The following is a 47,197-nucleotide window of genomic DNA, read 5'->3' as shown; positions in this document are numbered from 1 at the left end:
CCACCGCCCATCATTGAAGCGCAACCACCAAGCTCATGAAGGAGCACCCCATGGCAAAGATTCTCAACAGCATTGTTGAAGCAACCGGCCAGACCCCCCTGGTTAAGCTGAACCGACTGGACGAGGGCCTTCCCGGTAACGTAGCGGTCAAGCTTGAGTTCTACAATCCCGCAGGTTCGGTCAAGGACCGTATCGGTCGCGCCATCATTGACGCTGCTGAGAAGTCGGGTGCGCTGAAGCCCGGCGGCACCATTGTTGAGGGTACTTCCGGCAACACCGGTATTGCGCTGGCTATGGTGGGTGCTGCTCGCGGTTACCGCGTCATCCTGACCATGCCGGAGACCATGTCTGCTGAGCGTCGCGTGCTGCTGCGCGCTTACGGTGCTCAGATTGTGCTGACCCCCGGTACCGAGGGTATGCGCGGCGCTGTGGAGAAGGCTAAGGAAATCGTTGCGACCACCGAGAACGCTATCCTGGCGTCCCAGTTCTCCAACGAGGCGAACCCCACCATTCACTACAACACCACCGGCCCCGAGATTTGGGAAGCAACCGACGGTAAGGTCGACATTTTCGTGGCGGGTATTGGCACCGGCGGCACCATCTCCGGTACCGGTAAGTACCTGAAGGAGCAGAACCCGAACGTGAAGGTTGTTGCGGTTGAGCCGAAGGACTCCCCGCTGCTCTCCGAGGGTCGCGTTGGCCCCCACAAGATTCAGGGCCTGGGCGCTAACTTTGTTCCCGACACCCTGAACCGCGGCATCTACGATTCGGTGACTCCGGTCAGCGCTGAGGACGCTATGCGCACCTCCCGCCTGCTGGCTACCCAGGAAGGTATTCTGGGCGGTATTTCTTCCGGTGCGGCTGTGTGGGCTGCTCTGGAGGAGGCTAAGAAGTCTGAGAACAAGGACAAGCTGATTGTGGCTATCGTTCCCGACTTCGGTGAGCGTTACATCTCTACCGCTCTGTACGAGGATATCCGCGGCTAATTGAGCTTCTGAGCCCCCGTTATCGGGAGGCGTCAGGTTTATAGCGCTACGCCCCGTCTGCCGGTTGCATACACGGCAGGCGGGGCGTTTCTATGCCCCCTGCGAAATTAGAGACTCTGCGAACTGTACGGCGAGGAGCTGAACTGTTCCACCGCTCCCCTGTGGGTCCGTCCCGGGCTGTTCTTTTCTGCCGTCCCACGTGCATCCGCCGCGGTTGAGCAGTGATACGGGCGGGTGCGTCCATCATGTTGCTGATTGCGGTGGGAATAGCCGAAAGGGCCCCGTTGTTGGTACCTTTGGAAAGGTCGCATACACACAGCACGACCGATGAGGGAAAGGGAACCCATGAGTTTTATTGCGCGTCTGCGTGAAGATATTGAGAACGTCCGCCAGCACGATCCTGCTGCGCGCGGCGCTGTCGAGATTGCGCTGAACTATTCGGGTATGCACGCCATTTGGGTTCACCGTCTGACCCATAAGCTTTGGCAGAAGGATGAGACGAAGGCTCTGGCTCGTACTCTTTCGCAGTTTGCTCGTTTTCTGACCGGTGTGGAGATTCACCCCGGCGCGACCATTGGCCGCCGTTTCTTCATTGATCATGGCATGGGCATTGTCATTGGTGAGACCGCTGAGGTTGGTGACGACGTGATGCTGTACCACGGCGTGACCCTGGGCGGTCGCTCCCTGGAGAAGGTGAAGCGTCACCCCACCATTGGTGACCGTGTGACCATTGGCGCAGGTGCTAAGGTGCTGGGTCCGGTGGTTATTGGTGCCGATAGCGCTATTGGCGCGAACGCTGTGGTCGTCAACGATCATCCGGCGGATTCGATTATTACCGGCATTCCGGCGAAGCACCGCCCGCGTACCCCGGAGAAGAAGAAGCCGCTGGTGGACGCTGTGGAGTATATTGACCCCGCCATGTGGATTTAGGCTTGGCAATCGTTTTGAGGCGGTAGAGGTGCATCTGACGGCTCCTCACTAGGCTTCTAGGCTCTGCTGGCCTTCTCCCCCTGCTATGCCCCCTCAAGATACCCCTGAGATACCTCTGAGGCATCTCGGGGCACCCCATCAAGACATAACGAAAGCCCGCCTTCGACCGGATTCTCATCCAGCCGAAGGCGGGCTTTGACGTATTCAGCTACGTGAGCTTAGTGAACGTGAATATCCGCTGCGTTCACCTCGGAACGGTCGCCGCTCCACATGGTGTGGAAGGCGCCCTCTTCGTCAATACGACCGTAAGTGTGTGCACCGAAGAAGTCACGCTGACCCTGAATCAGGGATGCGGGCAGGCGGTCGCGGCGCAGGCCGTCGTAGTAGGACAGTGCGGATGCGAACACCGGCACGGGGATGCCCAGTGCGGTTGCCTTAGCCACCACGCGACGCCAGGAAGGAACGAGCTCCTCCATGAGGTTCTTGAAGGCGGGTGCCAGCAACATGTTCGCGGGTGCTTCGCCTGCGTAGGCAGCCATGATGTCGCCCAGCAGCTCGGCGCGGATGATGCAGCCTGCACGCCACAGCGATGCGATGGTGTCCAGCTTCAGGTCCCAACCGTATTCCTTGCCTGCGCGGGTGAGCAGGTCCATGCCCTGTGCGTACGCAACGAGCTTGGATGCGAAGAGTGCGCGGCGCACATCCTCAACGAACTCGGGGTCGCCTGCACCGATGCCGGTGGTTGCGATCAGACCTGCGGGCAGTTCGCGCTGTGCCTGCTCGCGCTGCTCACGCTCGGAGGAGGAGAGGGCGCGTGCGAACACGGACTCTGCGATAGCGGAGACGGGGGAACCAAGGTCCAGGCCAGCCTTAGCGGTCCACAGGCCGGTACCCTTCTGACCCGCTGCGTCAACGATAACGTCGACCAGGGGCTTGCCGGTCTTTGCGTCTACCTGTGCGAGCACCTCTGCGGTGATTTCGATCAGGTAGGAGCTCAGGTCGGTCTTGTTCCAGGTCTTGAAGATCTCTGCCTGCTCGGCGGGCTCAATGCCTGCCACGGAGCGGAGAATGTCGTATGCCTCGCCGATAACCTGCATATCGGCGTACTCGATACCGTTGTGGACCATCTTCACGAAGTGGCCCGCACCGTCGGTGGAAATCCATGCGCAGCAGGGTGCACCGTCCTGGGGTGCCTTCGCTGCAATCTTCTCGAGCATGGGGCCCAGGTGCTTGTAGGACTCTGCGGAGCCGCCGGGCATCATGGAGGGGCCCCAGAGAGCGCCCTCTTCGCCGCCGGAGACGCCAACGCCCACGAAGTGCAGGCCCTTTTCAGCCAGGGCGTGCTCGCGACGGATGGTGTCGGGGAAGTGGGAGTTACCGCCGTCAATAATGATGTCGCCCTTATCGAGCATGGGGGTGAGCTGCTCGATAACAGCGTCGACGGGTGCGCCCGCCTTGACCATAATCAGGATGCGGCGGGGAGACTCGAGGGAGTCAACGAGTTCCTGCAGGGACTCGGTACGGATGAAGTCGCCGTCTGCGCCGTGCTCAGCCAGCAGTGCGTCGGTCTTCTCTACGGAACGGTTGTGCAGTGCCACGGTGTAGCCGTTACGTGCCAGGTTGCGGGCGAGGTTTGCGCCCATGACAGCAAGGCCGGTGACACCAATCTGTGCCTTCTTGTTTTCAGTCATGTATATAAGGATACGCGCTTAGGGCAGGCTATATATAGGTGGACTGCAGTTTTATGCTTGGAGGAATCACAGTTCCGGCTGGATTATCTTCGTGAGCTTCCCGCCGGGCTCCCTCGCGGCGGGTAGTGGGTAAAGAAAACCGGGTAAACAAAAACTGGGTAAACAAAACCCCGGCACCTTGCGGTACCGGGGTAATCGGTGGGTCCTACCGGGATCGAACCGATGACATCCACGGTGTAAACGTGGCGCTCTACCAGCTGAGCTAAAGACCCGTAGTTCTCACTGTTTCGTTTTCGTTCCAGTGGCGAACACAAGAAAAAACTATACGGACTTCTGGTGCGACATGCAAATCCATAACATGTGTTCTATGTCTCAATATTTTTTTCATTTTCCCACCGCACCCCACACTAAGCCACAACAAGTCATGTTGGACCATTACCTTTTAGGCAGGTCATACCCCTTCATTCCGCGCCATTCCGCCAACCCCGTCATTCCGCGCCATTTAGGTGCAAAAAAACTCTAACTAGTACTTTTGATGCACATATTTCCCACTCAGATAGTCACAATGCGAAACCCACATCACAAAAACCCTCATTTGAGACCAAGAGAGGCACCTTTAGGTCTAAGATAGTAGAGATAAGAAGCGATGTGGGCCTTACAGACCTATAGCGCTTAAACACAAAGATTGTTCGACAACGCAACATCGCGGGGCGGGCGATCTCACAACCGCACAGAAGAGAGGTTGGATTAGTTTGGCTAACGTACCGAACGAGCACTCCCTGAGCACCCTTCTTGATGGCCTGAAGGACATCGACGTAGAAGAGACCCAGGAATGGGCTGAGTCCCTCGAGGACCTTATCAAGACTCACGGCACCGAGCGTGCAGAGTACATCCTTCGCGCGCTGCTCAAGGAGGCTGGCGAGAAGGGCGTAAAGGTCCCCACTCTGGTCAAGACCGACTACATCAACACCATCCCCGCAGACCAGCAGCCCGAGTACCCCGGCGATGAGGAACTCGAGCGCCAGTACCGCGCATGGATCCGTTGGAACGCAGCAATTATGGTTCAGCGTGCCCAGAAGAAGGGCATCGGCGTTGGCGGTCACATCTCCACCTTCGCAGGTGTGGCTGACATCTACGAAATGGGCCAGAACCACTTCTTCCGCGGCCGTAACCACCCCGGTGGCGGTGACCAGGTCTTCTTCCAGGGTCACTCCTCCCCCGGTGTCTACTCCCGCGCATTCGTTGAGGGCGTCCTGAGCGAAGACCAGATGGACGGCTTCCGTCAGGAGAAGACCAAGGGCGTAGACGGTATTCCTTCGTACCCGCACCCCCGCTGCATGCCCGAGTTCTGGCAGTTCCCGACCGTTTCCATGGGTCTGGGCCCCCTGAACGCAATCCACCAGGCATCCTTCAACAAGTACCTGCACAACCACAAGATCAAGGACACCTCCGAGCAGCACGTCTGGGCATTCCTGGGCGACGGCGAAATGGACGAGCCCGAGTCGCGTGGTGCACTGCAGCTGGCTGCAAACGAGCACCTGGACAACCTGACCTTCGTCGTCAACTGCAACCTGCAGCGTCTGGACGGTCCCGTTCGCGGTAACGGCAAGATTGTTCAGGAGCTCGAGGCATTCTTCCGCGGCGCAGGCTGGCACGTCATCAAGGTCCTGTGGGGCTCCGACTACGACGAGCTGCTCAAGAAGGACAAGAGCGGCAAGCTCATCCAGCTGATGAACGAAACCCTCGACGGTGACTACCAGACCTTCCGCGGTGAAGACGGCGGCTACATCCGCGAGCACTTCTTCGGCAAGTACCCTGAGACCAAGGAACTGGTTGCAGACCTGACCGACGAGCAGATCTTCAACCTGCGCCTGGGTGGCCACGACGACAAGAAGCTCTATGCAGCCTTCAAGGAAGCTATGGAGACCAAGGGCAAGCCCACCGTCATCCTGGCACAGTCCATTAAGGGTGCGGAGCTCGGCCCGTTCTTCGAGGCACGTAACTCCACCCACCAGATCAAGAAGTTCACCATGGAAGCACTGAAGGGCTTCCGTGACCACCTGAACATTCCCATCTCCGACGAGGAGCTGGAGAAGGATCTGTACAACCCGCCGTACTACCTGCCCGAGGCAAACCACCCGGCACTGCAGTACATGCACGCACGCCGTAAGGAACTCGGCGGTTACATCCCCGGCCGCGCAAACACCCAGCCTGAGATTATCCTGCCCGAGTCCAAGGTCTACGCACAGACCAAGAAGGGCTCCGGCAAGCAGACCGCTGCTACCACCATGGCGTTCGTCCGCCTGATGAAGGACCTCATGCGCGTGAAGGGCTTCGGTCACCGTATCGCTCCCATCACCCCCGATGAGGCACGTACCTTCGGTATGGACTCCTTCTTCCCCTCGGCTAAGCTGTACAACCCCAACGGCCAGAACTACGTGCCCGTTGACCACCAGCTCATGCTCACCTACACCGAGTCCCCCGAGGGCCAGATTGTTCACGTGGGTATTAACGAGGCAGGCGCAACCGCTGCATTCATCGCTCTGGGTTCGTCCTACGACACCCACGGCGAGCCGATGATTCCGATTTACATCTTCTACTCGATGTTCGGCTTCCAGCGCACCGGCGACTCCTTCTGGGCTGCTGCCGACCAGCTGTGCCGCGGCTTCGTCATCGGTGCAACCGCAGGTCGTACCACCCTGTCCGGTGAGGGTCTGCAGCACGCTGACGGTCACTCCCCGATTCTGGCGTCCACGAACCCGGCGTTCAAGATCTACGATCCGGCATACGGCTACGAGATTGCTCACATCGTGGAGCGCGGTATCGAGCAGATGTACGGCACCAAGGACGAAGACCACAACGTCATGTACTACCTGACCGTGTACAACGAGCCGATTCACCAGCCTGCTGAGCCGGCAAACGTTGACGTTGAGGGCATCATCAAGGGTATCCACAAGATCAGCGAGTCCCCGCTGACCTCCGGCCCCAAGGCACAGCTGCTGGCATCCGGCGTTGCTGTTCCGTGGGCTGAGAAGGCTCAGCAGCTGCTGGCTGAGGACTGGGGCGTCTCCGCAGACGTCTGGTCTGTCACCTCGTGGACCGAGCTGCGCCGCGACGGCATTGCCGCTGAGGAAGAGGCTCTGCTGAACCCGAACCAGCCCGCTCGCGTTCCTTACGTGACCCAGAAGCTGGCTGGCGCTGCTGGCCCGATCGTCGCGACCACCGACTTCGCTTCGGAGGTTCCCGACCAGATCCGCCAGTTCGTTCCGAACGACTTCGCAACCCTGGGTGCTGACGGCTTCGGCTTCGCAGACACCCGCCCGGGTGCACGTCGCTTCTTCCACATCGATGCAGAGTCGGTTGTTGTCCGTACCCTGCAGATGCTGGCAAAGCGCGGCGAGGTTGCAGCAGACGTTCCCGCGAAGGCATTCGCTAAGTACGACCTGCTGAACGTGAACGCTAACTCCGAGCTGGAGCAGCACTAAGCATTTAGCGGTAGAACCTCGGCTCTGCGTTAGACGCTAAACGATGCCCCCGGTTGATGATTTATCAACCGGGGGCATTCGTGTTTTAACTCAACTGCATGTTTTAACCGATGTAGCCCGCAGGTAACGACTATTACCTCCGGGCTACATCAGTTATAGGGGGAGCTATCGGAGGTGACCGGCCACTTCGCCAATTAGCCCGCTCTATCTGTAGAGTAATTAATAAATATAAATGTCCCCGATTGATGATTCATCAATCGGGGACATTCTATTTATTGGTTTTTGAGAACCCACTCTTTATACCGAAGATTAATTTCTGATCTTTGCTGACGCTGTTCTTCTAGTTTTGTTTCGTTATCTCGAATGAGCGGTTTCTGATATGAGGCTACGAGGTTAGCAAGACCTTGAGCCATTCCTGTATCTTTACTACATTGTGCTTCAATGACGCTGAGCCGAATTTCTTCTTCCGATGCTGGGGAATTACTAGCACCGTCACTGCGGGTTACATTTGATAGTTCTTTTGTACCCCATTCTTGGTCGCCCTTTCGTGGCGTTAAACCTTTATCCGATAGGCATTTCCACCATGCTTCACGGTATTTTTTCCATTCAGGATGATTCATGGCAGCTGCATAGGATTGGCCGTGGATTCGACGATAGGCTTCTGTGAGGCCACTCTGATCTTCGATGCTGATGCCCGCAATCTCTTTCATTGAGGCTGAGATTTCAGGCATGCACTGTTCCATAATTTTTGTGTCATAGCCCCCCGATGATGGTGCATTCCCGAATCGCTTGTAGCTTCCATATTTGGCGGAGTATTCGGGGTTCCAGCGACCAAACTCGCGACCGGACGAAAAGAATTTCCTATCTTCTACATCCGGGATATATATTTCGTAGGATTGGCCATGTTTTGCAAAACAGCGCTGCCTGAGAATTTCCAAGGCTCGACCGTAATACTGGGAATTTTCCTCTAAAAGGTAATTGTATTCTTCGAGTGGAGTAATGATTCGGTTGTTTTTATAGTCTAGAGTTGCTTGGGCCGTTTCATCACGTTCTAGTTGCGGGCCTGTAGAACAGGATGTGCACGCTAGCGTGAATGCAAACGTTAAAGCCATTGCGGGCTGAAAGATTTTCTTGAGGTTCATGATTTTTCCTTTCAAGAACAACAAGGGGATTATTTTTTGCGGTTGGGCGGCATAATACTTATGTCATATTATGCCGCCCAACCATTTATGCAGGGAAATTAGTCCGCTCGGCGAAGGGAAGTAATCTTATCGTTCCAGTCTCCGTTCCACCAATTTCGACCTTCATAGAAACCTTCGAGGCTGTTGAAGTCGCGATAATTGATATCGAATGAGAATCCCTGATAGTCCTCATCCTGAAAAGCGACGTAATGTTCGCCATGGCTTCGGATGGAAGATACGCGATCATTCATATCACGCAGGTGAGGCACGTACCGTTCACCGTGGGTATCGTAAATACCGCCTGCCTCGTTATAGTTACGCCAGTCGTAAAAGACTGCGGCGTTACCGGCGGGCATCGCTGCCATGGTTGCTGCCGTTGCAACCATCGCGGTTGCAAGAGCCTTGTAGAGCTTCATCGTAAACTCCTAGTGTTTAGATGCGAATCCTTTCTATGTAATCGGAATCATATTTAAGAGGTGGCTACAATGTAGCACTCATTAAGGAGCCTTTTCAAGCAATGGATGAGGCATATATCACAAAATTTAAGGGTGTATGTATAATAAGGGCTGTAAAATTTGGTATTTGGATCCATTTGCACACTGATAATTTTTTACACAAATATTTTATGTGACTAAAATCACTCAAAAGATACTCTTTATAATACTAAAGCAATGCCCCCGGCTGGTGATTCATCAACCGGGGGCATTCGTGTTTTAACTCAACCGCATGTTTTAACCGATGTAGCCCGGAGGTAACGACTATTACCTCCGGGCTAAATCAGTTATTGGGGCACCGGTGAGGCTAGCCGGCGAAGTGGCCGGTCACCTCCGCCAGACGCGTCGGATTCACCAGGTCAGGGTGCGTACCCTCCAGCAGCACCGAACGGAACGACGACGCATGCGCCGACCAACCCTCCGCATCCAAATACGGCTGATCCTCATGCGGCACACCCACCAGCAACACATCACCATCAAAGAACGCCTGCTCAGCACCACGCATCAACGCCGCCGAAGCACGCATACTACCCAAGCACACGCCCAACTTCTCCTCCGGTAGGTAACCCATCGCCGAACCCGCCCGCTGCAAACGCTCCAACGTACCCGGCAAATCAAGCCGCTCATCAGCGGCAGGCTCCGGCAAACCGCCCATACGTAACAGCGCACGGAAGCTCTCCTGCTCATCCGGCGCAGGCACGCCCTGCCACTGCTCCGAAGGATACGCATCCAACAGGATGACGCGCTCAACCCGCGCACCCGCAGCCTGCGCCAGGGCCGCCACCTGCACCGCGGCAGTACCGCCCACAGACCAGCCCATCAACGCAAAACGACGCGGCAGCGAACGCTCCGCCAGGGTCTTCTCAATCAGCTTCAGGTAGCCCTCAGCCAGCTCCTGCAGGCTCGACGCAAACCCGGCATTCGGGTCAGAGAACGCCTCAGCCTGCACAGCATACACACCCTGCTGAGCCGGAAGATGCGAGAGGTACCCCGCATAGCACCAGCCCAAACCACCCGCAGGCGGCAGGATAAACAGCGGCGCGGGGGCCTCGGTAGTATCGGGGACAACGGGCTGCTCACGCTGAGTCACAACGTGTTCGCGCTGAGTCAAAATGTGCTCACGCAGCGGCAGAACCGGCGCGAACTCCGCACCCTCGCCACGCTCACCCGCAATGGACGCCGCCAAAGCCTGCACGGTCGGATGCGCAAACAGCGCACCAATGCTCACGCTCAGGCCCAGCTGCTCCTCAACCGCGGCAATCACCTCAAGAGCCGCCAACGAATGACCGCCCGAGGCAAAGAAATCCTCATCCACGCCGAAACGTTCACGACCCAGCACACCGGCAATAATCGAGCACAGCTGCTGCTCCAGCAGACCGTGCGGGCCCTCAGCATCAGAAGTCTGAGGGGTCAGGTCCAGGGACGCCAACAGCTTGCGATCCGCCTTACCGGAGGGGCTCACCGGCAGAGCAGGCAGGGTATGCCACAGGGTAGGAACCATGTAGTCCGGCAGAACCTGCGCACAATGCTCGCGTGCCGCCTCCACCAGCTGCTCGGCACGCTCAGCGGGCACGTCGCCGACCTCCAGCACAGCCGCCAGGGCAGGCTCACGCAGGCCGCGGTACAGCAGAGCCACCGAAGCACTCACGCCCTCAACCGCGGCAAGAGCCATCTCAATATCGCCCAGCTCCAGGCGCTGACCACGCACCTTAATCTGATAATCCGTGCGGCCGCGGTAACCAATGACGGCGCGACCATCGGGAAGAATTTCCCAGCACGCCAAATCGCCCGTACGGTACAGGCGCTGACTCTCACCGTTCAGCAGCGCGAGCGCACCGGCAGGAGCCTGCTCCACGAAAGCCGCCGCGGTTCCCTGCGGGTTGTTCTTGTAGCCGCGCGCCAGCTGCACACCCGACAGGTGCAGTTCACCCGTCACGCCCACCGGCACGGGGTGGCCGGTCGGGTCAAGAATCAGGGTGCCGGTGTTCCAGACCGGCTCGCCAATGGGCACGCTCTCGCGCTGCGGGTCGGTGGAGGTCTCCCAGAAGGTCACGTCCACCGCCGCCTCGGTCGGGCCGTACAGGTTCAGCGGGTACACGCCCAGAACCTCGCCCGCAGCCTGCACCTGGTCCTTCTGCAACGCCTCACCCGAGCAGACCACATAGCGCAGGGGCTGCTCTCGATCCTGGCCGAAGCCAGCATCAGCCAGGATGCGGCGTGCCGCCGGCGAAGAGGTCAGCGCCGACAGCATGGTCGGCACAAAGTGCACCGCCGTGACGGACTGCTCGGCAATCACGCGCGCCAGGTAGGCGGGGTCACGGTGCCCCTCCGGGGCGGCAATGACCACGGCGGCACGCTCAGCGAGAGGCCAGTACAGCTCCCACACGTGCACGTCAAAGGAGATGGGGGTCTTGTGCAGAACGCGGTCGCCCTCCCCCACCGGAATCTGGTGCTGCTGCCAGCGCAGGCGGTTATCAATCGCGCGGTGGCTGATGGCAACGCCCTTAGGCCTGCCCGTGGAGCCGGAGGTGAAGAGCACGTAAGCGTCCTCGTCCAGGCCGGTTTTGACGCCCGGAAGCTCCTCGGCGGCGGGTGCCTGTACAGGTTCCTCGATGCTCAGCTGCGGTAGGGTGTGCTGGGGCAGGTTCGCGTGACGTGCAGGCTCCTGCGGGTTCAGCTCTTCCGCGCTCAGCGGCTGCAGACCGGGGCCGTGTAGCAGCAGGGAACATTCGGCGTCCTCCATCATCACGCCCACACGCTCGGCGGGCAGATCCGGAAGCACCGGAACGTAGGTGGCGCCAGCGTACAGCAGGGCGTATAGCGCCACGTACTGCTCGGCGCCGCGGTGCACACGCAGACCCACCGCGTCGGAAGAGCGAACGCCCCAGTCCAGCAGCTGCGCGGCAAGCGCACGGGCGCGCTCGTCCAGTTCGGCGTAGGTGAGGGCGCGGTCAAAAGCGTAGGCGTGCTCCGACTCGGGGGTGAGCACCTCACCGGGCGCGGGGGCAGAATCCAGCACGGCGAACGCCTGCGGATGCGCCGCCACCGCGTCACGGAAGCGGCCCAGCAGGGTCTTGTACTCCATCGGGTGCTCGGTCAGTGCCGGGGCGGTCAGCTCGCGCAGGGTCGCCAGTTCCGCCTCGGTCGCCAAGCCGAGGTTATTCAGGGAAGCACCCTCGCGCTGCGCCTCCGCCGCATAGGCGGGTAGCCACTCGCTCAGGCGGGCGGGGTGACGTTCCAGCTCCTCAGCGCTGTAGAGCGCCGGGTTCATGTCAATCTCGCAGGAGATGCTGTTGCCGCGGCCGGGCATGCCGCGCAGGGTGAAGGTCGCGTCAGCAACGGGACCGGCAGAGATATTGTGGATGCGCGCAGTCGGCACCGGTTGTACGGTTCCGGACTCGTCCTTAGAGGGCGCCGCCAGCGGCAGCACCGCGTCAAAGGGCACCACGTTAATCTGCGCGCCAAACAGCCTGGACTGGGCGTTACGCGCGGTACGCTCGAGGTCTTCTTGACGAGCCAGCGGATGCTCTGCGTTGCGGGCGTACTGTTCCTTCACCGAGTGCAGGGACTCCGCGATGGGGCCGGTCGCCGCAACCTGCACCGGCAGAACGTTCACCGCGGTACAGCCGGTCTGCGCGCTCGCCGTACCCAGGGCGCGGGTCGCCTCCGGCAGGGTGCGGGCGAACATGCGGTTCATCTGCGGCACACCGAACGAAGCCTGCGGGTAGCCGCCCACACGCGCCAGGTACGAGCCGACAGCGGCGGTCGCCAGCACGGGCCAGGAGACGGCGTGCTGCTTTGCCGCATCCAGCAGGGCCTGCTGGGTGGGCACATCAATGCTGAACGCCAGGCGCACAGACTGCGCCGACGGGGAGGCGGTACGACCCGCCTGGGAGGTGTCTTCCTGTTCCAGGGCGCCGCTCGCTTCCCAGAAGGCGACGTCTTCGTCACGGGCGGTAGAGGCGGCATCGTCGGCGTCGAGCAGCTGCTGCAGGCTCAAGCGGCGGGTTGCCGGAACCGGCTGACCGGCGGATAGGGCGCGGTATATCGCCGCCACGCGGGAGAGGCCGTTGAACGCGGCGAACCCGTCGGCAACCACATGGGAGAAGGAATGGTACACCCAGAGGAACCCGCCGTAACGCGCCACTGCGCTGCGCACGGTCACGCCCTCATCGGTGGCGAGGGGCTGGGTGAGTAGGCGCTGTGCCCAGGCGCTTACCGGCGCGGGCAAATCAGAGTCAGGCAGGTCAGAGGTGTTCTCCTCCCCCGCCTCTGCGGTGCCGCTCAGCTCGCGCTCCTCCAGCTCGCCCTCATCCACGAGCAGGTCAATGCCCGCGAGGAACGCCTCAAGCGGCAGAATCTGCTGGGAGGCGGCACCATCGGCAATGCGGGTGCGCACGCGGAAGCCCTCGTTCTCGCGGTAGAGCTGTTCAAAAGCCTCACGCAGCAGAGCGAGGTCGGTGTCCGCGGGGCATTGCAGAACCTCCGCGGTGTTGTAGCAGGGGTTCTTCGGGTCAATCGCGGCGGCAAAATAGATGCCGCGCGCGTTAGTGGTCAGCGGCAGCCAGGGGCTGTCAGCGCTGTGCTGTGCGGAGGGGGTCGCGGCGGTGCGAAGGTCGGAAGCAGTCCCGAAGCTAGCGGGTGCGGTAGTATCAGCTACGCCCATGGTGGCCTCTCAAAGGTCTGGATTAGGGGTCTGGATTAGGGATGATATGCGGTATGTTAAAGGTAGGTGTGAAAGGTAGGCTACTGCCCCGCCGCTTCACGCTGGCAGAAGTGCGCAGACAAGGGCAAACACAGCTACACAACACGGCGTAAAACCGGCGCACAGAAAAACGAGGCGAGTAGCAAACACCCCGGGCGCCCGTCTGCATTCGCGGCAGGCGGGCACTCGGGGTGCGGTAACGCTTAGCCCAGGCGGGAAGCGATGAACTCCACGGTCGGGTTCTCCACCAGCTCGGTAAACTCAATCACGGCGCCCTCAGCGGCAAGGTCGTCGAGCAGGGCGAATGCGCCCATAGAATCCATGCCCAGGGAGAACAGGTCGGTGGTCGGCTCGTCAAAAGCGGTCTGCAGGGAGTCGGGCTCGACGATGTACTTCTCCATGATGGGGCGCAGGGTCTCAAATGCGGACATTTTTCTCCTCAATAGGGGTAGGAATAAGGGCGTACGGTTTAGCCGAAAATGATCAGCTCAAAGGGTTTAGCCGAAAATTTCGGCAAGCTTGGCGCGCAGCTCGCGGCGAGAAATCTTACCCACGTTCGTGGTGGGCAGCTCCTGCAGAACCTGCACGCGCTCCGGGATCTTGAAGTCGGCGAGCTTCTTCGAGGTGAAGAACTCGTGCATCGTGCGGCGCGGGTTTTCGCCCAGGTCGACGCCTTCTTGCGGCACAATGACCAGGCCCACGCGCTCGCCCACAGTCTCGTCCGGGATACCCAGAACCACGGCGTCAAAAACGTCGGGGTGGGTCAGCGCCAGCTCTTCGATTTCGTCCACGGCGATCTTCTCGCCGTTGCGGTTAATCTGGTCCTTCGCGCGTCCGGTCACCTCAAGGTACTTGCCTGCGACCAGTCGCACAATGTCGCCGGTGCGGTAGAAGCCGTCCTCGGTGAAGCCGTAGCGGTTCGCGTTCTCCTCCAGGTAGTAGCCGCGAATCGTGTAGGGGCCGCGGGTAAGCAGGTGGCCGCTCTCGCCGCGCTTAACCGGCTGGTCCTGATCATCAACAATCAGGATTTCATCGTCGGGGCTAATCGGGTAACCCTGAGTCCTCAGGCGCAGCTCAATCGGGTCGGTCGAGCGGGTGTAGTTCACCAGACCCTCAGCCATGCCGAACACCTGCTGAACGGTGCAGCCGAGCACCGACTCAATCTTGCCTGCAACCGCCGGGGCTAGCTTCGAACCGCCCACCTGCAGGTTCTGCAGGGACGGCAGGGACACGCCGCGCTTCTCCGCGGAGGCGACCCACGCCTGAGCCAGCGGCGGCACCAGCGCGGAGGTGGTCACACCCTCCATCTCAATGAGGTGGAACGCAGTCTGCGGGGACGGATCCGCTGCAAACACCAGCTTGCCGGAGGCGCACATGACGCCCAGAATACCGGGCGAGCTCATCGTGAAGTTGTGCGCGGCGGGCAGCACTACGAGCATGGTCGTGTTGTTGTTCAGCTTGCAGATATCGACCGAGCCGCGCACCGAGTACAGGTAGGCGGCGTGGGTGCGAGGAATCAGCTTCGAAATGCCGGTCGTACCGCCGGAGAGCTGCAGGAACGCCACCTGCTCGCTCGCACGCAGGTTCTCGGTGTTCTGAATGACACCGGGCACGAACTCTTCAGCGAGCTCCTCTTCGGTCAGCGGGGTCAGCGGCTCCGCAACGTCAATAGCAACCGGCGGCTCCAGGGAGTTCTTGCGCAGCTCGGCGGCAACGTCCTCGTGCAGGGCGGTGAAATCTGCGCCGGGGGTCACCGAAGAGAACACGTGCGCCGCAGCGTCGGTGCGGGTCGCAAAGTGCACGAGCTCGGTGGTGCGGTGCTGCGGCAGGCAGAACACCGGCAGCGCAGCCGCCCAGAAAATACCCAGCAGGTACACCAGGTACTCGGCGGTGTTACCCAGCTGCAGCAGCACACGGTCACCGGGCTGCACGCCAGCCTGAACGAGGCGCGCCGCAGCGGCACGACCTGCCGCCTCCAGCTCACCGTAGGAGAGGCGAATCTGCTGGGGCTTGCCATCCTCATCGAGCTGCGCGTGCGAGAGCGCCACCAGCGCAGGGAAGTGCGGCTTCGCGCGGCATGCATCCAGCAGGAACTCGGGGATAGTCTGGTCGATCCAGTAGCCGGCTTCTCGGTACTTCGCGGCAAAAGACTCGGGGATGAGCGGCGTGGGGGCCAGGGGGCTACGTTCTACGGTCATCTTCTCTCGATTTCTGTGTCGTTTGCGGTTTCTATAGCGCTCACGTGCTGCGTGCGTTCGCAGCGTGATGCCATCTCGTCAATGAGGGCGGGTGCGCAACCTACGCCGGGTACCCTTCGGTACCCCTCGCGGCGCGGTAGTGTTGTGCTTCTCTGAGGCTGTACCTCTCTAGGATACGGGCGCGGCGGTGTTTACCCTAACGGAAACCCCGCACGCCCACCATGCGGGGCATGCTCTACCCGTACAGGATCCCTAGACGACCTCTTGCAGGTCCTCCGCAGAGCCCCGCTCAGTGCGTTCAATCTCCCGGCTGGCTGCAATAATACGTTCCAGGGCCGGCACAATCGCACCGCGCCAGCATGCATAATCGTGACCGCCGTTGAAGGTCGTGCAACGTGCTCTCTCCAGGCCAAGCTTTTCCAGACGTGCCTTCAGCTCGCGGTGAGGAGGCACCAGAACCCACTCCTGCTCCCCCACCTCAATCTCAAGGTACAGGTGGCGCAGACGGTCAATCTCGCCAGCCGCCTCCAGCTCGTCCAGGCGGTCCATGACCTGCGGCTGCCACAGCGACGAAGACTGTGCGATCGCGCCGCCAAACGCCTCCGGGCGGCTCAGCACCGCCAGCAGGGAGGACAGCCCGCCCAGCGACTGACCGTTAATCACAATGTTCTGCGGCGCGGTCTTAATGCCGTGCACCGCCTCCAGGTGCGGGAACGCAATCTCCACTAGGTAGTCGGCAATCGGGTTGTCACCGTTCAGTTCCTTCCAGCGGTGCTCACGACCGCCAGAGTGCAGGAAGAACACGTGCATCGCCGGAATACGGCCCGCCTCGTAGGCGCGGTTGAGGGTCTGCTCCATGCCCTGGCTGAACCACATCTCACCGTCGAACTGGATAAACAGCGGCGCATCCGGGGCGGGGTCACCCACACGGCCGAGCACGTACTGGTGACCGTCAGAGGTCTGCATCCACTCGGGGGCGGGCAGCGCGTCAATCTCTTCCTGAGTCAGGATGAACTCCTGCACCGGCGCGTACTCAAGCTGCACCACACCCATGCAACGACCGATGCGGTTGCACACGGTCTCGGGGTTCAGCGGGTCACCCTCACCGGAGTCCAGGGCGGCACGCAGGCGCACCTGGTCGTCATCGCCCAGCCAGGCGGGGCGCTCGCCGGGCAGCGCCGGCAAAAAGTTATAGGAGGCACGCCAGGTGGTTTCCATCTGCACGCTCAGCTGCCACCAGCCAGTGCCCTCGATGCGGGTCATGAGGGAACGGTCAAGGTTCTTCTCATCGGTCAGGCGGTTGATGAACATGAGCACCTGCTCCGCCTGTTCGTTGTGGTACAGGAAGGTGACGATGCGCTCGTTCTCACTGATGCTGCCGTCTTCGCGGTGCACCGGCTCGATAATGGGGGTGCCTTCGGAGACGACCTCAACGATGCGGGCGTTCAGCTCTTCGGGGCTGACCGCATTGGCGATAATGGCGCTGACGAGGGGGCTGTCCACGCGCGGTGCCGGTACGGGGCGCGGGATCTTGGGAGGGGCCGGGCGCACGGTCGGCGCAACGGTACGCGGCTGCGCCGAAGTAGCCTGTTCAGACGCAACCTGTTCAGAAGTGGTCTGTGCAGAAATACTCTGCGCGGGAACGGTCGCGGTGGGTTCGTGCTCGCCCAACGGTTCCTCCTTGGTCTGTGGAAACACTCAATCGGTGAAAATCGGTGAGGAGGCGCATTATCGTTAGTTAGCCTCTACTACCTCACTCTATGGTATCCCTTACCCAAACTCCAGCCAAAGGGAAAAGTGAAAGAACCACAGCATGACATTCATGACAGTGAGCACACGCTAATAAAACCTAAGCACAAAGCCGCCACAACCCCACCTAAGACCAACCCAGCCCAGCTCAGCCCCACCTAAGCCCACCCCCGCACAGGCCCCGCCCAGAAGTTAAAAGAGATGAGGCACCAAGACCGTGCATCAAACCTTCAAACAGTGAAGGTCTCATGCGGCAGTCTCGGTGCCTCATCTGCGGGTTCCCAAAATGGAACCTACCCAGTGCTCGGAGCCGTTCATGCGTCAAAGACGGGCGAGCACCGGGTAGGCGCCCTACGCGCAGGGGATCCTGGGTCCCTCAGATCCTAACGTTCGCTGCTTGGCGCAATGCCGAGCTTTTCCACCCGTACTGAGACGGTTGGTGCTAACTCCCACGCGGCTTAGGGGCGAAAACTATTCGCTTTCGCGGGCCGCCGAAATAGCGTCAGCGGCAATATGAATTGTTTGGTTCTCCTTCGGAATAACCAAAGGGGTGCCAGTGCATGGATCAGGAATAATGACCGATTGCAGATCAAAAACTTCCTGAATAAGTTCCGGTGTAATTATCGCACGCGGATCACCCTGAGCGATAATCCGGCCCTGCTTCATTAACACAACATGAGTAGCATACCTGAAAGCAAGGTTCAGGTCATGCAACACCACGGCTACCGTTCGCCCTTCGGAATGCAATTTCTTCGTCAGGTTCAGCACCTCAATCTGGTGCGTGATGTCCAGGTAGGTGGTCGGCTCATCGAGCAGAATCAGCGGGGTCTGCTGCGCCAGGGTCATGGCAATCCAAACACGCTGACGTTGACCGCCCGAAAGCGCCTCAATGGGACGCTCAGCAAGCTCCAGCACGTTCGCTGCCTGCATCGCCTCCACGCAGGCGCGCTCGTCCTCATCAGACCAGGAACGCAGCAGCGACTGGTGCGGGTAACGGCCGCGCGCCACCACATCCGCCACGGTCACGCCGCTAGGCGCCTCCGGGGTCTGCGGCAGCATCGCCAGGATCTTGGCGATGGCGCGGGACTTCATCTGCGGCAGCGGGGTGCCGTCCAGGCGAACCTCACCCTGCTTGAGCGGGTTCACGCGGGCAAGAGCCTTCAGGGTGGTCGACTTACCGCAGGCGTTCGGGCCCAAGATAACGGTCAGCTCCCCCTCCGGCACCTGAAAATCTACCCCGTTGAGCACCGTATGCTCACCGTAGGCAACCACCATGTTCTCGCCTTCAAGGCGGGTCGTCACACTAGTGTTCACTAGCTCTTCTTCCTTTCGAGGTAAATCAGGTAAATCAGGTACAGGCCGCCAATCGCGCCGGTCACCACACCCACCTGAATGATGCGTCCGGGAACAGCGAATCGGCCAATCAGGTCAGAGCCGAGCACCATGAGCGCACCCATAAGTGCCGCGGAGGTGAAGCCCACCCCGCCACTACGAGACAGGGTCTTCGCGATGTGCGGTGCCGCCAGGGCGACAAAGGCAATCGGGCCGGTCGTCGCGGTCGCCAGCGAAACCAGAAGCACACCGATAAACAGAGCCGCCACACGGTACGCATTCACGCTCACACCCAAACCGGATGCCACCTGGTCACCAAAACGAATCGCGCCCAGCGGGCGGACCAGCATCAGCAGCAGCGGAGTCACCACGAGCAACAGACCCATCAGCGCGTAGGTGCGCTCCCACGTGATGTCATTGAGCGAACCGGCAAGCCAGGACGCCGCGGTCTGCGCCTGAGTCAGCGAAGCACGCACCACCAGCAACGCATTGAACGCCGCCAGGGTCGAACCCACACCAATACCGACCAGCACCAGACGGAAGCCATGCAGGCCCGTGCGGCGCGTCAACAGCCACACCAGCACCGAAGTCGCCAAGCCACCAACCACAGCGCCCAGAGCAACCTCAACGGGACCGGAATTGAAGACAATAATCTGCAACAGCGCACCGGTCGCGGCACCATTCGTGAAGCCGATAATATCCGGCGAACCCAGGGCATTACCCGAAATCACCTGGAAAATCGCACCCGACAGACCAAGCGCCGCACCCACCAGAAGCGCCGCCACAATACGCGCCGCACGCTGCTGAGCGAAAGTCACAGCAATCTGCTTACCCTCACCCATCAACGCCGGAATGACCTTCTCCGGGGCGAGCTTATAATCACCCTGCAACATGCCCCAAAACGCCAGCGCCGCAATCAGCACCACCAACGCCACATTCAGGATCAGCACACGCCACGGCACCTGAGCACTCACAGGGCCGCGCACCGTCAGCACCGGGCGGCCGCCCAAATCACGGCCGCGACGACGCGCAGAACGATTAGCTGCAGTGGTGACGGTCACCGTCGAAACAGCGGAAGAATTCGACATCAGAGAGCCTCCACCTTACGACGAGTCATCAAGAACAAGAACACCGGGGCACCGGCAAGAGTCGCCACAATACCCACCTGAGTCTCCTGCGGAGCCACCAACACACGCGCCAACACGTCAGCACACAGCAGCCACACCGGACCCAACAGCGCCGAACCATAATTCACCCAGCGCACATCATTACCGAGCAAAGCACGCACCACAAACGGCACCGCCAAACCCACAAAACCAATCGGACCCACCGCAGCAGTCGCCGCGCCAGCAAGCACCGTCACCGCCAGCAACGTCAAATTCTGGGTCGTACGCACGCTCACGCCAAGGCTGGTCGCCGCCTCCTCGCCCATACTCAGAGCATTAATCGCAGGAGCCACAAAAAACGCCACCAGCATACCCAGTACAATCACCGGACCCACCGTCGACGCGATATCCATACCGCGGCCCTCCAGCGAACCGGCAACCCACACACGGAACTCGTTATACGCATCCTGATCAGCCAAAATCAGGCCCTGCGCAATCGCCGACAGCGCCGCAGAAATCGCCACACCCGCCAGCGCGAGCTTCACGATCGACCCGTCACGGCCACGACCCAGCGTGTACACCAGCACCGCAGCCAACGCGCCACCAATCGTCGCAGCAACCATGTACTGCCAAATACCCATCACGCCAAAAACCACCACCGAGCCAATCACAGCCACCGCAGCACCGGCGTTCACACCCATCAGGCCGGGCTCAGCCAGCGGGTTACGAGTCAACGACTGCATCAGAGAACCGGCAATAGCCAACGCCGCACCCGCCGCAAGACCCACCAGGGTACGCGGAATACGCTGCTCCATCACAATCGTCTGAGCCTGCTCAGAAGCAGTGCCATTGAAAACAGCCAGAACCTGATCCGGCGGAAGATTATTCGACCCGAACAGCAAAGAAGCAGCCACAGCCCCCACCAAAAGCACCGCAAACAAGAACAGAAAAGCCAGGCGCTTACCCAACTTCTGCCCCTGAATCACAGAACCCTGACGGGACGTACTCTCCTGCTGAACATCTCGGGACAATGAGCTCGTGCGGGCCACTATGCTCCTTATGCTCGATACAAGAAAACGGGGAGGCGCCCCCGGCGCACCCACACCACGCGAGGGGCACCCGGCACACCGGTAAATAATGAGAGAAACGCCGGAGCGGGCGGGTACTCCCCCACCCGCATCCGACGTTAAGTCTTAGCGCTTACGGGTCAGCAGCAGCGCAGCAGCGCCCACAATGCTTACGCCCAGAACCACCACGCCAATCCACGGGAACGCAGCACCGTAAGTCACGGTCTGAACGGTGGATGCGGTGTTAGCCGCGCCCGAAGCCGAAGCGCTCGGGTTCGACGCAGTACCGCGCGCAACAGCCGAAGAAGATGCGCTCGCCGAAGCGGTCGCCTTCTTCTGGGCATTTGCAGAAGCCGAAGCAGCAGGCGCAGCGGAAGAGCCAGAGGTACCAGAGGTACCGGAAGAGTCAGCTGCCGCGTTCAGGCGGTCGTACTCCTCCTTGGTGATGGTGTTGCCGTCAGCGTCGGTGTACACGGTCTCAGCCTCAGCATTCGACTCGTCACTCTGAGAGTTTGCGGAATCATCAGAACCCGAACGACGAGAGGAAGAGTTAGAAGATTCAGAACCGTTCTCGCCCACCACGGTGAACTCGGGGCTACGGTTCGTGTATGCCTCGGTACCCAGGTACTTGCCGTCCTTATCGCGCTTCTCACCAGTTGCAAGAAAACGCAGAGTGTGGGTGCCAGCGCCAACATCCGGCAGAGCAAAAGAGCCAGAAACGTTACCGTTACCATCGCTCTTCTGCTGGTGCACCACGCAAGCACCCTGAGCCGCGTCAGACGGGCACAGGTCGCCATCATCAACCTTCACCGACACCACGGTGTTCGCGGGGAAACCGCTTAAGGTAAAGGAAATCACGCCGTGCTCATTCACCGACGACGAAACAGTAGAAGAAGTGCCGGGCGTGGAAGCTTTCGCGCCACCCGGAGGCAGGGCGGATGCGGTGCCAACACCCAGGCCCAGTGCCAGGGTTGCGGCGGCGCAGGCGGTCAGTGCTTTAGAGGTCAGGGATGCCTTCGGGGCTCCCGAAAAAGGTGCACGCATGGTGGTCCTTTCAAATCTTTGCCAGGTTCATCTCTGGATATTCCGGTCCGTAGCAGAAACAACGGAACGACGCTGTATATCTGAACCCAAGTAGTCGGAGGGGCACCCGGTTTACGCACCCCTTCTTCAGGGGGGTGAGCCGGTGCCGGTGTGAGTGTGCAGTCAGAAAATTTACTTCTTGGAGGTACGCAGCACCAGAGCCGTAGCCAGAATCACCAAGCCAGCTGCCGAAAGCAGCAGGTTGTTGGCGTTATTGACTAGCCACTTGGTCATACCGGTTAGCTCAGTACCTTCAATGGTTGGCCCCTGCGCAGTCAGAGCCGTAGGGCTGGAGGTAGCACTTGCATTCGAACGTGGCGAGGCAGAAGCAGAAGGCGAGCTGATGGCCTTAGCACTCGCCTTAGCCTCGGGCGTCGAGGCAGCGCTTTGGGGAGCTACTTCCTTCGCCTTAGCCTGCACTCGCTTCACAATAGGTTCGGCGGGAGTAACAACTGTGGCGAGTGACGGCTCCACCTCGTAGGAGTCCTGGTCATCATTGGATACATCCTCGCGGGGTGCCACGACACGCTCAACAGTTATGTCAGCAAAGCCAAGCACCGCATTTTCAGCGCCCTGATTGCCGTTGTGCACGACCACACGGTAAGTGGCGGCGGGCATGCTCACGCTGGTTTCGTAACTGAAGCTGCGGTTGCCATCCAGGCGCTTCCAGCCGGAGCCGTAGAGGGTCTGCGGTGAGTTTCCGAGGTAGGTCGCGGCGTACACCCAGGTACCCGGTTCAGCGTTCGGCACGGTCACAGTCACGATGGAGCCGTCACGGTTCACCTGCACGCCATGACCGTCGGTCAGTTCGGAGGCGTTGACCGGCTCGGGTGCGTCACCGGGGGCGTACTCCGGAGCCTTGTCGCTGAGCTTAATCTTCTGTCGAATAGACACACCACGGTCGTAGTTTTTATCCTGCTTATCTGCTCCACCCAAGGAACCAGAGAGGATCTGCACGTTGTGCTCGGAATTTTCGGTAGCCCAGCCTGCCTTAGCCAAAACTTCAGCGCTCAGACCGGTGTTTTCGGTGGTGGGCAGGGGAACCTCAACCTCAAAGGTGCCGTCTTCATTGGCGATTGCGATGAAGTTCGCGGGCGAGTTGCCGCCCTTCTTGGTCAGGGGGTTAATGGCCTGGTGTGCATCATCGGGGAGGGCATCCAGGAACTTGACCGCAAATATGGCGCCGCGGTCGGGGGCGTTACTCACGAAGCCTTCACCGCGCACCACAATCTTGCCTTCGCGCCATTTTTCGGTGGAGATGGTGACACGTGCCTTCACAGGGTTCGCTGTCTTGGAGCTGGCAGACTTAGTCGGCTCAATACTCGACGACGCGGACGGGGTAGGCTCAGCGGTCTTGCTCGGCTCATCAGAGGGAGCAGCACTAGGGGTAGCCGCTGGGTCCGAGGCGATACCAATCGGCAGGTTGGAATCCGCGTAAGCAATGGTGGTGCCGGTCAGTGCTGCTCCGGGGGTGATGAGCGCGCCGGCGAGAGCCACGACGGCACCGTAGCGGGCTGCGGTGCGTGCGGGTCGGGTTTCGGTCATTGTGGTCCTTGAGGATGGTGTGGTGGGTCGTGCATCCCCTTCCCGCCGCGGTTTTTAGGTCGCGGCGGGAAGGGTGGCGGAAGCTTCAGCGGGTGATTGCTTCACAGGGTATTTAGCGTGGGGCGTTTAGAGCGGAAGCGCCTTCTTGACGTCCTCGATAATGCCGTTGAGCAGCAGCGGGCCACCGGTGGAGGTCCACTTGGAGCCGTCCACGAGAATCACGTGGTCGTCCTTGACTGCCTTCAGGTTGGTGAAGCCGGAGGTTTCCTTCGCCTTATTCAGTGCTTCTTCGGCGCCCTGCAGACCCGCGGAGCCCTGCGCGTTCGGGTTCTGCTGGCTTGCGCCGCCGAGGGTGCCGAGGAACATGTAGTCCGCGTCGATGGTTGCCAGGTTCTCCAGGGAGACGGGCTCGGAGTGGCCCTGGCCGTTGCGGTCCTGCGACTCGGGGCGCTTGAGGCCCAGGTCGTTGAGCACCTGGCCGGCGGGCAGTTCCTTGAGGATCAGGGCGGGGCCGTTGCCTGCCCAACGGACGATGGAGAAGGTCTTGTCGCCGTACTTGGGGGCGAGCTGGTCCTTCAGCGTAGCGGCGTTTGACTCGTATGCCTTGATGACTTCTTCGCCCTTGTCGACCATGTTCATGGCGTTGGCGACGTTGCGGAAGTTGATGCGCCAGTCGCCGCCCGCGTAGCCGCAGTAGACGACGGGAGCGATCTTCTTGAGGGTTTCGTAGGCGTCGGAGCGCTTGTCCACGCCGGTGGAGTCGACGAGAATCAGGTCGGGCTCGAGGTTGCCGATCTGCTCGTAGTTGACCTGCGCGACAGTGCCGATAATCTTGACGTCCTTGGCGCGGTCGGCGAGGTAGTTGGGCACGCCGGACTGGCCGCGGCCGGAGACGGAACCGACGGGGGTCACGCCGAGGGCGAGCAGGCCGTCGAGGGTGGGCTCAGAGAGGACGATAACCTTCTGCGGGTTGGCGGGAACTTCTACGTTCTCCTCATCAATGTCCTTGATGGTGCGGGTGCCGCTGTTGCCTCCGGAGGTGGAACCGCCGGAAGTGGTGGTCGTGGTGGTCTCGCTGCTGCATGCTGCGAGGGCGAGAGCTGCCGAGGAGGCGAGCGCCAGGCCAAAGAAGGCGCGGCGGTTAACGCCCGATGCGCCGTGGTTTTCGGTGTCGGTCAGCTCGGTTCGGTTGAAAGACATAGTTCCCCCTATAAATGACTAAACTATACCTAACCTTACAGATATCTGAGTGCTACATCAAGGCGTGCTCAGTTTGCATTCTCTGACCGCCAGGATGCCCGGTTTTGCCGCGGAATTCCGCGGGTTAACATATTTCACTCTTTGTCATAGTCTTGCTGACACTATGTCGCTTAAATGGGTGCCTCTCCCCCACTGTTGCCCCACCATAAATCCACGGTGGGTAAGAAATCAGGGCACGCAAAACGCCCCGCCGCGAAGAACCGCGACGGGGCGCAGTCTTCGCAACGGGGCGTATGAGGTTTTATGGGTGCGGGATTATAGATGCGGGCACCAAATCAGGGCGCCGAATCAGGGCGCCGGATTCAAAACGCAGGGGCACCGTTACAGGAGTACATCATTCCCCGCGCACACCGCTAGTGGCCGCAACCGCAACCAGAACCGGCACGCTTGACCGAGGCGGCCGCCGCACGCAGGGAGGCGATGGCCGCCTCCGGGCCGCCGAGCGCCTCATCCACACCGTAGACCGAGCTGCCGGCAACGAAGCAGGTTGCGCCCGCCTCCGCGGCACGCAGGATGGTCTCTTCGGTGATGCCGCCGTCCACCTGCACGGTCACCGGCAGGTTCGCACCCTCAATCGCCTTGGCGGCTCGGGCAATCTTCGGCAGGGTCACGTCCAGGAACGCCTGGCCGCCGAAGCCGGGTTCCACGGTCATGATCAGCAGCATGTCCAGTTCGCTGAGCATGTCCAGGTAGGGTTCCACGGCGGTTGCCGGGCGCAGCGCCATACCCGCCTTCGCGCCCTCAGCACGTAGGGTGCGCGCCAGCTTGATGGGGGCGATAGCCGCCTCCGCGTGGAAGGTCACCGACTCGCAGCCCATGCTGGCGTATTCGGGTGCCCAACGGTCGGCGTCCTCAATCATCAGGTGCACGTCGAACGGCACCGGGGAGATTTCGCGCAGACGCTTGACCACCGGCGGGCCCCAGGTGAGGTTGGGGACGAAGTGGTTGTCCATCACGTCAATATGCGCGGCGTCTGCGGTGGAAATGCGCTCCAGCTCGCGCTGCAGGTTCGCGAAATCCGCCGAGAGAATCGACGGGTTAATGGCAATACCCATGGGGTTCCTTTCAAATCCGTGCCGTATGGCCAGTGATGCTAGGCAGTGAAGCTGCTAGTTCTTACGCAGCAGGGCGAGGAACATGGCGTCGGTTCCGTGCACGTGCGGCCACAGCTGCGCGGTGGTCGGGTTCTCCGAAGCATTAACGACCGGCGCACCCTTCTTGACCTTGATCTCGGGGGTGTGGCCGGGGTCCTTCTCCCCCGCCAGCACGCTCACGGGTTCGCCGTTCGCGCCTTCGGCGTGCAGGGCGACTTCACGCAGTGCGGCGGCGGAGTCGAGCAGGCTGACCGCGCCGCTTTCGAGCACCTCGGCAACAATGTTCTGGGTTTCTGCCGCGTGCGGGGAGCAGGTCACGTAGGCGATGACACCGCCGGGGCGGGTCGCCTCAATGGCTGCGTCCAGGAGCTGACGCTGCAGGGGCAGCAACTCTGCAATATCGCGCGGGGACTTGCGCCAACGCGCCTCGGGGCGGCGGCGCAGGGCACCCAGACCGGAGCAGGGCACATCCACCATCACACGGTCGAAAAGCTGACCGGGCTCAATGGATCCGGGCAGGTCGGAGACGTTCTTGCGCAGGGTCTCGCGGATCTGGCGGCCGTCGCCGGTGAGTACCGTGTAGCTGTCCTCGGGCAGGGGGCGCATGGAGGATTCCACGAGCTGCGCGCGGTGCGGTGCCGCCTCGTTGGCGACCAGGGATGCGCCGCGCTGAATACCGAGCGCGCCGAGGAGCGCCGCCTTACCGCCGGGGCCTGCGCACAGGTCGAGCCATGCGGTGTCGGTGCCGTCCAGGGGTGCTGCGGCGAGCGCGCGTGCCACCAGCTGGGAGCCGGCATCCTGCGCGCGGACGGTGCCTTCACGTACGGATTCCAGGCGCGCCAAGTCGCCGGAGGCGTACAGCGCCGAACCTTCAACCAGCTCGCCGTCGACGGCACCCTGTTCGCGTGCCTCGTCGAGGCTACCCAGGCCGGGCAGCGCAACCAGGTTCACCACGGGGGCGAGGTTGTCCGCTTCGAGTAGCTGCTCAATTTCGGAGGCGGGGCGGCCGTGCGCGACGAGTGCCTGGCGCATGGAACGCACAATCCAGCCGGGGTGCGAGGCGAGCAGCGCTATGCGCTCGGTGTCGTCCTTCGCGTCCTCGATGATGAGTTCGTACCACTCTTCGGGGGTGCGCTCGGAGACGCGGCGCAACACCGCGTTGATGAAGTTTGCAGGGCCCGCACCGATTTTTTCGCGCGCCAGGGACACGCTCTGGTTCAGTGCCGCGTGGGCGGGAACGCGCATGTTCAGCAGCTGGTGCACGCCCATGCGCAACACGATCAGGGTAGTGGTGCCGACCTTCTCGATGGGGCGGTCTACGCAGCGGCTGAGGATTGCGTCGTAGGTCCCCTGGTGGCGTAGCGTGCCGTAGGTCAGCTCGGTGGCGAAGCCTGCGTCGCGGTGGTCGAGGCGGTGGCTACGAATTGCCTTGGGCAGCACGAGGTTCGCGTAGGCGTCAGATTCCGCCACGGAGCGCAGTACGTCGAAGACGGTTGCGCGTGCGGTGTCTGCGGTGCGCGAGCGTGCGGAGGGGGCCGCCGCGGAGAATTCACGGGTGGACATGGAGCGGCGGTTGCGTTCGTGGCCGCTCTTATTGCGCTGGGAGGTGCCGCCGCCACCGCGTTTGGTGTCCTCGTGCGCGGTCTTGGCACGGCGTTCGGCGCGCTCCACACTGGTCAGGCCGTCAAAGCGGCGGCCGGTGCGCGATTCGGGGCGGGAGTTGTCATCCCACTTCTGCGGGCGGCCCTGAGAGCGCTGGCCCTGGGAACGCTGGTTCTGGGACTGCTGGCGGTTCTGATCACTCACACCAGAGCCGGAGCCGCTGCCAGTGCCGGAGCGGCGGCGGCGCTTACGCTTCGCACCGCCCTCACCCTGACCGCTACCCTGGCTGAACTTACCGTTGCCGGGCTTGCCGTGTCCTCCCTTGTAGGGGCGCTTTTCGTTGCTCATGCGAGTACCACCAGACCTTCCGCCATGTCCTTGCCAGCGCCGCGAGCCCACGCGGGCGCATCCATCATTTTCTTACCGGCAGGCTGAACCTGCAGCAGCATCAGGGGTTCGGTACCGGTGCCGACCAGTACCTTCTTTGCGTGTAGACGCACCGCACCGGGTGCGAGGGGGCCGCCGTTCGCCTCGGTCAGGGACTGCACCAGGCGCTCGTCGGCGACCGCCAGGCCACCGATCTTGAAGCGGTTTTCGCCCAGTTCGCACCATGCGCCAGGTTCGGGGGTGACGCCGCGGAAGCGTGCCAGGATCTGTTCGGCGGGTTCGGTCCAGGTGAGGCGGCCGTCGGCAATGCTCATCTTGGAGGCGTAGCTGACCGATTCGTCCTCGACCTGTACGGTGCCGTTCTCGCCCGCTTCGAGGCGTTCGAAGGTGCGTTCAAGCAGTGCGCCGCCGCTGGTGGCGAGGCGCATCAGCACGGTGCCTGCGGTATCGTCGGCGGCTACGGGGGTGGATTCCTGTTCGAAGGTGGGGCCGGTGTCCAGGCCTTCTTCGAGCAGGAAGGTGGTGGAGAAAATTTCCTGCTCACCGGCGATGAGGGCGCGCTGCACGGGGGCGGCGCCGCGCCATGCGGGCAGCTTGGAGAAGTGCAGGTTGACCCAGCCGTAGCGCAGGGATTCGAGCGCGGACAGCGGCAGCAGGGCGCCGTAGGCGACCACGGCGGCTGCGTCAGCGTTCAGTTCTGCGATGGCTGCGGCGGCTTCGTCGTTCCAGCGGTTTGCCTTCACGATGGGCAGGCCGATCTCTTCGGCGCGCTGTGCAACCGGGGAGGGGGTGAGCACGCGCTTGCGGCCCACGGGGGCGTCTTCGCGGGTGAGCACGCCGACCACGCGCACCTTATCGGAGTTCGCCAGGTAGTCGAGCGGGGGCACGGCAACGTCGGGGGTGCCTGCGTAAATAATGTTGAGCATGTGAGCCTACTTTCCGAAGCTACCGAAGGAGGAACCAGCAGAACCGGCACCGAACGCACCGCCGCCGCCGAAGGCGCCGCCCACGCGGGTTGCACGCTCGGTCACGGTCTTCGCGGCGACGGCGTTGTAGTCTGCGGCGCGCAGGGCACGCATCACGCGCTGGCGGTCTTCACCCACGAGGCGGTCGATGAACAGCTTGCCGTGCAGGTGATCGGTTTCGTGCTGCAGCATACGCGCGAACAGGCCCTCACCCTCCAGCACGAGGGGTTCGCCGTGGCGGTCCACGCCGGTCACGCGCGCCCAGTTCTTGCGCGGGGTTACGGACTTCTGACCGGGCACGGACAGGCAGCCTTCGCCGCCTTCCTGGTCTTCTTCGCCGACTTCGAGCACGGGGTTGATGATGTAGCCTTCGCGGTCGTCAATACCGCCGAAGGTGAAGATCTGCTTGGAGATGCCAACCTGCGGGCCGGCAAGGCCCACGCCGCCCACGTCGTACATGGTTTCTAGCATGTCGTCGATGAGTCGTGCCAGGTCGTCGTCGAAGACGGTGATGGGGTCGCAGACGCTGCGCAGCACCGGGTCGCCTACGGTGCGGATGCTCAGGATGGTCATGGTCCTCCTTTGCCGGCGGGGTGCCGGGAATGTGCTTACGGATTTCAATATGGTGGCAGAACTGCACCGATAGAACCTCGCGGGTGAAACTGCGCTGGCGGTTTTCTCAGTAGCGGGTTCTTCACAGCGGGCGCATTCTTCACAGCAGGTGCGCCGATCTGTCTATTGTTCTATTGTCGCCGATTCGGTAGCGCGAATCTAGAACAAATCGAGGCGCTGGGGGTGGAGGCGGCAGGGTGAGGGCTGAGCCTCACCTCCCCACACTCATCTCCCCCCCCCGCTCACCTCCGCAGGGCTTTTGTTGCCTCTCCCCTATGCCCGCTACTCCCCTATACCGCCAAGTCTTCTAATCGGCGGGCGGCGGTGCTGGTCTACACCGTAGGCGGGGGTACTACGGGCATGAGCGCGGGGTCTTCAAATTCTTGGACCTGGCGGTCGAATTCCCAGACGCGGCGCAGAGCGCAGAACTTGTACCAGTTGCGTTCGAGCACGGCGGGGTTTGCCTGCTGCGGCAGCACCTGCGTTTCGCCGAGTGCCACGCCCATGAGGACGGGCGCGTCGCCGTATTTCCAGGGTTCCCAGGTGCCTTCGTCGGGGTCGACGATGGATTCTTCGGCTTTGAGTCCGGCAACGAGCTGCATGACGACTTTTTCGTCGAGTGCTTTGACGCGGCCGCGTTTGTCGGTGCCTTTGGTTTTGTAGTCGATGATGCAGGTTCGGCCCGCGATTTCTGCGACGAGGTCGAGGGTGCCCGCGTAGCCGACGGTGTCGTTCCAGATGGTGACTTCGGCGGCGAGGGGGCGGGGTTTGAAGGCTTCCCACCATTCGTCGAAGCGGTCGGCGTAGGCTTGTTCGCCGTTGATGATGAGCTGTTCGCGGCTTTCGTCGAGGTTGTGTTCGCGTCCCATGGCGCGTAGGGCGACGGCTTCGGCGTAGTTGTGGACGCGGTCGCCTCGGGCGGCGGCTGCGTCGCGGTATCGTTCGGAGGCGCTGGCTGCGTCGCGGATGATGGCGAATTTGAGGCCGTGGGATCCGGTGGCGCGGTAGGCGCGCTGGTCTTCGAGGGCGGCTTTGGCGGCCATGTACCCGTGCCAGCCGCTGAGGTCGTTGGCGTGCTGCCCGATGACGGTGGTGATGGAGGGGACGAGGGGCTCTCCTCCGCGGACGCGCGCGTACATGCGTCCGTAGTCGGTGGCTGCGGCGAGTTCGGGTGTTGTCACGGGGTACCTCATTCTCGGGTGGTTGTGTCCGCCGCTGGGTTTGTACTGCGTGTGGGCACAAATACCGGTGGGCATAATAAAACCCCCGTTCCTTGAAACGGGGGTTATTTGGTGCGTGATACTGGGTTCGAACCAGTGACCTCTTCGGTGTGAACGAAGCGCGCTACCACTGCGCCAATCACGCTTACGGATAAGACTATACCGAGGCTTGGGATGAAGGTCAAATTTTGCGCTCGCCTTTTTTCTTTTCCGCCGAGAAGCCACTTGTGTTTCGAAAAGCCACCATAATGGTGGCTTCTCGAAACACTTGTGGCTTTTCGAGGAGATTCTTCTTCTCTGCTCATGCGCTGCTTCCTCCTATTGAGGTGGCTGCAGGTTCAGTAATGACTTATGGACTCTGGTCATGAGTTACGGACTGTGGGGCTGGGGTAGCGTCTTGAGGGATAGCTTTTAACCATGGCTGAAGTCGCTAAGTCATGACCGAATCTAAAACCAGTTTCACCAGATAAACAAATAAACCCCCAGTCAGAAGACTGAGGGTTTATTTCCTAGTGGTGACCCCAACCGGTTTGTAACGGTGACGGAGGGGCATGATGCCGAGCGCGCGAGGGATTCCATCATGCCCCGGAGTGCCGCGACGTAAGGAGCGGCGCCGTGAGAGGCTCACGGCGGCACCATAGAATCTAAAATGTCTTCCGACAGATACAGATATAAACAAAAAAGCCTGGCTTCCGAAGAAACCAGGCTTTTTTCCTAGTGTGACCCCAACCGGATTTGAACCGGTGTTGCCGCCGTGAGAGGGCGGAGTACTAGGCCGCTATACGATGGGGCCGCAACCTCCGTTAGGAGGTTAGCTGGGATACCAGGACTCGAACCTAGAACAAAGGAACCAGAAACCTTCGTGTTGCCAATTACACCATATCCCATTACCGTTCCGTTTTTCGCCTTTCGGCTTTTCACCGGAACGAGTAATAACTATACGGGCCTTTCTGGAGGCGTGCAAGCCGAAATCTGGAGAGCCGCCTCACATTCACGGTTTTATGCCCGCTACTTCCGTGTGTTTCCGGGGGTTTTGGGGTTAAAAAGTTTTTTAAATTTCTTCAAAAAGAGGGTTTTGGAGCCGATTTTCACCCTCCAAAGCAGCTCCGAGGGGACTTGGAGAGTAGTTTTACCCCCCTCCCCCGCACGCTTTGAGCCCCAAATTTTTTTGAAGATTTTTCCTGTATTGCCTCCCGATAGCCAGATGACCGGACAGTCAGGTCGTCAGATAGCCCGGCAGCCAGCACCCAGGTAGCCAGGTAGTCAGAGGTAGCCAGGTAGTCAGATAGCCTGACAGCCAGACCACCCAAGCAACCACCTCGGAAAAGATCGCGGGGCCCCCGCGCCCCACATCTCCAAAAACCAAACCTCCCGGAGACAGTAAAAACCCTGAGACAGCAAAACCCAGAGACAACAAAAAGCCCCGAGGCGAACCTCTGGGCTTCAGTGGAGCGGTTGACGAGACTTGAACTCGCGACATCCACCTTGGCAAGGTGGTGCTCTACCAACTGAGCTACAACCGCATGTTTTTGCTTTGAACTTTTCAGTTCGTCGCAACAACAGGTACTACTATACGAGCCTTTGCCGGGGTGCACAAACTAAATTCTTGCCATACTCCCCAAAATGGAGCCATATTCACCCCAACAAAACATACTGACTAGTAGTTTTACAGGAAACATCCATCACAAAAAATATTCTCAAATTTATGAAAAATCCCCTTATCCGTCGGGTTTCTTTCAGACCTTTCGGTCGTCTGATTCCCGCTGGATAAGGGGATTCTCTTAAACGTGGGTTCTCGCCGGGCTCTCACAGCACGCGCCGCAGATGCCTGCGAGCGCGCCAGGCAGCACCGAAAGCGGCTAGAGCTTAGTCGCTACTACCGCCGGAGTCGCCTCCACCGGAATCACCGCCGCCAGAGTAGTCGGAGCTGCTGTAGCTGCTGTAGTCCGAACTGCTGGAGCTTCCGGCGTCGAAGTCGCCCGCGTCCGGGTCGGGGCCCGGGTCCACGAAGTCGTCTTCTTCCTCTTCTTCGTCCGAAGAGTCAGAAGAGTCCACGACAGACGACGAGGTGCTCACGTCGCCACCGCGAGCCGCGTTCTGCATGGCGCGTGCCTCCAGGAACGCGGTCACGTAGGCGAGCGCCGCACCGGCAATAATGATGACGACCATCCATACGGAGCGGTCAAAGCCTGCAATGTAGGCGAACAGCCAGATAATGCAGGCGTTGGTGAGCGCCATGAGGGTGCCCTTGAGCAGCGCCTTGCCAATGATGGATTGGTTATTCGGCTGGCTCATGGTTAGCTCAGTTCAGCGGCAAGCTTGCGCAGGCGTGCGAGGGAGGATTCCTTGCCCAGGATTTCCATGGATTCGAACAAGGGCGGGGAGATGCGCTCACCGGACACTGCGATACGCACGGGGCCGAATGCGAGGCGCGGCTTGATTTCCAGGCCGTCGACGATTGCGGCGCGCAGGGCTGCCTCAATGTTGGCGGCGGTGAAGTCCTCGAGGGGCTCCAGAGCCTCGATTGCGGCGGCGAGGACCTGCGGTGCGGATTCCTTGAGCTGCTTGCGTGCGTCGTCTGCGGTGCTGATTTCTTCGTCAGCCTTGAAGAGGAATGCGAGCAGGCCGGGTGCTTCGCCGAGCAGCTGCATACGCTCCTGGACGAGGGGTGCAGCTTCGGTGAGGACCTGCTCCTGGCGCTCGGTGAGGGTTTCGCCGAGTACGCCTGCAGCCTGCAGGTACGGGATGAGGCGGTCGCGGAAGTCCTTGGGGTCGAGCGCACGGATGTGGTCGCCGTTGATGGACTCTGCCTTCTTCACGTCGAAGCGTGCGGGGTTGGCGACAACGTCGTGTACGTCGAAGTGCTCGACGAGCTCGTCGATGCTGAAGACGTCCTGGTCTGCGGAGAGGGACCAGCCCAGCAGGGACAGGTAGTTCAGCAGGCCTTCCTTGATGAAGCCGGAGTCGCGCAGCAGGAAGAGGTTCGACTCGGGGTCGCGCTTGGAGAGCTTCTTATTGCCCTGGCCCATGACATAGGGCAGGTGGCCGAATTCGGGGATGAAGCTGGTCACGCCGGTGTCGATGAGTGCGCGGTAGAGCGCGATCTGGCGCGGGGTGGAGGAGAGCAGGTCTTCGCCGCGCAGCACGTGGGTGATGCCCATGAGTGCGTCGTCGACGGGGTTCACGAAGGTGTACAGCGGGTCGCCGTTGGAGCGGACGACCACGTAGTCGGGCACGGTACCGGCCTTGAAGGTGATTTCACCGCGAACGAGGTCGTTGAAGGTGATGTCTTCGTCGGGCATGCGCAGGCGCCACACGGGCTTACGGCCCTCGGCGCGGTAGGCTTCCTTCTGCTCTTCGGTGAGGTTGCGGTCGTAGTTGTCGTAGCCGAGTTGCGGGTCCTGACCGGCTGCCTTGCGGCGTTCCTTCACCTCGTCGGGGGTGGAGAAGTCTTCGTACACGTAGCCGCCTTCAACGAGCTTTTCGAAGATCTCGTTGTAGATGCCTGCGGTCTTACGCTCGGACTGGCGGTAGGGCTCGTGGGGGCCGCCGACGCCGACGCCTTCGTCCCAGTTGATGCCGAGCCAGTGCAGGGATTCGAGCACCTGGTTGAACGACTCTTCGGAGTCGCGTGCTGCGTCGGTGTCTTCGATGCGGAAGATCAGCTTGCCGCCGGTGTGGCGTGCGTACGCCCAGTTGAAGAGGGCGGTGCGGACCATACCCACGTGCGGGGTGCCGGTGGGCGAGGGGCAGAAGCGGACGCGGGTGTCTGCGGGGCTGTTGAGTACGGGACCGTGGTATTCGGTCATGATGTCTCCTTGACGGTGTGTTTCAGGATGTACGTTACGTTTTTGGGTGCGGGCTGTTTAGTCGCGCACACGGGTGACGAGGGAGCCGATACCTTCGACTTCGACCTCTACTTCGTTGCCGTCGCGCAGTACGCTGATGCCGGCGGGGGTGCCGGTGAGCAGTACGTCGCCGGGCAACAGGGTGAAGATTTCGGAGGCTGCGGCAACCTGTTCGGCTACGGAGTAGTGCATTTCGGAGGTGTTGCCTTCCTGCACGACGTCGCCGTCAACCCAGGTGGTGATGTTCAGCGAGTCGGTGTCCAGGTCGGTTTCGATCCAGGGGCCGAGCGGGGTGGAGCCGTCGAAGCCCTTAGCGCGGGTCCACTGGCGGTCTTCGAGCAGGTCGCGGGCGGTGAGGTCGTTTGCCACGGTGTAGCCGAAGATGACCTCGTGCACGCGCTCAAGAGGCACGGACTTGGCGATACGACCGATAACGACGGCGAGTTCACCCTCTGCGCTGACGGCTTCGGAGTACTCGGGCAGGGTCACGGGGTCGCCGGGGCCAATGACGGTGGTGTTGGGCTTGAGGAAGAACTGCGGGGAGGCGGGCGCCTCGGTTCCTGCCCAGTTTGCGATCGCTCCAATCACCTTGGAGCGGGGGATGATCGGGGCGAGCAGGCGCACCTGGTCGATGGGGTAGGTGGTGCCGGTCGGTTCGATGCCCGAGTAGAAGGGGTCGCCGGCGAGTACGCGCAGGGTTTCTTCGCCTGCGCCGCCTTCTACCAGCCCGAAGTGGAGCTCATTATTTACGGTAAATCGTGCAATACGCATACTTTCTAGGGTACCAGCCTTCGAGGGCGGGGGCGGCGGGATAAGTTTTAGCAAGGGCTTTATCGAGGGGCGGCGGCGGGGCGCCCCTCCCCTCCCCTGTCCTCACGCTATCAACGCCGCGCGCACTATTCGCCGGGCACGCCATTTACCCAGCACAGCATTGACCGGGCACAGCGAATCCCCGCGGGTTGCTCACCGCGCGACGTGCGGGGTCGGGTGGGGCATCCTGCGGGGATTTCGCGGGTTACGTTATGTTGAACGTTTAGATGAGGCGGGTCAGCCAGCCGTGGCGGTCTTCAACTACGCCGGTCTGAATGCCGACGAGCTCTTCGCGCAGGCTCTTGGAGATTTCGCCGAAGTGCTCGGTGGGTGCCGGGATTTCGAAGTCTTCTGCCTTGAGCTTGCCGATGGGGGCGACCACTGCTGCGGTGCCGCAAGCGAAGATTTCGGTGATGTCGCCGTTTGCCACGCCTTCACGCCATTCGGTGAGGGTGATTGCGCGCTCTTCGACGGTCATGCCGCGGTCCTTGGCGAGCTGAATCAGCGAGGAGCGGGTCACACCTTCAAGGATGGTGCCGGTCAGTTCGGGGGTGACGATCTTGTTTTCCTTGCCGAAGACGAAGAATACGTTCATGCCGCCGAGTTCTTCGATGGCGTCGCCGCGGTGCGGGTCCTTGAAGATGACCTGCTTGCAGCCGTGCTTTTCGCCTTCGGTCTGAGCGATCATGGATGCCGCGTAGTTACCGCCGCACTTTGCCGCGCCGGTGCCGCCTTCGCCTGCGCGGGCGTAGGTGGTGGAGAGCCAGATGTCTACGGGTTCGGGGGTGCCGAAGTAGTTACCTGCGGGCGAGCCGATGACGTGGTACTGCACGTGCTTTGCGGGGCGAACGCCGAGGTACGCCTCGGTTGCAATCATGAAGGGGCGGAAGTAGAAGGCTTCACCATCGCCGGTGGGTACCCATGCTTCGTCTGCCTTGACGAGTTCGCGCAGGGATTCGATGAACAGTTCTGCGGGCAGTTCGGGCAGGGAGAGGCGGTGTGCGGAGCGTGCGAAGCGTTCTGCGTTCTTTTCGGGACGGAAGGTCCACACGGAGCCGTCTGCGTGGCGGTAGCCCTTGACGCCTTCGAAGATTTCCTGGCCGTAGTGGAAGACAGCGGAGGCCGGGTCGAGGGTCAGCGGGCCGTAGGGGTGCACTCGTGCGTCGTACCAGGTGCCGCCGGTCTTGTAGTCGCCCTCCCAGTCGATGGTGACCATGTGGTCGCTGAAGTAGTCGCCGAAGCCGGGGTTTGCGAGGATTTCGGCGCGGCGTTCGGCGGTGGCGGGTGACTGGTTTGCTTCGTGGCTGAATTCGGTTGCCATCGTTCTGCGTTCCTCTTCGTCTAGTTGCCTCTATGGGCGTTCTTTGAGTGGCGGTTCTCGCGGCGGGGCGAGGGACCGGTGTGTGCCGCCGGGCGCGTTGTCGTGCGGGGCAGATGGTGCATCTAGCGGTCTGTGCTAGTTGGATGCATCAAAGCTAGTGGTGGATGGTGTCCACCGCCGAGGTGCCGGGCGGGTGTGCCTGACCTGTTTAGAGTACCGGAAAGATGCGTTTGCCGCATGCGCACCTTTTCTCCCATTCAGGATGTGAACAGGTGAAGCCCGGAAGGTGTGTTCCTTCCGGGCTTCACTAGCGTAGTTCACGTTTTAGCCGAGCAAGTTTTAGCCGGGCAAGTATTAAGCGAGGCGTGCGAGCACGTCCGCGCCGACCTGATCGGTTCCGCGCACGCTCGCGCCGTTCTCGCGCATATCTGCCTCGACAGCATCCTCAATGCGGGCTGCGGCGGCGTCGTGGCCGAGGTGGCGTAGCAGCATTGCGCCAGCGAGGATTGCGGCGGTGGGGTTTGCCTTGTTCTGGCGGGCGATGTCCGGTGCGGAGCCGTGTACGGGCTCGAACATGGAGGGGAACTCGCCGACGGCATTGATGTTGCCACTTGCCGCGTAGCCGATACCGCCGGTCACTGCACCGGCGAGGTCGGTGATGATGTCGCCGAAGAGGTTGTCGGTGACGATCACGTCGAAGCGTGCAGGGTCGGTGACCATGAAGATGGTGGTCGCGTCAATGTGCAGGTAGTCGGTCTCAACCTCGGGGAATTCAGCCGCGATTTCGGCGAAGTAGCGGTTGTAGAGGCGACCGGCGTGGGTGAGCACGTTGGTCTTGTGCACGAGGGTGACCTTCTTGCGGCGGGTGGATGCCAGTTCGAAGGCGTAGCGTACCAGGCGCTCCACACCGTGTGCGGTGTTGAGGGAGACTTCGGTGGCGATTTCGTGGACGGTACCACCGCGGATGACGCCGCCGTTGCCGATGTAGGGGCCTTCGGTGCCTTCACGCACGACGACGAAGTCGATGTTGCCGGGGTTGGCAAGCGGGGAGACTGCGCCGGGGTACAGGCGGGAGGGGCGCAGGTTGATGTAGTGGTCGAAGGCGAAGCGCAGCTTCAGGAGCATTTCGCGTTCGATGAGGCCGGAGGGAATCTTGCCACTACGCGGGTCTGCACCGATCGCGCCGAAGAGGATCGCGTCGTGCTGTTTGAGGGCGTCCTTGGTGGAGTCGGGCAGGGTTTCACCGGTTTCCAGCCAGTGCTCGGCGCCGAGCTTGTAGTGGGTGGGGGTTACTGTGATGTTTTCGAGCTCGCAGGCGCGGGTGAGGATGCGCTGGGCTTCGGTAATGATTTCGGGGCCGATGCCGTCGCCGGGGATGACGGCGAGGTCGATGCTACGTGCTTCAGTCATGCCTCTACCGTAATACGCGCCGCGGGTGGGCGGTAGAGTGTGCGGGCGAGGTCTCAGACTCTGGGCTAACCCCCGTCTGACTAGCTGTAGCTCCTGCCATGCCACTTCCCTACCCTTCTGGTCGACTCGGCGCCCACTGGCTTCTGGGGTCTTGGATTCTGTGGTGTTCAGCTCCTACCGGTTAAAACAATATTCCCCGGTTGAATAAATCAGCCGGGAAATATCGTTATGAGTTCTCACTCAGCGTGAGAGCTCTAAAGGTCTATGCAATTACGCGGTGCGCTTGCAGAGGGAGACCTTGACGTAGCCGTTGCCACGTGCGCCACGAGCGGTCGGAGCGTTGCCTGCGGACTCTATGGTACCGCCGGAAACACCGGGAGCCACGTAGGAGCCACCAGCGCCACCGCCGCCACCGAACTATGCGAAGCCGGAGCCACCCTTGTCGCCAGCGGTGGAGGAGCTGAAGAGTTCCTAGTTGCTCTGCTGGTGAAGCGCAGAACACCGTAGACGTTAGCCTTGCTGCACAGCAGGGGCTGCTCGCCACCTTCGCCACCGACGCCGCGGTTACCGTAGTCCTTACCACCGGCTGCGGGGCGGGTCTGCCAAATCGCCGTGCTGTCAACGCCGGGCTCGGACGATAGGTAAGCTACACTACCCCGATAAACTAGAACCATGCCCCACAAGCACGCAAAACCCCAGCAGAACCCACAGCACAGCACAGCAACAGCCGAACCCAGCTACGCCGTAACGCATACCCGCCGCAGCTCAGAAAACAGCGACCTACCCGCCGACGCAATCAGCGCCTCCAGCCGCATGCAAAACTACCTCAGAGACAAACGCGGCTGGATGAACTTCATCGTCGTCGCGCACATGCAGTTCTTCTGCTGCGTACTCTCCGTTGCCTTCATCAACGGCTACGGCTGGATCCCGGTCATCTCCACACTCTGCAGCACCACCGCGCTGTACTTCCGCTACCGCTTCCCCTACGGCAGCATCTACGTGATCATCGCGGCGCTCTGCCTCACCCTCGTGACCCCCTTCCCCGACTCACTCGCCATCACCTGCTACCCGCCCGTCAGCCTCGCCGCCTACCATATCGGCAGGCACTGGACCCGCCGCGCCCGCTTCCGCGGCCTCATTCTCGGCTGGTTCGGCGCACTCGCCGTCACCGTGCAGTCCTCGCTCTCGTTCCTCTATCGCTGGGACGACATACCCGCCCGCATCTTCATCTCCCTGATGCTCGGCGTGCTCTGCGGATCCATCTTCACCGTCTTCTGGTTCCTCGGCGACTCCCGCCGCATGCGCGAACTGCGCAGCGAAGAGTTCAAAGAACGCGCCCGCCGCCTCGAATACGAGCAGGAACAGGAACGCCGCCTCGCCGCGCAGGACGAACGCACTCGCATCGCCCGTGAAATGCACGATATTGTGGCGCACTCGCTCTCCAGCATTATTTCCCAGGCGGACGGGGCACGCTACGCCGCCGCGAGTGCACGCGCCCAGCAGGCAGAGCAGTCGGGTCAGGCTCAGCAGCAGAGCGAACCGGATATTGCCGAGCAGACACTCGAACTCATCGCAGACACGGCACGCGACTCCCTCACCCAGATGCGTTCCCTCCTCGGGCTGCTCCGCACGGACGAGGCAACCACCTACGCCCCCGTGCCCACCCTCAGCGATATACCCGCCCTCGTGGAGCTGAGCCGCCGCGCCGGGCTACCCGTCACCTTCACCGGAATCACCGGCACCATGACGCGCACCCTACCGCAAGGTGCCGAGCTGGCAGCGTACCGCACCGTGCAGGAGGCACTCACCAACGCGCTCAAGCACTCCCCCGGCGCGGCAACCACCATCACCATTCACTGGGGTAAGGACGGTCTGCAGTTGCGGGTTCAGAACGACCCGGTTTCCGCTGTTTCCCCTGCCTCGACCTCAGCCTCGAATCAGCGCACCACCAGCCCGGTGCCCGGTAGCGGTAACGGTCTGCGCGGCATGAGCGAGCGCATCGCCCTCTACCACGGCGCCCTCACCTACGGTCTGCAACCCGACGGTAGCTGGCTCGTTGAGGCGGCGCTGCCCTACCGCGACCTCTAATACCCGTGCCCTTTACTACCTCATGATCTAGGATTGAAACTATGTACTCTTCTGCACCACAGACCACTCAGCCAATCCGCGTGATGCTCGTTGACGACCAGCGCCTAGTGCGCGGCGGCTTGAGCATGCTCGTCAACTCCCAGCCGGACCTGCAGGTCGTCATGGAAGCTGATGACGGCCTGGCGGCCATTGACGTTTTTGACCGCATGGTCTCTGAGGGGCAGGCGCCGCAGGTCATCCTCATGGATGTGCGCATGCCGCACTGCGACGGCCTGGAGGCGGCGCGCCGTATTCTGGAGCGTGACGGCGAGCGTGAAGTTTCCGAGGATGAGCGGGTGCGCATTATCATGCTCACGACTTTCGATATTGATGAGTACGTGTATTCGGCGGTGCGTGCGGGTGCGAGCGGTTTCTTGTTGAAGGACACTCCGCCGGAGCAGCTGCTGGAGGCGATTCGTACGGTGCACCGCGGCGATGCGGTGATTGCGCCGTCTGCGACTCGCCGCCTGTTGGAGCAGATGATTCCGGTGCTGGACTCCCCCGCTCCTGTTGTTCCTACCGCTGAGTCTGTTCCTGCTATTCCCCCGGCTGCTGGTTCTGAGCTTCCTAAGGCAACGTTCATTCCGGCTGAGCATGCAAGCTTTGAGCCTGTGCAGGATTATCCGCATCGTGAGTTGATTGAGCAGTTGTCGCCGCGTGAGTTTGAGGTGCTGGGTTTGATTGCGCGTGGTTTGTCGAATGCGGAGATTACGCGGGAGCTGGTGCTTTCGGAGGCGACGGTGAAGACGCATGTGTCGCATGTGTTGGCGAAGTTGGGGGCGCGTGACCGTGTGCAGGCGGTCATTATGGCGTATGAGGCGGGTATCGCCCACTAGCGCTCCCTTATATAAGGACACGGTAGACTAGAGAGCACGGCAAGCTAGAGGACACAGTGAAGCCCCGGCGGGCGCCTCCTAATCGAGGCACCCTCCGGGGCTTTCTCACGCCGAGTATCCGGGTTCGCCGGGTACTGTGACTATGCCAGGTACAGCTGGTTAGCCGCGCATACCCTCAACCGGGGACATGCGAGCGGAACGAGCCGCAGGCAGAGCCGAAGCGAGCATCGCGGCGAGCACACCCACAATGAGGATGACCACGTACCAGACGTACGGCAGGTCAAGCACGAGCGGGGCGCTGGAGCTCACGGCAGCCATCACAATCTTCGCGGAGACCGTGCCGATGACCGCACCGGAAACCATGCCGAGCACCACTGCGGCGAGCGTAATCAGAATCGCCTCAATGGAAATCATGCGGCGTAGCTGCTTGCGGGACAGACCCAGCGAGCGGAGCATCGCGTTCTCGCGGCGGCGTTCGTTGACCGACAGGGTCATAGTGTTCGCCACACCAATGATGGAGATAACCACTGCAAGCATGAGCATCACCAGGGTGAAGGTCAGCATGACGGTCAGCAGCTGGTCGAACGTCTGGCGCTCCTGCAGGCCACCGTTGAATGAGTTGTCCGGGCTGATTCGGTTCAGTGCAGTCTGCAGAGTTGAGCTTTCACTGCTGGTCAGAGGGGAGGCGGCGCGCACCAGAATGACGGTGTTGTTACCGCGTGCCTGGCTGGTGACGGTCAGGTGTGCTGCCTTTGTCTGAGCTTCCTGGTCACCGCTCGCGATTGCTTCTTCCAGGCGCTTCTGAGCTTCCTCAGCGGCGGGGTTGGCAACTACCTGCGGGTTCTTGGCATCCTGTAGCTTGGCGGCGGTGGCAGGGTTGACAATCAGCAGGTTCTGTTTGGTTGCGGACTTGACGGGCTTGAGTTCCACTTCGCCTAGCGGGCCGCGCGCCTTCAGACGGCTGGACTCATTCAATCCAGCAGCCTTCCAGAACCCCTGCGGCACGAGCACGGTGTCGTCAGCAAGGTTCGAGTTTTCGTCGGGCAGGATTGCATGCAAATCAGAGGAGCTTAGCGCCACCAAATCGGAATTCTGGTTGGCGGTCTGGCCCTCGTACTCGACGGTGTAGTCAACCACACCGGCTGCGTAACCAACAGCGGATGCCTGAACGTTCTTAATACCCTTGACCTTGGAGGCGATATCCTCCGCCTTGGTCACCGTGGAGGCAGCCTCAGACTGGTCGTACGAGCTGTAGTTCGCCTGCGCAGAAATCGGGTACTGCTGGTCAAGAGCCTTGACGAACGATGCGCTCAGAACCGTGTAGCCGGTCAGTACAATCGACACAACCAGGGTGCCGACGAGCACAGCGCGGCCGGTGGAGACGGTTCGCTTGGGCGAACGCAGTGCGTTGGCGAGCGCAAGCTTACCGGTCTGGGTGCGGGTGACCGCGCCGAGGGCGCGTACCAGCGGGGGCAGCACCAGCGGGGTGATGAGGAAGACCGCAATACCGAGCAGCAGTGCGGCGAGCATGCCGAGGAAGATCGCGGAGTTACCGTCACGCTCCACGCTGGTTGCCTTATCGAGTGCAGCCACAACAGCGACCACGCCGCCGATGGCGAAGAGGGCACCGATAATCGGACCGATCTTGCCGGGCTTGCTGACTTCGCGGTTGGTGTGTTCGCTCATTGCGCTAATGGGCGAGATGCGCAGGGCGCTTCGTGCCGGGGAGAGCGACGCCAGAACCGTCACGATGGTGCAGAGGAGCACACTCACCAGGATCGGGGTAATCGAGTACGAAATCATGATGGTGGTCAGGTTCGCACCAACCAGCGCGCCAACCGGGAAGGTCAGCAGTGCACCGATGAGGGAGAACACCACACCCACGGTAATGGATTCGATGAGTAGCATCCGTACGAGAGAGCCGCCGCGGGCGCCGAGGGTACGCAGCAGAGCCAGTTCACGAATGCGCTGGCCAACCAGCACCGCGAAGGTGTTAGAGATGACGAACGAGGAAACCAACAGAGCCAGTGCTGCGAAGGCACCCAGGACCACGCTAATGGAAGTGAAGACCGTAGAGATACTCTTCTGGTAGTCTTCCAGCAGCTTCTGACCGGTCATGACGCGCGGGTCGTTCTTGGTGTCACCGCTGCTGAGGGAATCCTGCAGGCTCTTGAGCTTGGCGTCGGTTACGCCGTCTTTGAACTTGAGGTAGATGAGGTTCGCGCCAGCCATGCTCCGGTAGCCTGCCGCGGAGTTCTTGTTTTCTGTCTCGGCTGCTTTCAGGGTGGCTTCGCCGAGGCTGGTGCCGCCAATGAAGACAGCCTGGTTGGTGGTGGAGCCTTCAAAACCGGGGTCGAACAGACCGACGACGGTGTATTCGGAGGTCTTGTCAGTACCGGGGGCGCTGACGGATTCTACAACGTCGGTGCTGGTGACCTTGCCGTTCAGCGAGAGGTTGTGCTTCTTCGCGAAGTAGGTAGAGACCATGATTTCGTGGTTGCTACTGGGGATTTTACCCTGCACCTTGTACGGGAAGAGGCTAGAGTCGGCGGGCAGCTGGTTATACTGCACGGGAGCTTTCTGGTCGCCGGTACCGATCGAACCCGTGACGGCGTACTGCACCCAGTAGCCGGAGAGCAGGTCGCTCTGCTCCGCCTTCTGAATCTGGTCACGAGTCAGGTAGATGGCGGTGCTGTCTTTACCGTCGTAGGTGGTAGCGGCGGAGGCGACGACCGCCTCGGCGCGGGAGAGCACGTCACCTACGGAGGAGTTGACGGTCGCCTGCAGCGAGTTGGTGAGCATCATAATGGCGGCGATGAAGAAGGATGAGATCGCGATGCCTATGCCCGTGAGGATGTATTTTCCTTTTGAGGCGCGCAGATTGGAGCGCGCCACCGTGTTTAGTGTGGTTGCCACGGCTTATCGACCTTCCAGCTGTGCCATTGCGCCGAGGACGGCGTCGTAGGTGGGTTCGATCATTTCGCCGGCGACCATGCCGTCCTTGATGAAGACCACGCGGTCTGCGTAGGAGGCGGCGTTTGCGTCGTGGGTGACCATGAGGATGGTCTGTGCGTGGTCGGTTGCGGCGGCACGCAGCAGGCGCAGCACCTCGGCGCCGGAGTTGGAGTCGAGGTTACCGGTCGGTTCGTCGGCGAAGACCACTTCGGGGCGTGCGAGCAGGGCGCGCACGATGGCGACGCGCTGCTGCTGACCGCCGGAGAGCTGTTCGGGGCGGTGGTCGAGGCGGGTTTCCAGGCCGAGGGTCTTAACCAGGTAATCGCGCCACTGCGGGTCCGGCTTCTTACCGGCAAGGCCCAGCGGCAGGTCAATATTCTGGCCCGCGGTGAGGGTGGGCACCAGGTTGAACGCCTGGAAGATGAAGCCAATGTGTTCGCGGCGGAATTCGGTGAGGGCGTTGTCCTTCAGACCGAAGAGCTCGGTACCGCCAATACGGATGGAGGTTGCCGGGTTCGGGTCGGGGGTGTCCAGGGTTGCGATGGTCTGCATCAGCGTGGACTTACCCGAGCCGGAGGGGCCCATAATGGCGGTGAACTTGCCCTGCTCAAAGTCGACGGAGACGTTGTTGAGGGCGTGGACGGTTGCTTCACCCATGCCGTAGGTTTTGGAAAGGTTTCGTGCGGAGACGGCGACCTGTGCCGTCTGTGCGTGAGGAGTTGTCGTAGTCATAGTTCAATTATTTCACGCAGCATGGCGCTGACTACAGGGTTTTTCTCATCCTCCAGGTTGATTTTGGCGGGTGTTCACCGGGTCTTGACCTGCGGATGCGGGAGTTCCCCACTCATTCCACGGGCTGAAATGAGCCTGAGGCGGGCTGGGCGGGGTACTGGCATCATCCTTAAGGATGAGTGGCGGCTCAACCGGCGTTCTCACCCGCGCTCTCGCCCGCACCCCTATCCAGTATCTCTGCCTCGCTTCGCCGCCTCGCGCCAACACATATATATGTATGCGAAAAGCCCCCGGCTCCTCCCCCCATCTGGGTGGGGAAGCCGGGGGCTTTCTCACGCTATGTCAGAAGCAGCTGTTATGCCTTGGGCGCTTCGTAGCGGGGGAACACCGGTGCGGGTGCGGGCAGTTCGGTGCCGGGCACGAGTGCGGTGCCGAGGGCTGCGAACTGGCGTGCGTCGCCTTCGGGTACGCCGAGCAGGGTCAGCAGCTTGGCGGTTGCGTCGGGCATGACGGGCTGCAGCAGCAGAGCGACCTGGCGTACGACCTCGAGGGTTACGTACAGCACGGTGTTCATGCGGTCGAGTTCGCCATTCTTGCGCAGGGTCCAGGGTTCCTGTTCTGCGAAGTAGGCGTTGGTGTCTGCGAGGACGGTCCAGATGCGTTCCAAAGCGCGGTGGAATGCCTGCTCGTCGAAGTCTGCACGGACGGGCGCGTAGAGGGCTGCCGCCTGGTCGAGGATCTTGCGGTCGGCTTCGGTGAATTCGCCGTGGGTGGGGACGGCACCGCCGCAGTTCTTGGCGACCATGGACAGGGAACGCTGGGCGAGGTTGCCGAGGTTGTTTGCCAGGTCGGAGTTGATGCGGTTGATGATGGACTCTTCGGAGTAGGAGCCGTCCTGGCCGAAGGACACTTCACGCATGAGGAAGAAGCGGACCGCGTCCAGGCCGAATGCGTCGACGAGGTTTGCGGGGTCGACAACGTTACCGACGGACTTGGACATCTTCTCGCCGTTGACGAGCAGGAAGCCGTGGCCGAAGACGCGCTTGGGCAGTTCGATTCCGGCAGACCACAGGAATGCGGGCCAGTAGATGGAGTGGAATCGGGTGATGTCCTTACCGATGAGGTGCAGGTCGGCGGGCCAGTACTTGGTGAACAGTTCGTTGTCGGTGTCGGGGTAGCCGAGGCCGGTCAGGTAGTTGGTGAGGGCGTCGACCCACACGTACATGACGTGCTTGTCGTTGCCGGGTACGGGTACGCCCCAGTCGAAGGTGGTGCGGGAGATGGACAGGTCGTTGAGGCCGCCCTTGACGAAGGAGATGAGTTCGTTGCGGCGGGATTCGGGGTAGACGTAGCCTTCGTTGGCGTAGAGTTCGAGGAGCTTGTCGCCGTACTTGGAGAGGCGGAAGAAGTAGGATTCTTCTTCGGTCCATTCGACTTCGGTGCCGGTGGTGATGGCGTAGCGCTGGCCGTCGCGGACTTCGGTTTCGTCTTCTGCGTAGTAGGCTTCGTCGCGGACGGAGTACCAGCCGGCGTACTTGTCGAGGTAGATGTCGCCGTTTTCTTCCATGCGCTTCCAGATGGCCTGGGAAGCGGTGTAGTGGTCGGGGTCGGTGGTGCGGATGAAGCGGTCGTAGCTGATGTTCAGCGCGTCGTTCATTGCTTTGAAACGTGCGGAGTTCTCGTCGGCGAGTTCCTTGGCGGTTTTACCGAGCTTCTCGGCGGTGGTCTGCATCTTCTGGCCGTGCTCGTCGGTGCCGGTCATGAAGCGCACGTCGAATCCGTCGAGGCGCTTGAAGCGGGCTAGCACGTCGGCTGCGATGGTTTCGTAGGCGTGGCCGATGTGCGGGTTGCCATTGGGGTAGGAGATGGCGGTGGTGATGTAGAACGGAGTTGCAGTCATAACTTTCAGTTTACCGCAGTATTAGGTACGACTCTCACCCTGGTTATAGTCTGATACGCGCTGACTCATTGCGTGTGGGTGGAGGCTAGCACGCCGCATGTTTCCTCCGCGCCTACGCAGGGGCACCCGTCACCCGGACGCTCCGCCCCCTCCTTGCTTCGCTGCGGAGAGCGTCCGTGTGACACCCTGAGGGCGCTTCCGGAAAACACGGCGCACCAGCCCAAACATTCAGCCACCATGCAACACGCTAAACCGCGACAGCCTCCCCCGCCCCACACGCAAAACACCAGCCACCAGGCAACAGACCAAGAGGCGACAGCCTCCCCCGCCCCAGTTCGCTAGGCACGGGGCGCACATACTGAACCACCACGCAACCCAACGAACCGGCGAGATTCCGCGAACCCCTGAACCACAGATGCGCAGAGGTATAGATATTCCCCGTCGCGACATCAGGGTGTCCGAAGCGAAGCGAGGACGGGTTCCCTGTAGGAGCAAGGGGAATATCTATACCTCAAGCCAAAATCTATAAAATTCAGGGAACGCAAAAATCCCGCCGATTCCGAAGA

At 61.3% G+C, this 47,197-nt stretch carries 32 protein-coding genes and 5 tRNA genes; 5 read left to right on the top strand and 32 right to left on the bottom strand.

Annotation, left to right across the window (positions count from 1 at the left end; genetic code table 11):
* Positions 1-50: 50 nt before the first annotated feature.
* Both cysK and epsC read left to right on the top strand, forming a co-directional pair.
* Positions 51-986 carry a cysteine synthase A gene (gene cysK / locus HMPREF2779_RS07890; RefSeq protein ID WP_070686621.1) on the top strand — a complete coding sequence of 312 codons (936 nt, stop codon included), beginning with the start codon at positions 51-53 and terminating at the stop codon, positions 984-986.
* A 345-nt stretch (positions 987-1,331) separates the two neighbouring features.
* Complete coding sequence (epsC, locus tag HMPREF2779_RS07885; protein WP_005507433.1) at positions 1,332-1,916, top strand: serine O-acetyltransferase EpsC; 585 nt, start codon at positions 1,332-1,334, stop codon at positions 1,914-1,916.
* A 218-nt stretch (positions 1,917-2,134) separates the two neighbouring features.
* Here the strand turns inward: epsC and gndA are convergent, their stop codons facing one another.
* Entirely contained in the window at positions 2,135-3,607 is a 1,473-nt protein-coding gene (gene gndA / locus HMPREF2779_RS07880; protein WP_105361240.1) for an NADP-dependent phosphogluconate dehydrogenase, read from the bottom strand.
* A gap of 199 nt (positions 3,608-3,806) precedes the next feature.
* Positions 3,807-3,879: transfer RNA gene (locus tag HMPREF2779_RS07875), tRNA-Val, on the bottom strand.
* Positions 3,880-4,359: 480 nt separating this feature from the next.
* Between HMPREF2779_RS07875 and aceE the strand changes: the two genes are divergently transcribed.
* Entirely contained in the window at positions 4,360-7,092 is a 2,733-nt protein-coding gene (aceE, locus tag HMPREF2779_RS07870; protein WP_105361239.1) for a pyruvate dehydrogenase (acetyl-transferring), homodimeric type, read from the top strand.
* Positions 7,093-7,364: 272 nt separating this feature from the next.
* Here the strand turns inward: aceE and HMPREF2779_RS07865 are convergent, their stop codons facing one another.
* From HMPREF2779_RS07865 to HMPREF2779_RS08985, 27 genes are all read right to left on the bottom strand, one after another.
* Positions 7,365-8,234 (bottom strand): hypothetical protein, encoded by an 870-nt coding sequence (locus HMPREF2779_RS07865; protein ID WP_105361238.1) that lies wholly within the window; start codon positions 8,232-8,234, stop codon positions 7,365-7,367.
* A gap of 98 nt (positions 8,235-8,332) precedes the next feature.
* Positions 8,333-8,689 carry a beta/gamma crystallin-related protein gene (locus HMPREF2779_RS07860; RefSeq protein WP_105361237.1) on the bottom strand — a complete coding sequence of 119 codons (357 nt, stop codon included), beginning with the start codon at positions 8,687-8,689 and terminating at the stop codon, positions 8,333-8,335.
* A 385-nt stretch (positions 8,690-9,074) separates the two neighbouring features.
* Positions 9,075-13,433: a non-ribosomal peptide synthetase gene (locus HMPREF2779_RS07855; protein ID WP_199774574.1), complete on the bottom strand. Its 4,359-nt coding sequence runs from the start codon at positions 13,431-13,433 to the stop codon at positions 9,075-9,077.
* A gap of 242 nt (positions 13,434-13,675) precedes the next feature.
* Positions 13,676-13,903 (bottom strand): phosphopantetheine-binding protein, encoded by a 228-nt coding sequence (locus HMPREF2779_RS07850; protein ID WP_005507422.1) that lies wholly within the window; start codon positions 13,901-13,903, stop codon positions 13,676-13,678.
* A 66-nt stretch (positions 13,904-13,969) separates the two neighbouring features.
* Positions 13,970-15,670 (bottom strand): (2,3-dihydroxybenzoyl)adenylate synthase, encoded by a 1,701-nt coding sequence (locus tag HMPREF2779_RS07845; protein WP_105361236.1) that lies wholly within the window; start codon positions 15,668-15,670, stop codon positions 13,970-13,972.
* A 252-nt stretch (positions 15,671-15,922) separates the two neighbouring features.
* Positions 15,923-17,341, bottom strand: a complete 1,419-nt coding sequence (locus tag HMPREF2779_RS07840) for an enterochelin esterase domain-containing protein (protein WP_105361235.1) — start codon at positions 17,339-17,341, stop codon at positions 15,923-15,925.
* 549 nt (positions 17,342-17,890) lie between these two features.
* A complete protein-coding gene (locus tag HMPREF2779_RS07835; protein WP_049327746.1) occupies positions 17,891-18,733 on the bottom strand; it encodes an ABC transporter ATP-binding protein in 843 nt (280 codons plus the stop codon).
* Positions 18,733-19,839, bottom strand: a complete 1,107-nt coding sequence (locus HMPREF2779_RS07830; protein ID WP_105361234.1) for a FecCD family ABC transporter permease — start codon at positions 19,837-19,839, stop codon at positions 18,733-18,735. Before HMPREF2779_RS07830 ends, HMPREF2779_RS07835 begins: the two co-directional genes overlap by 1 nt.
* Entirely contained in the window at positions 19,839-20,888 is a 1,050-nt protein-coding gene (locus HMPREF2779_RS07825) for a FecCD family ABC transporter permease (RefSeq protein WP_233992320.1), read from the bottom strand. Before HMPREF2779_RS07825 ends, HMPREF2779_RS07830 begins: the two co-directional genes overlap by 1 nt.
* Before the next feature lie 162 nt (positions 20,889-21,050).
* The gene (locus HMPREF2779_RS07820) at positions 21,051-21,968 is read right to left on the bottom strand and encodes a plasmid partitioning protein (protein ID WP_105361232.1); all 918 of its coding nucleotides are present in this window, start codon (positions 21,966-21,968) and stop codon (positions 21,051-21,053) included.
* Positions 21,969-22,139: 171 nt separating this feature from the next.
* A complete protein-coding gene (locus HMPREF2779_RS07815) occupies positions 22,140-23,552 on the bottom strand; it encodes a hypothetical protein (RefSeq protein WP_105361231.1) in 1,413 nt (470 codons plus the stop codon).
* A gap of 126 nt (positions 23,553-23,678) precedes the next feature.
* Positions 23,679-24,752, bottom strand: coding sequence for an ABC transporter substrate-binding protein (locus HMPREF2779_RS07810; RefSeq protein ID WP_070686636.1), 1,074 nt, complete (start codon positions 24,750-24,752; stop codon positions 23,679-23,681).
* Positions 24,753-25,165: 413 nt separating this feature from the next.
* Positions 25,166-25,867 carry a ribulose-phosphate 3-epimerase gene (rpe, locus tag HMPREF2779_RS07805; protein WP_105361230.1) on the bottom strand — a complete coding sequence of 234 codons (702 nt, stop codon included), beginning with the start codon at positions 25,865-25,867 and terminating at the stop codon, positions 25,166-25,168.
* A gap of 54 nt (positions 25,868-25,921) precedes the next feature.
* Complete coding sequence (locus tag HMPREF2779_RS07800; protein WP_105361229.1) at positions 25,922-27,856, bottom strand: RsmB/NOP family class I SAM-dependent RNA methyltransferase; 1,935 nt, start codon at positions 27,854-27,856, stop codon at positions 25,922-25,924.
* Positions 27,853-28,821, bottom strand: coding sequence for a methionyl-tRNA formyltransferase (gene fmt / locus HMPREF2779_RS07795; RefSeq protein WP_070686642.1), 969 nt, complete (start codon positions 28,819-28,821; stop codon positions 27,853-27,855). The genes HMPREF2779_RS07800 and fmt overlap by 4 nt, the downstream gene beginning before the upstream one ends.
* Positions 28,822-28,827: 6 nt before the next feature.
* Positions 28,828-29,433 (bottom strand): peptide deformylase, encoded by a 606-nt coding sequence (def, locus tag HMPREF2779_RS07790; RefSeq protein WP_070686644.1) that lies wholly within the window; start codon positions 29,431-29,433, stop codon positions 28,828-28,830.
* A 371-nt stretch (positions 29,434-29,804) separates the two neighbouring features.
* Positions 29,805-30,653 carry a PD-(D/E)XK nuclease family protein gene (locus HMPREF2779_RS07785; protein WP_070686676.1) on the bottom strand — a complete coding sequence of 283 codons (849 nt, stop codon included), beginning with the start codon at positions 30,651-30,653 and terminating at the stop codon, positions 29,805-29,807.
* Between the two features lie 109 nt (positions 30,654-30,762).
* Positions 30,763-30,837 (bottom strand) — tRNA-Val (locus tag HMPREF2779_RS07780).
* Between the two features lie 575 nt (positions 30,838-31,412).
* Positions 31,413-31,485: transfer RNA gene (locus HMPREF2779_RS07775), tRNA-Glu, on the bottom strand.
* A 22-nt stretch (positions 31,486-31,507) separates the two neighbouring features.
* A tRNA-Gln gene (locus HMPREF2779_RS07770) sits at positions 31,508-31,579 on the bottom strand.
* A 560-nt stretch (positions 31,580-32,139) separates the two neighbouring features.
* Positions 32,140-32,215, bottom strand: a tRNA-Gly gene (locus HMPREF2779_RS07765).
* A gap of 343 nt (positions 32,216-32,558) precedes the next feature.
* A complete protein-coding gene (locus HMPREF2779_RS07760) occupies positions 32,559-32,987 on the bottom strand; it encodes a hypothetical protein (protein ID WP_105361228.1) in 429 nt (142 codons plus the stop codon).
* A 2-nt stretch (positions 32,988-32,989) separates the two neighbouring features.
* Complete coding sequence (gene gltX, locus HMPREF2779_RS07755) at positions 32,990-34,501, bottom strand: glutamate--tRNA ligase (protein ID WP_070686649.1); 1,512 nt, start codon at positions 34,499-34,501, stop codon at positions 32,990-32,992.
* A 57-nt stretch (positions 34,502-34,558) separates the two neighbouring features.
* The gene (locus HMPREF2779_RS07750; RefSeq protein WP_105361227.1) at positions 34,559-35,311 is read right to left on the bottom strand and encodes a fumarylacetoacetate hydrolase family protein; all 753 of its coding nucleotides are present in this window, start codon (positions 35,309-35,311) and stop codon (positions 34,559-34,561) included.
* Between the two features lie 262 nt (positions 35,312-35,573).
* Positions 35,574-36,671 carry a branched-chain amino acid aminotransferase gene (locus HMPREF2779_RS07745; RefSeq protein ID WP_070686651.1) on the bottom strand — a complete coding sequence of 366 codons (1,098 nt, stop codon included), beginning with the start codon at positions 36,669-36,671 and terminating at the stop codon, positions 35,574-35,576.
* 354 nt (positions 36,672-37,025) lie between these two features.
* Entirely contained in the window at positions 37,026-38,081 is a 1,056-nt protein-coding gene (locus HMPREF2779_RS07740) for a 3-isopropylmalate dehydrogenase (RefSeq protein ID WP_105361226.1), read from the bottom strand.
* Positions 38,082-38,434: 353 nt separating this feature from the next.
* Entirely contained in the window at positions 38,435-38,755 is a 321-nt protein-coding gene (locus tag HMPREF2779_RS08985) for a hypothetical protein (RefSeq protein ID WP_199774573.1), read from the bottom strand.
* Here HMPREF2779_RS08985 and HMPREF2779_RS07735 point away from each other — a divergent pair.
* Positions 38,754-40,169 (top strand): sensor histidine kinase, encoded by a 1,416-nt coding sequence (locus HMPREF2779_RS07735; RefSeq protein WP_199774572.1) that lies wholly within the window; start codon positions 38,754-38,756, stop codon positions 40,167-40,169. The two genes, HMPREF2779_RS08985 and HMPREF2779_RS07735, sit on opposite strands and share 2 nt — an antisense overlap.
* Positions 40,170-40,210: 41 nt before the next feature.
* Complete coding sequence (locus HMPREF2779_RS07730; RefSeq protein WP_105361225.1) at positions 40,211-41,044, top strand: response regulator; 834 nt, start codon at positions 40,211-40,213, stop codon at positions 41,042-41,044.
* Positions 41,045-41,203: 159 nt separating this feature from the next.
* Here HMPREF2779_RS07730 and HMPREF2779_RS07725 read toward each other — a convergent pair whose 3' ends face one another.
* The 3 genes from HMPREF2779_RS07725 to metG all read right to left on the bottom strand — a co-directional run bounded on the left by HMPREF2779_RS07725 (position 41,204) and on the right by metG (position 46,631).
* Complete coding sequence (locus tag HMPREF2779_RS07725; protein WP_105361224.1) at positions 41,204-43,960, bottom strand: ABC transporter permease; 2,757 nt, start codon at positions 43,958-43,960, stop codon at positions 41,204-41,206.
* Between the two features lie 3 nt (positions 43,961-43,963).
* A complete protein-coding gene (locus tag HMPREF2779_RS07720; protein WP_005507396.1) occupies positions 43,964-44,731 on the bottom strand; it encodes an ABC transporter ATP-binding protein in 768 nt (255 codons plus the stop codon).
* Positions 44,732-45,086: 355 nt separating this feature from the next.
* Positions 45,087-46,631: a methionine--tRNA ligase gene (metG, locus tag HMPREF2779_RS07715; protein ID WP_105361223.1), complete on the bottom strand. Its 1,545-nt coding sequence runs from the start codon at positions 46,629-46,631 to the stop codon at positions 45,087-45,089.
* Positions 46,632-47,197 lie beyond the last annotated feature (566 nt).

The sequence above is a fragment of the Rothia sp. HMSC069C03 genome, assembly GCF_001811075.1.
GTDB classification, from domain to species: domain Bacteria; phylum Actinomycetota; class Actinomycetes; order Actinomycetales; family Micrococcaceae; genus Rothia; species Rothia mucilaginosa.
The sequence above is the reverse complement of the archived record's forward strand: the minus strand, read 5'-3'. Positions and strand labels throughout refer to the sequence as shown.

Bases quoted from the DNA above. Each gene is read 5' to 3' on its own strand.
- gndA (WP_105361240.1), bottom strand. From the start codon at position 3,607: ATGACTGAAAACAAGAAGGCACAGATTGGTGTCACCGGCCTTGCTGTC.
- HMPREF2779_RS07845 (WP_105361236.1), bottom strand. From the start codon at position 15,670: ATGACCGTAGAACGTAGCCCCCTGGCCCCCACGCCGCTCATCCCCGAG.
- cysK (WP_070686621.1), top strand. From the start codon at position 51: ATGGCAAAGATTCTCAACAGCATTGTTGAAGCAACCGGCCAGACCCCC.
- HMPREF2779_RS08985 (WP_199774573.1), bottom strand. From the start codon at position 38,755: ATGGTTCTAGTTTATCGGGGTAGTGTAGCTTACCTATCGTCCGAGCCC.
- HMPREF2779_RS07815 (WP_105361231.1), bottom strand. From the start codon at position 23,552: ATGACCGAAACCCGACCCGCACGCACCGCAGCCCGCTACGGTGCCGTC.
- HMPREF2779_RS07800 (WP_105361229.1), bottom strand. From the start codon at position 27,856: ATGAGCAACGAAAAGCGCCCCTACAAGGGAGGACACGGCAAGCCCGGC.
- HMPREF2779_RS07740 (WP_105361226.1), bottom strand. From the start codon at position 38,081: ATGACTGAAGCACGTAGCATCGACCTCGCCGTCATCCCCGGCGACGGC.
- rpe (WP_105361230.1), bottom strand. From the start codon at position 25,867: ATGGGTATTGCCATTAACCCGTCGATTCTCTCGGCGGATTTCGCGAAC.
- epsC (WP_005507433.1), top strand. From the start codon at position 1,332: ATGAGTTTTATTGCGCGTCTGCGTGAAGATATTGAGAACGTCCGCCAG.
- HMPREF2779_RS07865 (WP_105361238.1), bottom strand. From the start codon at position 8,234: ATGAACCTCAAGAAAATCTTTCAGCCCGCAATGGCTTTAACGTTTGCA.
- HMPREF2779_RS07855 (WP_199774574.1), bottom strand. From the start codon at position 13,433: ATGGGCGTAGCTGATACTACCGCACCCGCTAGCTTCGGGACTGCTTCC.
- HMPREF2779_RS07810 (WP_070686636.1), bottom strand. From the start codon at position 24,752: ATGTCTTTCAACCGAACCGAGCTGACCGACACCGAAAACCACGGCGCA.
- HMPREF2779_RS07820 (WP_105361232.1), bottom strand. From the start codon at position 21,968: ATGCGTGCACCTTTTTCGGGAGCCCCGAAGGCATCCCTGACCTCTAAA.
- HMPREF2779_RS07830 (WP_105361234.1), bottom strand. From the start codon at position 19,839: ATGTCGAATTCTTCCGCTGTTTCGACGGTGACCGTCACCACTGCAGCT.
- metG (WP_105361223.1), bottom strand. From the start codon at position 46,631: ATGACTGCAACTCCGTTCTACATCACCACCGCCATCTCCTACCCCAAT.
- HMPREF2779_RS07745 (WP_070686651.1), bottom strand. From the start codon at position 36,671: ATGGCAACCGAATTCAGCCACGAAGCAAACCAGTCACCCGCCACCGCC.
- HMPREF2779_RS07720 (WP_005507396.1), bottom strand. From the start codon at position 44,731: ATGACTACGACAACTCCTCACGCACAGACGGCACAGGTCGCCGTCTCC.
- fmt (WP_070686642.1), bottom strand. From the start codon at position 28,821: ATGCTCAACATTATTTACGCAGGCACCCCCGACGTTGCCGTGCCCCCG.
- HMPREF2779_RS07730 (WP_105361225.1), top strand. From the start codon at position 40,211: ATGTACTCTTCTGCACCACAGACCACTCAGCCAATCCGCGTGATGCTC.
- HMPREF2779_RS07860 (WP_105361237.1), bottom strand. From the start codon at position 8,689: ATGAAGCTCTACAAGGCTCTTGCAACCGCGATGGTTGCAACGGCAGCA.
- HMPREF2779_RS07750 (WP_105361227.1), bottom strand. From the start codon at position 35,311: ATGCGTATTGCACGATTTACCGTAAATAATGAGCTCCACTTCGGGCTG.
- HMPREF2779_RS07735 (WP_199774572.1), top strand. From the start codon at position 38,754: ATGCCCCACAAGCACGCAAAACCCCAGCAGAACCCACAGCACAGCACA.
- def (WP_070686644.1), bottom strand. From the start codon at position 29,433: ATGACCATCCTGAGCATCCGCACCGTAGGCGACCCGGTGCTGCGCAGC.
- HMPREF2779_RS07760 (WP_105361228.1), bottom strand. From the start codon at position 32,987: ATGAGCCAGCCGAATAACCAATCCATCATTGGCAAGGCGCTGCTCAAG.
- HMPREF2779_RS07850 (WP_005507422.1), bottom strand. From the start codon at position 13,903: ATGTCCGCATTTGAGACCCTGCGCCCCATCATGGAGAAGTACATCGTC.
- gltX (WP_070686649.1), bottom strand. From the start codon at position 34,501: ATGACCGAATACCACGGTCCCGTACTCAACAGCCCCGCAGACACCCGC.